At 72.5% G+C, this 57,671-nt stretch carries 27 protein-coding genes and 2 pseudogenes (1 of these 29 running past the window's edge); 8 read left to right on the top strand and 21 right to left on the bottom strand.

Annotated elements, in window-relative coordinates:
- A protein-coding gene (locus ACIA77_RS47875; RefSeq protein WP_395892871.1) for a TetR/AcrR family transcriptional regulator crosses the window boundary here: on the bottom strand, positions 1-181 show its 5' end (the start). Its footprint begins 476 nt before the window's first position; the window shows 181 of its 657 coding nt (coding positions 1-181); the start codon lies at positions 179-181; its stop codon lies beyond the left edge, outside the window.
- A 108-nt stretch (positions 182-289) separates the two neighbouring features.
- Here ACIA77_RS47875 and ACIA77_RS47870 point away from each other — a divergent pair, with 108 nt between their 5' ends.
- Positions 290-1,048, top strand: a complete 759-nt coding sequence (locus tag ACIA77_RS47870; protein ID WP_395892870.1) for a DeoR/GlpR family DNA-binding transcription regulator — start codon at positions 290-292, stop codon at positions 1,046-1,048.
- A gap of 455 nt (positions 1,049-1,503) precedes the next feature.
- Here the strand turns inward: ACIA77_RS47870 and ACIA77_RS47865 are convergent.
- The 3 genes and pseudogenes from ACIA77_RS47865 to ACIA77_RS47855 form a co-directional block, all read right to left on the bottom strand.
- A pseudogene (locus ACIA77_RS47865) lies at positions 1,504-2,405 on the bottom strand (IS110 family transposase); the annotation flags it as partial.
- Between the two features lie 1,366 nt (positions 2,406-3,771).
- Positions 3,772-7,128: a TM0106 family RecB-like putative nuclease gene (locus tag ACIA77_RS47860; protein ID WP_395892869.1), complete on the bottom strand. Its 3,357-nt coding sequence runs from the start codon at positions 7,126-7,128 to the stop codon at positions 3,772-3,774.
- Between the two features lie 69 nt (positions 7,129-7,197).
- Positions 7,198-7,539, bottom strand: a complete 342-nt coding sequence (locus ACIA77_RS47855) for a VOC family protein (protein ID WP_395892868.1) — start codon at positions 7,537-7,539, stop codon at positions 7,198-7,200.
- A 63-nt stretch (positions 7,540-7,602) separates the two neighbouring features.
- On the opposite strand from ACIA77_RS47855, the gene ACIA77_RS47850 reads away from it, so the two are divergent.
- Positions 7,603-8,541, top strand: a complete 939-nt coding sequence (locus tag ACIA77_RS47850; protein ID WP_395892867.1) for an RNA polymerase subunit sigma-70 — start codon at positions 7,603-7,605, stop codon at positions 8,539-8,541.
- Between the two features lies 1 nt (position 8,542).
- Here ACIA77_RS47850 and ACIA77_RS47845 read toward each other — a convergent pair whose 3' ends face one another.
- The 3 genes from ACIA77_RS47845 to ACIA77_RS47835 form a co-directional block, all read right to left on the bottom strand.
- Positions 8,543-9,448 (bottom strand): ribonuclease Z, encoded by a 906-nt coding sequence (locus ACIA77_RS47845; protein ID WP_395892866.1) that lies wholly within the window; start codon positions 9,446-9,448, stop codon positions 8,543-8,545.
- 128 nt (positions 9,449-9,576) lie between these two features.
- The gene (locus ACIA77_RS47840; RefSeq protein WP_395892865.1) at positions 9,577-10,683 is read right to left on the bottom strand and encodes an NAD-dependent epimerase/dehydratase family protein; all 1,107 of its coding nucleotides are present in this window, start codon (positions 10,681-10,683) and stop codon (positions 9,577-9,579) included.
- Complete coding sequence (locus ACIA77_RS47835) at positions 10,680-11,648, bottom strand: ScbA/BarX family gamma-butyrolactone biosynthesis protein (protein WP_395892864.1); 969 nt, start codon at positions 11,646-11,648, stop codon at positions 10,680-10,682. The genes ACIA77_RS47840 and ACIA77_RS47835 overlap by 4 nt, the downstream gene beginning before the upstream one ends.
- A gap of 179 nt (positions 11,649-11,827) precedes the next feature.
- Between ACIA77_RS47835 and ACIA77_RS47830 the strand changes: the two genes are divergently transcribed.
- Complete coding sequence (locus ACIA77_RS47830; RefSeq protein ID WP_395892863.1) at positions 11,828-12,460, top strand: ScbR family autoregulator-binding transcription factor; 633 nt, start codon at positions 11,828-11,830, stop codon at positions 12,458-12,460.
- An 8-nt stretch (positions 12,461-12,468) separates the two neighbouring features.
- On the opposite strand, the gene ACIA77_RS47825 is transcribed toward ACIA77_RS47830, so the two are convergent.
- A complete protein-coding gene (locus tag ACIA77_RS47825; protein ID WP_395892862.1) occupies positions 12,469-13,083 on the bottom strand; it encodes a ScbR family autoregulator-binding transcription factor in 615 nt (204 codons plus the stop codon).
- A 265-nt stretch (positions 13,084-13,348) separates the two neighbouring features.
- Between ACIA77_RS47825 and ACIA77_RS47820 the strand changes: the two genes are divergently transcribed.
- Complete coding sequence (locus ACIA77_RS47820; RefSeq protein ID WP_395892861.1) at positions 13,349-14,116, top strand: BTAD domain-containing putative transcriptional regulator; 768 nt, start codon at positions 13,349-13,351, stop codon at positions 14,114-14,116.
- Positions 14,117-14,290: 174 nt separating this feature from the next.
- Here the strand turns inward: ACIA77_RS47820 and ACIA77_RS47815 are convergent, their stop codons facing one another.
- From ACIA77_RS47815 to ACIA77_RS47765, 11 genes and pseudogenes are all read right to left on the bottom strand, one after another.
- Positions 14,291-14,884 (bottom strand): hypothetical protein, encoded by a 594-nt coding sequence (locus ACIA77_RS47815; protein ID WP_395892860.1) that lies wholly within the window; start codon positions 14,882-14,884, stop codon positions 14,291-14,293.
- A gap of 137 nt (positions 14,885-15,021) precedes the next feature.
- Positions 15,022-15,849: an ABC transporter permease gene (locus tag ACIA77_RS47810; RefSeq protein ID WP_395892859.1), complete on the bottom strand. Its 828-nt coding sequence runs from the start codon at positions 15,847-15,849 to the stop codon at positions 15,022-15,024.
- Positions 15,849-16,772 carry an ATP-binding cassette domain-containing protein gene (locus ACIA77_RS47805; RefSeq protein ID WP_395892858.1) on the bottom strand — a complete coding sequence of 308 codons (924 nt, stop codon included), beginning with the start codon at positions 16,770-16,772 and terminating at the stop codon, positions 15,849-15,851. Before ACIA77_RS47805 ends, ACIA77_RS47810 begins: the two co-directional genes overlap by 1 nt.
- A 161-nt stretch (positions 16,773-16,933) precedes the next feature.
- A complete protein-coding gene (locus tag ACIA77_RS47800) occupies positions 16,934-27,178 on the bottom strand; it encodes an SDR family NAD(P)-dependent oxidoreductase (RefSeq protein ID WP_395892857.1) in 10,245 nt (3,414 codons plus the stop codon).
- 35 nt (positions 27,179-27,213) lie between these two features.
- Complete coding sequence (locus ACIA77_RS47795) at positions 27,214-31,938, bottom strand: type I polyketide synthase (RefSeq protein ID WP_395892876.1); 4,725 nt, start codon at positions 31,936-31,938, stop codon at positions 27,214-27,216.
- Positions 31,923-37,169: pseudogene (locus tag ACIA77_RS47790) on the bottom strand (SDR family NAD(P)-dependent oxidoreductase); the annotation flags it as partial. The pseudogene ACIA77_RS47790 and the gene ACIA77_RS47795, both read right to left, overlap by 16 nt.
- A 188-nt stretch (positions 37,170-37,357) precedes the next feature.
- Complete coding sequence (locus tag ACIA77_RS47785) at positions 37,358-38,269, bottom strand: nucleotide disphospho-sugar-binding domain-containing protein (RefSeq protein WP_395892856.1); 912 nt, start codon at positions 38,267-38,269, stop codon at positions 37,358-37,360.
- A 143-nt stretch (positions 38,270-38,412) separates the two neighbouring features.
- Positions 38,413-40,977, bottom strand: coding sequence for an ABC transporter permease (locus ACIA77_RS47780; RefSeq protein WP_395892855.1), 2,565 nt, complete (start codon positions 40,975-40,977; stop codon positions 38,413-38,415).
- Entirely contained in the window at positions 40,974-41,729 is a 756-nt protein-coding gene (locus ACIA77_RS47775) for an ABC transporter ATP-binding protein (protein ID WP_395892875.1), read from the bottom strand. Before ACIA77_RS47775 ends, ACIA77_RS47780 begins: the two co-directional genes overlap by 4 nt.
- Positions 41,730-41,743: 14 nt before the next feature.
- Complete coding sequence (locus ACIA77_RS47770; RefSeq protein WP_395892854.1) at positions 41,744-41,977, bottom strand: hypothetical protein; 234 nt, start codon at positions 41,975-41,977, stop codon at positions 41,744-41,746.
- Between the two features lie 83 nt (positions 41,978-42,060).
- Positions 42,061-42,474, bottom strand: a complete 414-nt coding sequence (locus ACIA77_RS47765; protein ID WP_395892853.1) for a hypothetical protein — start codon at positions 42,472-42,474, stop codon at positions 42,061-42,063.
- Positions 42,475-42,705: 231 nt separating this feature from the next.
- Between ACIA77_RS47765 and ACIA77_RS47760 the strand changes: the two genes are divergently transcribed.
- From ACIA77_RS47760 to ACIA77_RS47745, 4 genes are all read left to right on the top strand, one after another.
- Positions 42,706-43,452 (top strand): TetR/AcrR family transcriptional regulator, encoded by a 747-nt coding sequence (locus ACIA77_RS47760; protein ID WP_395892852.1) that lies wholly within the window; start codon positions 42,706-42,708, stop codon positions 43,450-43,452.
- A 602-nt stretch (positions 43,453-44,054) separates the two neighbouring features.
- Positions 44,055-44,738, top strand: coding sequence for a PIG-L deacetylase family protein (locus ACIA77_RS47755; RefSeq protein ID WP_395892851.1), 684 nt, complete (start codon positions 44,055-44,057; stop codon positions 44,736-44,738).
- 46 nt (positions 44,739-44,784) lie between these two features.
- Positions 44,785-46,077 (top strand): nucleotide sugar dehydrogenase, encoded by a 1,293-nt coding sequence (locus ACIA77_RS47750; protein WP_395892850.1) that lies wholly within the window; start codon positions 44,785-44,787, stop codon positions 46,075-46,077.
- Positions 46,078-46,089: 12 nt separating this feature from the next.
- A complete protein-coding gene (locus ACIA77_RS47745; RefSeq protein WP_395892849.1) occupies positions 46,090-47,052 on the top strand; it encodes an NAD-dependent epimerase/dehydratase family protein in 963 nt (320 codons plus the stop codon).
- 1,085 nt (positions 47,053-48,137) lie between these two features.
- Here the strand turns inward: ACIA77_RS47745 and ACIA77_RS47740 are convergent.
- Positions 48,138-48,329, bottom strand: a complete 192-nt coding sequence (locus ACIA77_RS47740; RefSeq protein ID WP_395892848.1) for a hypothetical protein — start codon at positions 48,327-48,329, stop codon at positions 48,138-48,140.
- Positions 48,330-48,832: 503 nt separating this feature from the next.
- Positions 48,833-57,280, bottom strand: a complete 8,448-nt coding sequence (locus ACIA77_RS47735) for a beta-ketoacyl synthase N-terminal-like domain-containing protein (RefSeq protein ID WP_395892847.1) — start codon at positions 57,278-57,280, stop codon at positions 48,833-48,835.
- Positions 57,281-57,671 lie beyond the last annotated feature (391 nt).

Below are 57,671 nucleotides of genomic sequence, written 5' to 3'. Positions count from 1 at the left end.
CGGTGTTGCGCACGTACACGTACAGCGACGCCGCACCCGTGTCGAGCTCCTGCGCGAGCCGGCGCATGGTCAGCTTCGCCAGGCCCTCGGCGCGCAGGACCGCGACCGCGGCGTCGATGATCCCGGCGCGGGTGAGGGCCGGCTTGGCGGGACGTTCCCGGCGGCTGCGTGGTGAGGTCATGACTTGAGCTTAACGAACATGTTCGCTGCGAACAAGTTCGTGACGAACATGTTCGTCGACGTGCATGCGCCACAGCGTTTCGAACGAAAGCGCGCTAGGTTCGTCCCCATGCGAGGCAACCCCCGGCACGAACGCATCCTCGAGCGGCTCCGGCGCGACGGGCGCGTCGACGTCGGCGAGCTGGCCCTCGCCCTGGACACGTCCGAGGTGACGATCCGGCGCGACCTGGACGCACTCGCCGAGCAGGGCACGCTGCGCCGCGTGCGCGGCGGCGCGGTGAGCCTGCTGATGCGCGGCGAGGAGCTGCCGTTTTCCTTGCGTGAAGTCGAATCGGCCGCCGCGAAGGACCGGATCGCGGCCGTGGTCGGCGGCTTGGTGCGCGACGGCGAGGCGGTGGTCGTCGACAGCGGCACCAGCGGTCTCGCGGTCGCCCGCGCCCTCGCCCCGCGCAGGCTCACCGTGATGCCCCTGTCGCTGCCGAGCGCCACCGTGCTGTCCGCCAGCTCCTCGATCACCCTCCTGCTCCCCGGCGGCACCACCCGCTTCGGCGAGGGCTCGATGGTCGGCCCGATCACGGAGGCCTCCCTCGCCGCCCTTCGCTTCGACACCCTCGTCCTCACCTGCTGCGGCCTCTCCCCCGACGACGGCGTCACCGCCCACGACCTCCAGGACGCGGCGGTCAAACGCGCGGCCCGCCGATCGTCCCGCCGGACGGTGCTGGTGGCCGAAAGCGCGAAGTTCTCCCGCACCGCACTGGCGACCGTGTGCGGCATCGAGGACGTCGACGTGCTGGTGACCGATGGAGAGGCGCCGGACGAGGTGGTGGAGCAGTTCCGTCAGGCTGGGGTGGATGTGCGGGTGGCTTGAGTTCCGCGGACCGGCGTGCGCGGCAGCGGTTGAGTGCCGCATCGGGGCCGTTCGCAAGCGACCTACCGAAAGTCCGGCGCCGCGACGGCCCCACGAGACCACGGTTTGCTCCTCGTGACGCGCCGCCGGCCGTGCGGCCTCTTGAACCGCTTCCCGCGCACAGCTCGCACCCCGAGCCGAAGTCGGGCCAGTCCCCGCCCGATTCGGCAGACCGCTGAGCGCTCGCGACACCGATTGATGCCGATGAGCCATTCCGAACGGCCGTGGCCGCGGCCCTTGGGCGAGCCCAACTGCCGCATGCGCAAGACGGTTGTGTGAGCGCGCCTCCGCGCGGCCGACCCGACGCACATCCGAGCGGAGCCGACGCCGAATCCCGTTCTGGCTCGCTCCGTCCGGCCGGAGACAAGCCCCCACCTTCCCGAGCGGGTGTTCCTACGTGGTTGTCACGCCGCGGCGCCGGGCATCGGGGTCAGGACCCCGGCAAGAGGGTGCGCATCAAGAACCCCCTCAGCCTGGTCAGCGACCTGCTTGCGTTGCTGCACGACGGTTTTCAGGCTGCCCGCCAGCCAAGGCAGGACCGGGTCCGCATCGGCGATGCCCGGAACGACATACGAACCTCACGTCTCCCGCCTCGCCGCCCGCCGCGGCTGGCACGTCGCCTTCGACTACGACGTCCGGCACGGTCTGCTCGCCGAGAGCAGTCATGATCGCCTCGACCGGGTTCTCGCCCGTGCGAGGCGTGTGCGCGGTGCCCGATCGTGATGAGGTTGCGGCACCCGGCGCTGGCGATGCCGGTCGGGCCGCCGCAATGCGACAGGATTTTCGGCACCGCGATATGAGCGATCCTGGGCTTGTAGCTCGCTCGAGGGCGGGATGAATGCCGGAGAGCAAGCCGCGGATGCGGCTGGCGATTCGGGTGGCCTCGCCGGCTAGACCATCACCGAACCCGACCAGCACGTCCAACTCGGCCAGGCGTCGTCGCCGACATCGGCCGGCCGGAGCGTGTGCAGCATGGAGCAGGCCGCGCCGGCGATGATGAACGCATCCCGGGCATCGGTCTTGGCACGGCCCCGGTAGAGATGGGCGATGCGCCGCATGGCCGGCCCGGCAGGCAGGCGACCTGATGACCGGCGGTGCGCGCGACCGCGACCGGCAACGCTGCTCGTCGTGGCCGGCCGGTCGACCGCGCCGAGCAGCGTTCCGTGCCCGCCGAGCTCGTCGACGACGTCGCAGTTTCGGGTCGCTATTGGGCAGCGGCCGTCCTGTAGCCGTTTCCCTTGGGGTCGAGACCGACCGCGTGATGCTCGCCCTTGCCGACATCCAGGCCGAGGAACACCCGAAACCGCTGCTCGTCCACTATGCCGTTCGCTTGCCGTGAGTGGTCACCGCGTTGGGCATCGATGGCCGGCACCCACGTTACGAGACCTATCAGTCAGCGGCCGTGTCGCCAAGCGAGCCTGCATGCCGCGCGGACCGGGGTTCTTTGTGCGCGCCGCTGCACCTCCGACCCAACGCCCTTCCGAGCGAAGCCGGCACCGAATCCCGTTCTGCCCCGCCCCATCCGGCCGGAGACAAGCCCCCGCCCTCCCGAGGGGGGCGTCCCCAGACCCATTCTACCGGCGGCCACCGACGGGAAACGGCGAGCGAGCCCGCAGCCACGAAGCTGTCCACAACTCGCGGGGGCTGTGGACAAACCCCGCCAGACCGCTCACCTGAGATGATCACCAAGCGTCAATGAAACCTTCACCTGGTTCACCGTTTCGTGGACTGATCCTAGATCGACTTCTACCGCTAGTGTCTGCGTCAACCCGCTCCGCCTCGACATTCCCCCGACCGGGCGGCGGGCCAGGCCCCCTGGTAGTCCCCCTTCCGCGCCCAGGGGGCCACATAAAAACTCAAGACGGGTGGAGCGCGAGCCGGAGCTGCGAGGATGAGTGTCCGAAGAGGACTCGGGTGGTTTCGGGGTACAGCGGTGTACCGTCAACTCCGTCAGCGATCACTCACGCAGGCGGTCGCGACCCACGTCACTTCGCGGCGGCGGAACATTCGCGGCCCCGGCGCGTTGTACAGGGTGTCGGTACGGAGGGGTCCCCGGGCCTCACCTCTTGCCTTCCCGGATAGCCGCAAGGCCCCGGGTCGCGCCACTCGCCGAGAGGCGACCCCCGTGCCGGCACCGCTAGCCACCCGTCCCGTCGCCTTGCGCTCCCCCACGCGGCGCGGGGCGGGCGCCAGTGCTCCTGCTCTCGCCCGCCGGACCCCCAGCCGGCGGAGCAGAGAGCGGGAGCACCCTCTTCGACGTCCACTGTGGATCGGCGGAATATCCGCGGCCGGACAGCGTTACAACTGACTGCCGGTGCGGTGGTGTCCCCGGGCTCCACCCATCGCCCTCCCGGACAGCCGCAAGGCCCCGGGTCGCGCCACTCGCCGAGAGGCGACCCTCCGCGCCGGCCGCAAACGACGCCCCTCGAACACCAACCCCCGGACCACCCCGCCCCGCTGCGCCCCGCCCCACGGCAGCGCGGGACGGGCTCATGTGCTGCCTGCTCCTGCCGCCGGACTCCCACTGCCGCGGCGGGAGCGGGCGCATCCAGCCACCACAGGAAGAACTCCCGCTCGCACCCGCCGGCCCCCCATCGGCGCGGCGCGGGCGGGATCGAGTGCCCCCGTTCCCGGACCGCGCGAGCTCCCCCTCCGCAGCGGCGGGAGCGGGGGCACGCCCGCGTTCAGCCCGGCCAGGGCAGCGCGTCCTGCAGCAACCCGAGCATCCCCGACACCAGCCGCATCTGGTCGACGGTGCGGATGTCGGCCTCGAGCAGGTGCGGGGAGCACACGAGCACGGCCACGGACTGCGCCCGCGACAGCGCCACGTTCAGCCGGTTGCGCGACAGCAGGAAGTCCAGCCCGCGCGGGAGGTCCACCGCGGACGACGACGTCATGGTCGTCACCACCACCGGCGCTTCCTGGCCCTGGAACCGGTCGACCGTCCCCACGCGCACGTCGCCGTACCCGGCGTCGGCCAGGGCGCGGGTGACGACGCGGGCCTGGAGGTTGTACGGCGCCACCACGAGGAAGTCCTCGTCGGTCAGCGGGCGGCCCTGCCACGAGCGCCCGTGCAGCGACGAGATCACCGACACGACCTCAGCCGCCTCCTCCACCGACCGCGTCGTGTTCCCCCGGTGGTCGACCTGCGACAGGTACAGACCCGAGGCGAAGCCGTCGATCGAGCGCGATGCCGACGGGTGCGAGTGCAGCAACCCCGCGTACGACAGCCGTGACACCGGCGCGCACACCGCCGGGTGCATCCGCCGCGTCTGGTCCAGGAAGTAGCCCAGCGACGGCGGGATGATGTCGGCGTCGCCGATGAGGTGCCCGAGCGCCGACGCCTCGGCGCCGGCCGGGTGCGTGCCCTGCACGACCTGCGGCAGCTGCTGCGGATCGCCCAGCAGCACCACGTTCTTCGCGCACATCGACACGGCCAGCGCGTCGGCCAGCGCGAACTGGCCCGCCTCGTCGATCACCAGCACGTCGAACGGCTCCGCGCGCACCGCGGCGTTCGCGAACGTCCACGCCGTGCCGCCCACGAGGTGGCCGCCGTCGTGCTCTTCGCGCCAGCGCACCAGCGCGTTGTTGTTCTTCGGCTGCTCCCACGGCGCGGCGGGATCCGGCGTGCGCTTCGCCCGCTTGGCGCACGCCAGCGAAGGCGCGTTGCCCAGCGTGGCCGACAGCACGTTCTCCACGGCCTTGTGGCTGTTCGACGTCACGCCGACCGTCTTGCCCGAGCGCACCAGGTGCGCGATCAGCTTCCCCGCCAGGTACGTCTTCCCCGCGCCCGGCGGACCCTGCACCGCGAGCACCGAACCGTCGAGCGCGTCGACGGCCTCGAGCACCGTCGCGACGAGGTCCTCACCGGGAGCCGGCAACGGGCCGCCGCCGCGCAGTCGCGGCGCCGAGGCGCGCAACAGGTCCACGCCCGGGTGCCGCGGGAGCTCCGGCAGCGTCTCGCCCACCAGCCGCGCGAGGTCCGCGACGGCCTCGTCCTTCGGCGCCGGCCGCACGGGGCTGCCCGGCAGCACCGCGGCGGGGCGGTCGTTCGAGGTCGCGTCGGGCGCGCTGCTCTCCTCCAGCGTCAGCTCGACCGCCGACGACGCCACCACCTTCGCATCCCGCGCGTCCGCGCCGTAGCGCAAGCGCACGTCGTCACCGGGCGCGAAGGGGTGCGGGCGGTCCGGGTCGCACGCGAGCACGAGCGTCCGCTTCGCCGTGCGCAGCCGTCCCGACGGCGGCACCCACTCACCGATCGACATGGACACGGGCACGGCGCACGTCGTGTCCACCTCGAGGTCACCCAGCGGCGCGGCCAGCTGGCGGAAGAACTCCCACCACGCCGGGTTGGTCTCGCGCCGGTGGTAACCGACGGACGCGGCGAGCAGCGCACGGGCCCGGTCGTCCGGCGTGAAGTCCGCCGGGTCGTCGGGCAGGCCCTCGAGCAACGGGTCCACGAGCGCCGCCAGCGCGGCCGCCCGCTCGGCGCGGCGCTCGGCGGCGACGTCCTCCTCGGTCTCGCGCAGCAGAGCGTCCACTTCGGACTCCGGCTCCGGTGTCGCGAGCTCGATGCCCTCTTCTTCGCGCACGCGGTGCAGGAACTCCAGCAGCCGCAACGTGGACACGCAGTCGTACTCGTTGTAGTCGCCGATGCCGCGCAGCACCTCGGCGGCCTGCGCGGGCTCGCCGGCGGCCGTGAGCGTGAGGTAGTCCTCATAGGCCTCGATGCTGGAGACGGCCGTCTTCACGTCACCCTCGCGCGCGGCGGGCATGTAGAGCGGCTCGAGGTACTTGATCGAGTACGACCGCTGCCCGACCCGCAACGCCTTGCGCACCACCGCGTACAGGTCCACCAGCGCACCGGTGCGCAGCAGCGCGTCGACGGCCTCCTCGCGCGTGCCGTGCACGGCGGCGAGCCGTTTGATCGCCGTGACCTCGTACGGCGCGTAGTGGTAGACGTGCGCGCCGGGGTGCTCGGCCAGCCGCGCGACGGCGAAGTCGACGAAGTCCTCGAACGCCTTCTTCTCCTGCGCCCGGTTGTGCGCCCAGAACGGCACGAACTCCCCGTCCGGCGTCACAGCCCCGAACAGGTACTCCAGCCCCGTGCCCGCGAGCGCGTACGGGTCGCCCTCCATGTCGAAGAACACGTCACCCGGGTTCGGCGGCGGCAGCTCGGCCAGCGCCGCGGGATCGATCACCTCGTAGGCGAGCTCGCCCGTTTCGTCCTGGCGCACCTGGATCGCGGCCTGCGCGCGCAACGAGGTGTACGTGCTCGCGGACATGTCGCGCGGCCGGTCGTCCGGACCGGCGGCGGCGAGCTTGTCGATCGTGGCGAGCCCGGCCGTCACGAGCTTGCGCCGCTGGTCGCCGCGCATCCCGGCGACGAGCGACAGGTCGCGGTCCGCTTCCCGCGCCGTCGAGCAGTGCTGCGCGAAGCGGCACGCGGCGCACGCCGGCCGTTCGTCGGCCCACAGCTGCCCGGGCAGCCGCGCCGGCCGGTCGCGCAGCCGCGCGCGCAGGCGGTCGAGCAGCGGCAGGAAGTCGTCGACGCGCAGCGTGCGCGTGGTGCCGTCGCCGAGCAGCAGGTGCATGTTCGGCCCGGCCGGCCACCCGGCGCGGCGCAGCGCCTCGGCGTACGCGCTCAGCTGCACCACGGCCGACGGCTTCGCGTGCCGCGCGAGCTTGGTGTCGTAGACCTCGTAGCGGCCTTCGTCGTCGCGCAGCAGGAAATCGGCACGGCCAGAGAACTCGCCGTCGTGGAACACGGCCTGGTACACGACCGGCGCGCCCGCCCGCAACGCTTCTTCCGTCGCCTTGGCCGCGACGGCCGGGTCGCGTTCGTCGATCTCGACGACCGTGCGTTCGGCTCGCAGCCGGCCGAGCGTCGCTTCTTCGTGCGCCCGGCCGTGTTTCACGGCCAGCTGATCGGGTCCCGAACCGGGCCGCGGCGCGCCGGGCAGCCCCGCCGCCAGCGCCTGGGTGAGGATGCTCCGGTGCTCGCACTCGAGCAGGTCGGCGAGATCGGACGGCGTGTACATCGCAGGCGAGTCTGGCACGGCCGCCGGCGTGCCCCGGCCACCAGGACACCGACACGCCGACGGCCCGCGTCACGCCAGCTGCCGCAACCCGACTGGATTCCCGTCGGGATCGGTGAACACGGCCATGCGGTTCCCGTCGGGCAGGCCGACGGGGTCGAGCGTCCGCTTGCCGCCGAGCTCCTCGGCCTTGTCCAGGGCTTCTTCGAGGCTGGGCACGTCGAAGTACACGACGAGCCCCACGTACGGGCTGTCCGGACCGGCTTGCCCGATGCCGCCGCTGGGCGCGGCGGGCTCGCCGATCAGCGCGTAGGTGCCGTCGATCGCGGTCACGGGCCAGCCGAACAGCTCGCCGTAGAACCGGCGGGCGCGGGCGGCGTCGGGGGTCGAGACGTCGAACCAGACCGGGGTCATGAGTCCTCCTTCGATGGGTCGTTGCACAGAGGAGACTCCGGCGGGGCGGCAGAATCATCGTTCGTGAGCGAACTCGCGGAGCTGGCCCTGGCGCACGCCGGTGACGACGCTGCGTTCACGCGCGCGGTCGAGCCGTTGCGGGGGGAGCTGCACGCGCACTGCTATCGCATGCTCGGCTCGGTCCACGACGCCGACGACGCCCTGCAGGACGCGCTGCTGCGCGCGTGGCGCGGGCTGGCCGGGTTCGAGGGACGCAGCTCACTGCGGTCGTGGCTCTACACGGTCACCACGCGCACGTGCCTGGACCTGGTCGCCGCCCGCGGCCGCCGCGCGCTGCCCGTGGACTTCGGCCCCGCCGGGGACGCGCCCGAGGACGTCCGCTGGCTCGGCCCCTACCCGGACGCCGGACCTGAAGCGCGCTACGAGGAACGCGAGGCCGTGGAGCTGGCGTTCGTCGCCGCGCTGCAGCACCTGCCGGGCAACCAGCGGGCGGCACTGCTGCTGTTCGAGGTGCTCGGCTTCTCGGCCGCGGAGATCGCTTCGGTGATGGACACGAGCACGGCTTCGGTGAACAGCGCCTTGCAGCGCGCCCGCCGGCTGGTGCCTTCGCACGCGCCGGCGGCTCCTGATGCCGACGTCCGCGCGATCGCCACCGCCTTCGCGGACGCGCTCGCCGACGGGGACGCCGACGCGCTCGTGGCGCTGCTGACCGAAGACGTCACCTGGTCCATGCCACCGGCTCCCGAGTGGTACCGCGGTCTGGCCGACGTGCGCGGCTTCGCCGTTCGCGTGCCGCTCACCGCTTGTGGTTCGTGGCGCTACCGCCTCGTCACCGCGAACGCCCAGCCCGCCGTCGCGTTCTACCTCCGCCACGAAGGCGCGGGCCCGTTCACGGCGTTCGGCATCACCGTGCTCACGCTGCGGGACTCGCGGATCGCAGCGCTGACGTCGTTCCTGGGCGCGGAGCACTTCCCGCTGTTCGGGCTGCCGTCTTCGGTGTGACTCACCGGCGGCGCGGCAGCGGGATCACGTCGAAATCCCGGGCCACGACGATCTCCCCGTCGAACTCCCGCGCCGCTTCTTCCCCGAACGCATCGGCTTCTTCGTAGGGGTAGCGCTGCGAGAAGTGGGTCAGCACGAGCTTGCGGGCGCCCGCCTCCGCGGCGATCCGGCCGGCGTCGGCACTGGTGAGGTGGCCGTAGCGGGTGGCGAGATCGGCGTCGGCGGCGCGGAAGGTCGACTCGGCGACGAGCAGGTCCGCGTCCCGCGCGCAGGCGACGGCACCCGCGCACAGCCGGGTGTCCATGACGAACGCGACGACCTGGCCGGGTTTCGGCCGGCTCACGTCCGCGACGTGCACGGTGCGGCCGTCGACCTCCAGCGAACCCTCTTCCTTGAGCCGGCCGATGGCGGGACCGCGAACACCGGCGGCCTCGAGGCGATCGGGGAGCATGCGGATGCCGTCGGGTTCGGTGTACCGGTAGCCGAAGCAGTCGATGCGGTGGTCGAGCGGGAACACCGTCAGCGGCCCGTCGCGCCAGCCCTCGCCGACCGGAGCGGGCACGATCTCCGCCCGCTCGTGGTAGACGGTCGAGTACCGCAGCCGGTCGAAGTACGTCTGGCCGGAGGCGGGGTAGTGGCAGTGCACGGGGTGCGCGACGGTGTCGAGCGACAGGCGCTGCAGCACGCCGGCCAGGCCGAGGCTGTGGTCGCCGTGGAAGTGGGTGACGCAGATGCGGGTGAGTTCGTTGGCCGCCACACCGGCGTGGGCCATCTGGCGCTGCGTGCCCTCACCCGGGTCGAAGAGCAGGCCGTCGGTGTCGAAGCGGAGGAGGTAACCGTTGTGGTTGCGGTGGCGGGTCGGTGTCTGGCTCGCCGAGCCGAGCACGACGAGCTCGCGTCGGGACATGGCGACGATCATTCTCCACCCCGCAACGCCGACGGCCGCCCGGTCGAATTCCGGGCGGCCGTCATGATCGAAATTGCGGTGCGAATTCACGCGGACACGGTCCGCTCAATTCGATCTTCGATATTCCGTTAATGCACCGCCGAAACAGTGCCGAGTGATTCGCGGTACCAGTCCGCGGCGTCGGCCAGGCGCCGGGCGAGGCCCGGTCCCGGCGCAACGCCCGTGGTGGTCCAGACGCGGCCGCTCTCGTACCAGTGGTCGCGCGTGAGCAGCGAAAACTGGTGCTCGCTCAGCCACGGCAGGGCCGCGCGGGTGCGCGCGCGGTGCTCCTCGACCGGCAGGTCCGCCTCGGGGACGGGCTCACCGAGCAGCTCGCACACGGCGGTGACCAGCTGCCGCACGCGAACCGGCCGCGGATCGGCCACGTGGAACACCTCGCCGGGCGCCGCCGGGGTCCGGACCAGCGCGGCGACGACCGTCGCGAGGTCCGTCACCGAGACGACCGACGTGCGCGCGCCGCCACCCGCGGCCCAGGCCGGGACCGCGCGCAGCCACCGCACCAGTGCCGGGACGACGTGCCGGTCGCCCGGCCCGTAGACCAGGTGCGGCCGCAGGACCACACCCCCGGCCGCCCGGACCAGGCGCTCGGCCGCGAGCCGGCTGCGGCTCGTGGCCGAGGCCGGGTCACAGACCAGCGCGGCTCCCGCCGGACCGGCGACCGGATCCGGGGTCGAACCGGATCGACCGGCTCCAGGACCACCGTCCGCACCGGTCCGCCCGCCGGCTGCCGCCGGGCCGGTGTTCGGTGCCGCCCCTGGCTCGAGCACGGATTCCGCCGCACCGCGGTGTTCGCCGTCGCGGTACACCGCGCACGTGCTCAGGTGGAGCACGCGCGTGGTGCCGGCCCGCGCGGCCTCCGCCAGGAGCGCGCGCGTGCCGTCCTCGTTGACGGCCGTGCACAGCTGCGCGTCCCCACCCACCTGCGCCGCGAGGTGCACGAGGGTGGTGGCCCCCGTGCAGGCGCCGCGCAGGCTCGCCGGATCGGTGAGATCGCCGGCGACGACGCGCACGCCCGCGTCCGCCATCCAGCCGGGCACCGGCCGCCGCGCGAGGGCCCGTACCCGCGGACCGAACCCGCGCGCGACGAGCTCACGCACCACCGCCGAGCCGATGAAGCCGGTGGCTCCCGTCACCAGGATGTCCGTCGTACTGACCGCCCCCAGGTCGGCAGTCATGACAGGCGCATCGCCAGCTCGGTCGCCATCACGGTGTCGCCGTTCTGCTCGAAGTCGACCCGCACCAGGCGGGTGCCGTCGTCGGCCGGAGCCAGTTCCTCGGCCCGGATCCGGCACTCGGCGTCGAACTCCACGTAGGAGCGGAACTCGAACTCCGCGCGCAGCGGCAGCGCGTGCGGATCGCCGACGGTGAGCAGCGCCGCCTGGCGTGCGGCCTCGCCCAGCACCATGCCCGGCACGTGGTCCACCGCGTGGTCGAACAGCACGGCGTGGTCCGGGTCGAACTGCAGCACCCAGTGGCCCTGCTGCTCGGTCGCGGCCACCAGCACGTCGTGCGCGTCGTAGCGGCCGACCGTGGCCGGTTCGACGGTCGGCAGCACCGTGACCTGGAACGGAGTCGCCGCGAAGTGCTCGCCGCGGACCCGGCGGTAGACCGCGGAGGACACGCAGCGCCAGCGCTCGGAGCCGGTGCCGATGTGCTCGCCGTCGCGGAACACGTCGAACTCGAACCGCATGCCGCCGACGTTCTTACCGCGGTAGGCGATGTCGTGCGCGCTGATCTGCAGCACCACGTCGACCGGCCGGCAGTCGGTGGCCAGCCCGGCGAAGTCGACGTCGTAGGCCTTGTGATCGGACAGGAAGTTGTACCCGAGCGGCACGCCGTACGCGCGGTGCGCGAGCAGCATCCCGGCCTGCCGGCAGGTCTCGGTGTACAGCATCGGGTCGTGCGAAGCGGGTGTGCGCGGGCCGAAGAAGCCGTGCCGGCGCGGCCACTGCGCACCGACTTCGAAGCGGCCCGGACCCAGGATGTTCAGGTCGGTGACGAAGACTTCCGAGACGGCCGCGCGGTGCACGAGGCTGCGCGGAATGGTCTGCTGGAAGTCGACCGGCCTCTTCGCCGGAGTTTCATCGATCGTTTCGGTGGATGTTGTCCTGGTGGTCTCCTGAAGCAATGTGCCGACCATCGGTCCTCCCAGAAAGTTTTTTTCCCCAGTACTCCCCCGCTCAATTTCTAGCGGAACTGGCGAGCCAAAACCATACCTACCTACCGGTTTTTTTCTCTGGCTCTACGCCGGGCCGGCGGCTACACTGATGACTCGCCCGGTCCGTGCCGGACCCCACTCGTGCAGCGAAGGAGCAAGGTGTGGCGCGCCAGGAACGTGCTGAGCAGACTCGCAGGACCATCCTCACGGCCGCGGCTTCGCGGTTCGACGCGGTGGGCTTCCTCGGCGCGAGCCTGTCCGACATCCTGGCCGAGGCGGGTGTGACCAAGGGCGCGCTCTACTTTCACTTCAAGTCCAAGGAAGACCTCGCCGACGCCCTGATGCAGGAGCAGTTCGGCGTGCTGGACTCGTCACCGTTGCTGGAGAACCCAGGTCTGCAGACGGTGATCGACTGGTGCCACACCCTGGCCACGGGCCTGCAGAACGACGTCCACGTGCGCGCGAGCATCCGGCTCGTGATCGAGCAGGGTTCGTTCGTCACGCCGGCGGCGAGTGCCTACAAGCAGTGGATCGACCTCGTGCACGCGTGCTTGCTGGCCGCGAAGGCAGCCGGCGACGTGCGCAAGGAGGTCAACGCCCACGACCTCGCGCAGCACGTCGTCTCCGCGTTCACCGGAATCCAGCTGAGCTCCCAGGTGCTGACCGGCCGCACCGACCTGCGCGAGCGCGTCACGTTCATGTGGGCAACGCTGCTGCCGTCGATCGCTGCGCCTCGCCGCGTGCAGAAGTTCGACCCGGCGGGCTCACCCGAGGTCGGGAAAACCCCCGCCTGAAGCGGGTTTCAGCTTCGACGGGCCGCGACCGGCTCGGCCAGCTCGATCACGCGCCACAGCTCGGTCAGCGTGCGCTCGAGATCGATGTCCGCCGGAACCGCGCCGCTCCCGACCACGGACTCGAGGCCGACGCAGAGGACCACCACCAGCAGCGACGCCATGTCGGGCAGCACGCCCGCACTGAGCTCACCAGCCTCGTCCGCTTCGGCGACATAACGGCGGACTTCCGCGAGCCACGCGCGCACGAACACCACGAAGCGCACGTCCTTCGCGCCCATCTCCCTGGCCAGCCGGAAGCTCGCGCCCACCTTCGGATCCGCGCCGAGCCAGTGCATGAGCGCCCGGCTCAGCTCGGCGAGCCGGCGCAGCGACGGCGGCGGCGCGGTGATCCTGCGGTCGATCCACCGCACGTGGTCGGCCAGGACGGCGACGGCAGCGGCCTGGACCTCGTCGCAGACGTCGTCCTTCGAGGTGAAGTGGAAGTACAGGCCACCCTTGGTGACCCCGGCCTGGCGCGCGATGTCCACCATGCTGGTGGCCGCGTAGCCGTCGCGGTGCAGCAGCTCGGCGGCCGCTTCGAGCAGCTGGAGCCGAGTCTGCTCCGCGCGCGCCTGCTTCGTCACCGTCTTCCCCGTCCCTCGGGCCCGTCTCGGGCTCGTGCAGCATAAGATACCAACCGCCCGGTTTACAAGAATTTCGCGCGCATCCAAGGGTTCCGGCCTCGATGCAGGCAGTTGCTCTTGATCAAAACAGACCGACCTCCCGGTTTTGTCTTGAAAACCGACCTCCCGGTTTGGTAAGTTGCTCACGTGGAGCCGGGCAACACCGGCAGGCAGGGGCGCTGGGGGCGCCGCCGGAGCCGGCTCCCCGACGACGCGGAGGGCACTCATGATGAACTACGAAATTCTCGGGCAGATCAGGGTCAGCGGCCGCCCCGGTGTCCGCGCACCCAGGGCGCGCAAGATCGAAACGCTGTTCGCCGTGCTGCTCGCCAAGAACAACCAGGTCGTCACCGCCGAGCACCTCATCGGCGAGATCTGGGGCGAGAACCCACCGGCGCGCGCGAGCGCCGCGCTCTACGTGTACGTGTCACAGCTGCGCAAGCTCCTGCGCGGGACCTCGGCCGACGCCGAGGACAGCCCCGTCGTGACGAGCCCACGCGGCTACTCTCTGCACGTCGGCATCGACGAACTGGACGCCGACCGGTTCACGCGCCTGTACCAGCAGGGCCGCGCCCTGCACTCGGACCGCGGCTACGGCCAGGCGGCCGCGGTACTGCGGGATGCCGCGAACCAGTGGCGTGGGCCGGCGTTCGGTGGCTTCACCGACTCGCCCGACGTGCAGGGGTACGCCACCCTGCTCGAGGAGAGCCGGTTGGAGTGCCTGGAGCTGCTGATGGAGACGGAGCTGCTCATCGGGCACCACCGCGAGGTCGTCGGACAGCTCTCGGCGCTGGCGAAGGAACACACGTTGCGCGAGACCTTCTACGAGTACCTGATGACCGCGCTCCTGCGATCGAACCGGCGGGCGGAGGCGCTCGAGACGTTCGCGTCGGCGCGGCAGAACCTGGTGCAGCAGCTGGGGATCGAGCCGGGCAGCTCGCTGCGGAAGCTGCACCACAGCATCCTCGTCGGCGAGATGTCGGACGCGGTCTGAACCCCAGACCCCTTCCCGCAAGAACGGCCCGGCCACTGTGCTCCACAGTGGCCGGGCCTTTCTTGTCGGGGGCTCGCGCTCACCCGGGCGACAGCTGGGCGGCAAGCGTCCCCCGTGGCGTTCGGTGCATCCCACGCACCCCACGCCAAAGGGCGCGTGGCGGGATGGGCGGGCTCAGCTGCGGTAGACCGAGACGACCGGCCCACCGCACTCGACGGGCTCGCCACACCAGCCACCCCACCGAGAATCCAATGCCAGCTCCGCCAACTCCGCCATCAGATCCAGCTCCGTGGGCCACACGTACCGCAACGGCATCTCGGCTCCCGCCAACAGCACCGTCTGGCGAACACAATCCACCTCACGCACCCACGCATCCGACGCCCACCGAGCCGGATCCGGCTGCCGCCCCTGCACCACCAAAGCACCGCCCGGGCGCAGAAGCCCCGCCAAGCGGCGCACAGCACGCAGCTGATCACGTTGGCCACGGAGCCGGGCGAGCGCGTCCGCACCCGCGTAGACCGCGTCGAAGCGCAGGCCGGTGGGCAGGCCGTGCTCGAGGTGTGCCACGGTGACCGCGTAGTCCTCGCCCGCCAGGGCGTCGGCCACCGGGCCGCCGCCGAGGACGAGGACGTGGCCACCACCTCTGCGGCGAGCGACGCGGCCGGTCACCTCGGCGAGGAACGCCACGGCGCCGGCCGGATCGTCCACCAGCGGTGCGAGCCACCGGTCGAGGACATCGGACGGCAACTCGTCGATCCGGGCCGGCATCACGCCACCTCACTTCACGCACTGGCCTGGGCTGCTCAACGCAGAGTGCCCGACCGACCTAAAGTCGACCTTGTGGCCGCGCACGCCGAGGGGGCGGCCCGCCGGCAGCGGGCCGCCCCTCGAATCGTGCCGAAAGCTCAGGAGTTGGACCGCTGCTGGAACTTCCGGACTGTCAGGAACGCCGCCAGCGCTGTGATCGGGATCCACCAGGCCAGCGCGAGCCAGCCCGTGGCGCCCACCGCGGAGCCGCTCATCAGTGCGCGGACCGCGTCGATCAGCACCGTCACCGGCTGGTTGTCCACGATGACCCGCAGGACGCTGGGCATCGACGCGGTCGGCACCAGCGCGCTGGTGGCGTAGGGCACGAACACGAAGATCATGCCCAGGCCACCCGCGCCTTCGACGGTCTTGGCGATCGAGCCCACCAGGCTGGCGAGCCAGAACACGCCGGCCGCGAACAGCACCAGCAGGCCGACCGCGCCCAGCCAGCCGAGGACACCGCCGCCGGGGCGGAAGCCGATCGCGAGACCGAAAGCCACCATCACCACGAGTGAGAGCAGGCTACGCAGCACCCCCGACACCACGTGCCCGACCAGCACGGCCGAACCCGCCATCGGCATGGAGCGGAAGCGTTCCACGAGCCCGTTGGTGAGGTCGGCGGCGACACCGACCACAGTGGACGTCGAGTTGAAGCCGATGCTGATCACGACCAGGCCCGGCACCAGGTAGTCGATGTAGGCCAGGCCGGACAGGTTGATCGCGCCGCCGAACATGAAGCGGAACAGCAGGAGCAGCACGATCGGCAGCGAGACGGCCTGGATCAGCATCTCGGGGTTGCGGGTGATGTGCTTCAGGTTGCGCCCGATCAGCACCCGGTAGTCGGACACCGCGAGCGACAGCGCCGAACGGGTGGGAGTGGCGGGGATGGGCGTCCCCTCCGTCTCCCTCGACAGGGTCTGGGTCATCACTTCTCTCCCGCGGTCGAGGTAAGGGTGTGGAACACGTCGTCGAGGGTCGGTGCGGACAGCTCGACCCCGGTGGGTTCGAGGCCGGCGTCGGCGACCTGGTTGAGCACCCGCCGCACGTGCTCGGGGTGCTCGACCGCGATGCTCACCGCCGCGTCGAGCAGCACGCCGTCGACGACGGTGTGCGCCCGGTCCGCCTCCACCGCGGTGCCGAAGGTGAGCTTGAGGCGCTCGGTGCCGACCCGGCGCTTGAGCTCGGCCGCCGTGCCTTCGGCGACCACGCGGCCCTTGTCGATCACCGCGATGCGGTCGGCGAGCTGGTCGGCTTCGTCGAGGTACTGGGTGGTGAGCAGGATCGTGGTGCCGCCGTCGAGCAGCTGCCGGATCGCGTCCCACATCGCCGAGCGGCTGCGCGGGTCGAGACCGGTGGTCGGCTCGTCGAGGAACAGCACCGGCGGCGTCGTGATGAGGCTGATGGCCAGGTCCAGCCGGCGGCGCATGCCACCGGAGTACGTCTTGACCTGCCTCGTGGCCGCGTCCACGAGGTCGAACTGCCCGAGCAGCTCCGTGGCGCGCGCCTTCGCCGCGGCGGGCGAGAGGTGGAACAGGCGCGCCATCATCTCCAGGTTCTCGCGCCCGGTGAGCAGCTCGTCGACGGCCGTGTCCTGGCCGGTGAGCCCGATCTGCTCGCGCACCTTGCGCTTGGAGCCGTTGAGGTCGTGGCCGTTGACGGTGACGGTGCCGCCGTCGGCCTCCAGGAGCGTGCTGAGGATCCGCACGGTCGTGGTCTTGCCGGCGCCGTTGGGCCCCAGGAGCGCGAACATCGTGCCCCGCTCCACGCTGAGGTCGACGCTTTCGAGCACGGCGACTTCTCCGTAGGACTTGCGCAGCCCCCGTGCTTCTATCGCGTAGCCGGTGACCATCGGTTACCTCTCCTCGTTGGGGTCGAGCTCGAAGGAACTTCTCGCGGGGGAATCCGGCGAGGAGCTCGGGAAACTGTGCGTATCCAGTGGGCCACGGGGCGTGCTGCCGGCGGTAATAATGGCCTGGTTGAGCGGAGTCAGGGGGTCGACGCTGACCTCGTTCAATCGTCGTCACCACCCCCGATCGCCAGGCTGATCAGGGCGTCGGCGTCGAGCTCGTCGATCGCCGCCTCAGCGACGGCCGGCTGCTCGTCCTCCGGGTCCTCGACGACGGGCGCCGCTTCGGCGGGCACCGGCGCCAGCTCGGCGACGAGGTGCTCGGCGAGGATCCGCGGGGTCGGGTGGTCGAAGATGAGGCTCACGGGCAGCTTCAGCCCCGTGACGAGGCTCAGCTTGTTGCGGAAGCCCGTGGCGGACAAGGAGTCGAAGCCGACCTCGTTGAACGAGCGGTCCGCCTCCACCACCTCCGGCCCGGCGTGGCCGAGCAGCGCGGCCGCGTGGCCGCGCACCAGCGCGAGCACGTGCGGTGCGCGCTTCCCCGGCGGCAGGGCCGCCAGCTTCTGCGCCAGGGATTCCGATTCCTCCGCCGCGTCCTGCGCCGCCCGGCGGCCCGGGGCGTCGGCGAACTCCCGCAGCACGGCCGGGAGGTCCTCGGCGCTGGAAGCCGCCAGCACCCGGGTGTCGAGCGCGATCGGCACCAGGAGCGCTTCGGCCGCGCCCGCCGCCGAATCCAGCAGCCGCAGACCGTCCTCAGTGGACAGCGCGGTGATGCCGGTCTCGCCGATGCGGTGCGCGTCGGCGTCCTGGACGACGTCACCCATGCCGCCCTCCCACAGGCCCCACGCGAGCGAGGTGCCCGCGAGCCCCTCGGCGCGGCGGCGGGCGGCCAGCGCGTCGAGGTAGGCGTTCGCGGCGGCGTAGCTGCCCTGGCCCGGCGCGCCGAGCACACCGGCGGCCGAGGAGAACAGCACGAACGCCGTGAGGTTCCGCTCGTGGGTGAGCTCGTGCAGCGTCGCGGCGGCGTCGACCTTGGGCCGCAGCACCGTGTCGAGCCGGTCGGGCGTGAGCGAGGTGAGCACACCGTCGTCGAGCACACCGGCCGCGTGGACCACGGCGGTGAGGTCGACGCCCGCCAGCAGCGCGGCGACGGCGTCGCGGTCGGCCACATCGCAGGCGGCGAGCGTGACGTCGGCGCCCAGCGCGGTCAGTTCGGCCCGCAGCTCGGCCGCGCCCGGCGCGTCCGGGCCGCGCCGGCTGACCAGCAGCAGGCTGCGCACGCCGTGCTCGGCCACGAGGTGCCGAGCGACCGCGGTGCCCAGCGCGCCGGTGGCGCCGGTGACGAGCACGGTGCCCTCGGCGGACCAGACGGGCGCGGCGGCCGCGTCCGGCGCCCGCCGCAGCCGCGGCACGAACACGGCACCCGAGCGTAGCGCGACCTGCGGTTCGTCCGAAGCGGACACCGCGGCGAGCGTCCGGCCGGTCGGCGTGCCGGTGCCGAGGTCCACGAGCGTGATGCGGTCCGGGTGCTCGGCCTGCGCCGAACGCACGAGCCCGGCCACGGCCGCGCCGACGGGATCGGGGTTCTCGTCCGCGTCCGTCGCGACGGCGCCCCGGGTCACGACCAGCAGCGTTCCGTCCGGTGTGGCCAGGAACTCCTGCAGCAGCCCCAGGACCCGGTGCAGTTCGGCGTGCACGTCGTCGCCGCCCGCGGACAGCACGAGCAGGCCCGACGCGCCGGCGAAGCCGGCAGCCGTGGTCGCACCGAGCTCGCCGGTGAGGCCGAAGAGGTCGGGGCCCACCACGGTCCACTCGGTGACTTCGGCGACCGCGTCGAGGTCGGTCTGCTCCCACGCGACGCGGAACAGCGAGTCGCCTCCGGTCGGAGCGGCCGCCTGCGGCACCGCCGACACCGGGCGCAGCAGCAGCGACTCCACGGAGACGACCGGTGCCCCGGTGCCGTCGGCGATGTCCAGCGCGACCGCGCCGGTGCCGACCGGCTTTACGTGGACCCGGAGCGTCGTCGCGCCGACGGCGTGCAGCCGCACGCCCTCCCACACGAACGGCAGCGCGGGCTCACTGCCCAGCGCACCGGAGACGCCGATGGTGTGCAGCGCCGCGTCGAGTACGGCCGGGTGGATGCCGTAGCGGTCCACTTCGGACACCGAGGCCGCCGCCGGGAGCTGGACCTCGGCGAACGCCTCGCCGTCGCGCCGCCACGCGGCGACGAGCCCGCGGAACGCCGGTCCGTAGGCCAGCCCGTCGGCGGCCAGCTCCTCGTACGTGCCCTCGAGCCGGACCGCCTCGGCGTCCGCGGGCGGCCACTGGGCGAGGTCGAACTGCTCCGTCTTGCCCGCCTTGGCGAGCTTGCCGGTCGCGTGCCGGGTCCACGTCGTCCCGTCGCCTTCGGGTCGTGAGTGGACGGCGAACGTCCGTGTACCACTGCGGTCCGGGGCGCTCAGCGCGAACTGCACGCGGACGCCGCTGCGCTCGGGCAGCACCAGCGGGTACTCGAGCGTCAGCTCGTCGAGCCGCGGGCAGCCCGCCTCGTCGCCCGCGCGGATCGCCATCTCGACGAAGCCGGTGCCGGGGAACAGGATCGAGCCGCCGACGACGTGGCCGGCGAGCCACGGGTGCGTGCCCACGGACAGCCGGCCGGAGAACAGCAGGCCTTCGGCGTCGGCCAGCTCGAGAGCCGAGCCCAGCAGCGGGTGGTCCTCCTGCCCGGCGGCCGAGGGCGTGCTCTCGAGCCAGTAGCGCTGCCGCTGGAACGGGTAGGTCGGCAGGGCGACCCGCCGCGCACCCGTCGGCTCGTAGACGGCGGTCCAGTCGACGTCGACTCCGCTGACGTGCAGCTGCGCGAGCCCCGTCAACGCGGCGACGGCTTCGTCCTGCTCTTTGTGCAGCAGCGCGGCCAGTACGAGGCCTTCGGGCCGCTCGTCGAGGCAGCCGTCGGTCATCGCGGTGAGCGTGGTGTCCGGCCCCAGTTCGAGGAACCGCGTGACGCCGTCGGCCGCGGCGCGGGTGACGGCGTCGAGGAAGCGGACGCCTTCGCGGACCTGCCGCACCCAGTACTCGGGCGCCGTGAGCTCGGCCGGCTCGCCCGTCACGGTCGAGATGACCGGGATCCGCGGCTGTGCGTGGGTGAGCTGCTCGGCGACGGCGCGGAACTCGGCGAGCATCGGGTCCATGAGCCGCGAGTGGAACGCGTGCGAGACCCGCAGTTGCTTGGTGCGCTCGAACTTCGCCGCGACGGCGGCCACGGCGTCGGCCGTACCCGAGATCACCACGGCGCTCGGGCCGTTCACCGCCGCGAGGTCCACGGTGTCCCCCGCGGCTTCGCGCACGGCCTCCGGCGTCGCCTCGATCGCGACCATCGCCCCGCCGGCCGGCAGTGCCTGCATCAGCGCACCGCGCGCGACGACCAGTTTCGCGGCGTCGGCCAGCGAGAGCACGCCGGCGCAGTGCGCGGCGGCGACCTCGCCGATCGAGTGGCCGGCCAGCACGTCGGGCTTCACGCCCCACGAGCGGACCAGCCGGAACAACGCGACTTCCAGCGCGAACAGCGCGGGCTGCGTGTAGCGCGTTTCGTCGAGTCCGTCGCCGCTGTCGATCACTTCGCGAATCGGGCGATCGAGGTGCTTGTCGAGCTCGCCGCAGACCTCGTCGTAGGCCGCGGCGAAGACGGGCTGCTGTTCGGCGAGCCGCTTGCCCATCTCCACCCGCTGCGAACCCTGGCCGGCGAACAGGAACGCCGTGCGGCCCGACGTGGTGACGCCGCTGACGACGCCGCGGACCTCCTCTTCGTCGACCAGCGCGGCGAGCCCGCGGACGAACTGCGGCGACCGGTTGCCGATCAGCACCGCGCGACGGTCGAACGCGCTGCGCGTGGTGGCCAGCGACAGCCCGATGTCGGCGAGGCTGCCCTCGGGGTCTTCGTCCACGTAGGACATGAGCTGCTCGGCTCGCGCCCGCAGTGCCGCGGTGCCGCGGCCCGACACCGGCCACGCGACCGGGCCGTCGTGCTCCGGCACTCCGGTGGCGACGACCTCGGTGCGGTCGCCCTCCTCCAGGATCACGTGCGCGTTGGTGCCGCTGACACCGAACGACGAGACGGCCGCGCGGCGCGTGTGCCCGTTGGGCAGCCACTTCACCGGTTCGACGAGCGGCCGGACCGCGCCGGAAGACCAGTCGATCTCACTCGACGGCCGGCCGACGTGCAGCGTCGCGGGCAGCTCACCGTGGCGCATGGCCTGGATCATCTTGATCACGCCCGCCGCGCCGGCCGCGGCCTGCGTGTGTCCGATGTTGGACTTCACCGAGCCGACCCACAGTGGACGGTCGGCCGAGGCCTGCGCGCCGTAGGTGGCCAGCAGGGCCTGGACTTCGATCGGGTCGCCGAGCTTCGTGCCCGTGCCGTGCGCTTCAACGGCGTCCACTTCGGACGGATCGAGGCCCGCGTCGGCGAGCGCCGCGCGGATCACGCGCTGCTGCGCGGGACCGTTGGGGGCGGTGAGGCCGTTGGAAGTGCCGTCCTGGTTGATCGCGCTGCCCTTGAGGACCGCGAGCACCGGGTGACCGTTGCGCCGGGCGTCGGAAAGCCGTTCGAGCACCAGCACACCGACGCCTTCGGACCAGGTCGTGCCGTCGGCGGCGTCGGAGAACACCTTGCAGCGGCCGTCCGGGGCGAGGCCCTGCTGACGGCTGAACTCGACGAACGTCTCCGGCGTCGCCATCACCGTGACGCCGCCCGCCAGCGCGAGCGAGCAGTCGCCGCCGCGCAGCGCCTGGGCCGCCATGTGCAGCGCGACCAGCGAAGACGAGCACGCGGTGTCGATGCTGACCGACGGGCCCTCGAGGCCCAGCGTGTAGGACACGCGGCCGGTGACGATCGAGCCGGCGCTGTTCGCGCCCACGTAGTCGTGGTACTGCACGCCCGCGTACACGCCGGTCGGGCTGCCCTTGAGCGACACCGGGTCGATGCCGGCGCGCTCCAGCGCCTCCCACGACGCTTCGAGCAGCAGCCGCTGCTGCGGGTCGATCGCCGGGGCTTCCTTCGGGGAAACGCCGAAGAACGCCGGGTCGAAGTCACCCGCGTCGTAGACGAACCCGCCCCGGGCGACGTAGGTGGTGCCGGGGCGCCGGCCCGTCGGGTCGAGCAGGCCCGCGACGTCCCAGCCGCGGTCGGCGGGGAAGTCGCCGATCGCGTCGCGGCCCTCGGCCACGAACTCCCACAGCTGCTCCGGCGAGGTGACCCCGCCGGGCAGGCGGCAGGCCATGCCGACGATAGCGATGGGTTCGTCGGTGTTCGCGGCGGTGACGGTGACGACCTCGTCCACGGTCCCGGCCAGCTCACCGAACAGGTGCGCGGCCAGCGCCGAGGGCGTCGGGTGGTCGAAGATCAGCGTCGCGGGCAGGCGTCGGCCGGTGGCGGCGGTGAGGCCGTTGCGCAGTTCGATCGCGGTGAGCGAGTCGAAGCCGAGCGACTGGAACTGCGCCGCCGGCTCGATCTCGTGCGCGCCACCGTAACCGAGCACGGTGGCGGCGTGCCCGCGGACGAGCTCCAGCACCGCGTCGCGCCGATCCTCCTCGGGCAGGCGCAGCAAGCGCGCGGCGAAGGAGTCGGCCGGCGCTTCGGCTGTCGCGGCGACGCGGCGGGTGGTGCCGCCGACGAGCTGCTCCAGTGTGCGCGGGACTCGGTCGAGCTTGCGCAGCACCGGCAGGTCGAGCCTCGCCGGGACCACGGTCGGCTGCCGGGCGGCGAGCGCGCGGTCGAACAGCGCCAGACCGTCCGCAGTGGACAGTGGCACGACACCGCTCGCGGCGAGGCGCGTGACCTCTTCCCGGGTGAGCGTGCCGCCCATGCCACCGACCTCGCCCCACAGGCCCCAGTCGAGCGACAAGCCCGGCAGGCCGTGGGCGACGCGGTGGGCGGCCAGTGCGTCGAGGAACGCGTTGGCCGCGGCGTAGCTGCCCTGGCCCGGCGCGCCGAGCACGCCCGACACCGAGGAGAACAGCACGAACGCCGACAGCGCGGTGTCCCGGGTGAGCTCGTGGAGGTTCAGCGCGCCGTCGACCTTCGGCGCGAGCACGGCGTCGACGCGGTCCGGGGTCAGTGCGGTGACCACGCCGTCGTCGAGGACCCCGGCGGCGTGGACCACGGCGGTCAGTGGGTTCTCCTCCGGGATGGCCGCGAGCACGTCGGCCAGCGCCGCGCGGTCGGCGACGTCGCAGCGCGCGAGCCGCACGTCGACCTCGAGGCCCCGCAGATCTGTCGCCAGCTGCTCCAGCTCCGGCGTGGTGCGGCGGCTGACGAGCAGCAGCCGGCGCACGCCGTGCTCCGCGGCGAGGTGGCGGGCGAGCTTGCCGCCCAGAGCGCCCGACGCACCGGTGACCAGCACCGTGCCGTGGGGACAGAAGTACGGCCGCTCCAGCTCGGGTGTGGTGCGCACCAGCCGCGGCGCGAGGACCACGCCGAGGCGGACGGCGGCCTGCGTCTCGCCCGAGGCGAGGACCTGCGGCAGCACGTCTTCGGCCGCCGTTTCGGCGTCCAGGTCCAGCAGCAGGAACGAATCGGGGTTCTCCTCCTGCGCCGAGCGCACGAGGCCCCAGACGGCCGAGGCCGCGAGGTCCGTGACGTCACCACCGGCCGCGACCGCACCCCGCGTCACGAGGACGAGGCGCGCGGCCTCCGGGTGCTCCTCGGCGAGCCACGTCTGCAGGGCGGCGAGCACGCGGTGCGTCGCTTCGTGGGCGTCGGCGGAACCGGTGGCGTCGAAGATCTCGGCCGCCGGGTGATCCACAGTGGACTCCGCGGGCGTGATCCGCTGCCACTCGACGCGGTACAGCGGCGCGACCCGCTCCGTCGCGCCCGGTGCGGTGAACGCCCGGAACACGGTCTCCGCAACCGTCGCGACGGGCGCGCCGGTGGGATCGGCCAGCACGACCTCGAAACCGTCGTCGGTGGTCGGCGTGAACCGCACGCGCAGCGCGGCGGCGCCGGTGGCGTGCAGCTCGACGCCGGTCCAGCAGAACGGCACTCGGCCGACCCCACCGTCACCGCCACCGGCGACGCGCAGGGCGTGGGTGCAGGCGTCGAGCGCGGCCGGGTGCAGGCCGAAGCGCTCGGCGTCGCTGTCCTCGGGCAGCTCGACCTCGGCGAACACCTCGCGGCCGCGCCGCCACACCGCGCGCAGCGAGCGGAACAGCGGACCGTAGGTGAGGCCGGTGTCGGCGAAATCGTCGTAGAGGCCGTCGATCGCGACGGGCTCGGCGCCGGCGGGCGGCCATTCGGTGAGGGTGGTGCCGTCGCGGGGCGACTGCGGGGCGACGGTCCCCGACGCGTGGAGCGTCCACTCCGCACTGTCCTCGGGTCGCGAGTGGACGGTGACCGCGCGCACCTCGTGCTCCCCCGCCGCCCCCACCGTGACCTGCACCTGAACGCCGCCCCCGGCGGGCAGGACGAGCGGGCTGCCCAGCGTCAGTTCTTCGATCCGGCCGGCGCCCACCTGGTCACCGGCGCGGACCACCAGTTCGAGGAACGCGGTGCCGGGCACGGCCACGACGTCACCGAGCCGGTGCTCGGCCAGCCACGGGTGCGTTTCGACGGACAGCCGCCCGGTGAGAACGACCCCGTCGCTGTCGGCGAGCGCAACGGCAGCGCCGAGCAGCGGGTGCCCGGCGGCGGTGAGGCCGGCGCCGGTGAGCTCGTCGCGGTTGGCGCGGGCGTTCAGCCAGTAGCGCTTGCGCTGGAACGCGTACGGCGGCAGGTCGACGCGTCGGGCACCACGGCCCGCGAACACCGCGGCCCAGTCGGGTTCGACGCCGCTGACGAACAGCTCGGCCAGCGCCGTGAGCGCTGCTTGCGGTTCGGTGCGGTCCTTGCGCTGCACCGGAACGACGGTCGCGTCGATGCTCTGGCGGACGAGCGCGGACAGCACGCCGTCCGCGCCGACCTCGACGAAGCGACCCACACCGTTCGCGGCCAGGGCGGTGATGCCGTCGTGGAACCGGACGGTCGCGCGGACCTGGTCGACCCAGTAGTCCGGAGTGGACAGTTCGGCCCCGGCGCCGACGGTCGAGACGATCGGGATTTCCGGCGTTCCGTAGGTCAGCGTCGCCGCGATCGCGCGGAACTCGGCGAGCATCGGCTCCATCAGCGGCGAGTGGAACGCGTGGGAGACCTTGAGCTTCGAGGACTTGCGGCCCTCGAACCGCACCACCACTGCGGCCACGGCCTCTTCAGTGCCGGAAAGGACCACGGAGTCGGGGCCGTTGATCGCGGCGATGCTCACGTGCCCGGTCAGGTGCGGCGTGACCTCGTCCTCGGTCGCCTGCAGCGCCACCATCGCGCCTCCGGACGGGAGCGCCTGCATCAGCTTCGCGCGCGCGGCGACCAGCTTGGCCGCGTCCGCGAGCGAGAGGATGCCCGAGACGTGCGCGGCGGCCAGCTCACCGATCGAGTGGCCGAGCAGGTAGTCGGGCTTGATGCCCCACGCTCGCAGCAGCCGGGACAACGCGACCTCGATCGCGAACAACGCGGGCTGCGTGTAGCCGGTCTGGTTGATCAGGCGCGGCTTCTCGAAGATGACCGTCTTGAGCGGCCGGTCCAGGTGCTGGTCCAGCTCGGCGCAGACCTCGTCCAATGCGGACGCGAACACCGGGAACGCGGCGGCCAGCTCGGCGCCCATCCCGGCGCGCTGCGCGCCCTGGCCGGAGAACAGGAACGCGGTCTTCCCCTCGGCCTGCGCACCCGTGATCAGGCCCGGCGCGGTCTCGCCCGCGGCCAGCGCGGTGATCGCGGCCTTCGGGTCGTCGGACAGCGCCACGGCGCGGTGCGACAGCGGCGACCGCGAGGTCGCCAGCGAGAACCCGAGGTCCAGCGCGGCCACTCCGTCCACTTCGGACAGCAGCTGCGCCGCCTGCGCCCGCAAGGCCACCGAGCCGTGCCCGGCCAGCGGCATCGGCACCGCGACCCCGGCGGGCCAGCTCGGCGCGACCACTTCCCCGGCCTCGGGCTCCGGCGCCTCCTCGACGATCACGTGCGCGTTGGTGCCGCTCACGCCGAACGACGAAATGCCTGCGCGCCGCGGCCGCCCCTCCGAGGCCCACTCCCGGGCCTCGGTGAGCAGCTCGACGTCGCCGGAAGCCCAGTCGACCTCGGTGGAGGGCTCGGTGACGTGCAGGGTCTTCGGCAGCAGGCCGTGGCGCAGCGCCTCGACGATCTTGATCACCCCGCCGACACCGGCCGCCGCCTGCGCGTGGCCGATGTTCGACTTGATCGAGCCCAGCCACAGCGGCTTCCCGGCCGGCCGGTCCTGCCCGTAGGTGGCGAGCACCGCCTGCGCCTCGATCGGATCGCCGAGCGTGGTGCCGGTGCCGTGCCCCTCGACGGCGTCCACTTCGGACGCCGACAGCTGCGCGTTGGCCAGCGCCTTGCGGATCACGCGCTGCTGCGAAGGTCCGTTGGGCGCGGTGAGCCCGTTGGACGCGCCGTCGGAGTTCACCGCGGACCCGCGGACGACGGCGAGGACCGGGTGCCCGTTGCGGCGCGCGTCGGACAGGCGCTCCAGCAGCAGCGTGCCCGCGCCCTCGGCCCAGCCGGTGCCGTCGGCGGAGTCGGAGAACGCCTTGCAGCGCCCGTCGGCGGCGAGGCCGCGCTGGCGGCTGAACGCGAGGAACGGCCCGGGCCGCGACATCACCATCACGCCCCCGGCCAGCGCGAGCGAGCAGTCGCGCTGCCGCAGCGCCTGCACGGCCAGGTGCAGTGCGACCAGCGACGACGAGCACGCCGAGTCGATCGTGACGGCCGGGCCCTCCAGGCCCAGCGCGTAGGCGATGCGGCCGGAGATGACGGAGCCGGCGTTGCCCGTGCTCAGGTAGTCCTCGACCTCACCCGCGAGCACCGAGGGCGGCAGCTCGTCGTAGTAGTCCTGCCCGCCGCTGCCGACGAACACGCCGACCTGCTGCTTCGCGAGCGAGTGCGGCGCGATGCCGGCCCGCTCGAACGTCTCCCACGCGAGCTCCAGCACGATCCGCTGCTGCGGGTCCATCGCCAGCGCCTCGCGCGGCGAGATGCCGAAGAACGGCGCGTCGAACTCACCGGCGTCGTGGACGAACCCGCCTTCGCTGACGTAGCTCGTCCCGGGGCTGTCGGGGTCGGCGTCGAAGAGCGTGTCCAGGTTCCAGCCGCGGTCGGCCGGGAAGCCGCCGATGGCGTCGCGGCCCCCGGCCACGAGCTCCCACAAGTCCTCGGGCGAGCGCACGTCACCCGGGTAGCGGCAGCCCATCGCGACGATCGCGATCGGCTCGGCGCCCGCGGCCTCGACCTCACGCAGCCGCTCGCGCGTCTCCTGGAGGTTGGCGGTCACCCGCTTCAGGTAGTCGACCAGCTTGTTTTCGTCAGTCATCGCCAGATTCCTCTTGTCGCTGCGGTGGGCGGGTGTCAGGCGCCGAGCTCGTTGTCGATGAGGGCGAACAGCTCGTCGGTGGTCGCGGACTCCAAGGCGGCGCCCGCCCCGCCCCCGCTGCCGGCCAGCGTCTTGTGCAGGGTGGTGACCATCGCCTGCAGCCGCGCGACGATGCGCGACCGGTCGATCTCCGCGGCGTCGAGCGAAGCGGCCACGGCCTCCAGGCGGTCGAGCTCCACTTCGAGCGGAACCTCCGCCGTGCCCTCGCACAGCTGCGTCCACAGGTGCTCGGCCAGCGCCTGCGGGTTCACGTGGTCGAACGCGACGGTCGCGGGCAGCTTCAGACCCGTCGTCGCGCCGAGCCGGTTGCGCAGGTCGACGGCGGTCACCGAATCGAAGCCGAGCTCCTTGAACGCGCGGGCGGGCTCGACCGAGCTCCCGCCGTCGTAGCCGGCGACCGCGGCGACTTCGCCGCGCACCAGGTCCAGCAGCGTGCCGCGCTGCTCGGGCGCGGTCAGGCCGGCGAGTTTGCCCGCCAGGTCACCCGTGGTCTCCACCGGCGCTTCGCCGGCGGTGACCTCGGGCAGCGCGCGCAGCAGGGGCCGCGGCCGGGCCAGTTGGTAGACGGGCGCGAACGCGGTCCAGTCGAGGTCGGCGACCACGAGCTGCGTCTCGTCGTGGGCCAGGGCCTGGACCAGCGCTTCGGCGGCGAGCTCCGGCGCCATCTCGGCGAGGCCCATGCGGCGCAGCAGGTCACTCGCCTCGGCGTCGACCATGCCCCCGCCGCCCCAGGATCCCCACGCGACCGCGGTCGCGGTGCGGCCGTTCGCGCGGCGGCGCCGGGCGAGGGCGTCGAGGTACGCGTTGCCGGCGGCGTAGGCGGGCTGGCCGCTCGTGCCCCACACGGCGGCGCCGGAGGACATCAGCACGAACGCGTCGAGTTCGGCGTCGCCGAGCAGCTCGTCCAGCAGCGCGGCGCCGGTGACCTTCGCGGCGAGGGCGGCGGTGAACTCCTCGGGGGTGACGGCGTCGAGCGTGGGTTCCCGCGTGAGCACACCGGCGGCGTGGACGACGACCGTCGGCGGGTGCTCCTCGAGCAGGGCCGCAAGCGATTGCGCGTCCGTGACGTCGCACGCGGCGACCGTCACGCGGGTCCCGGAGAGCTCCTCGACCAGCTCGCGGGCGCCCTCGGCGCCGAGGCCGCGGCGGCTGGTGAGCACGAGGTGTTCGGCGCCCTTCGCGGCGAGCCGGCGAGCGACGTGGGCGCCGACCGCACCGGTGCCGCCGGTGATGAGCACGGTGCCGCGCGGCGTCCACTCGGGAGCATCGCCGGTGAGAGGCGCGTGCACCAGGCGCTTCGCGAAGACGCCGGACGCGCGGATCGCGACCTGGTCTTCGTGGTCCACTCCGGACACGACTGCGGCGAGCTTCGCCGCGTCACCCGGGCCCGTGATGTCGACAAGTCCACCCCACGTCGTGGGCCGGTCGAGCGCGGCGACCGTGCCGAGACCCCACACCATCGCGGCCGCGGGGTCGGTGTCGGTGAACGCGTCGACGGCGACGGCGCCCTGCGTGACGGCCCAGACGGGGGTGTCGAGGTCGCCGAGAGCCTGCAGCAGCTTCAGGGTCGTGAGGACGGGCTGGCCGGCGCCGAGGGCGAGCAGCGACAGCACGCCGTCGAACGGGCGGACGGCCGTGGCCTCGGCGATCAGGGCCGGCAGGTCGTCGGTGTCCTCCACGAGCACGCGCACGACGTCGCCCTGTGCGGCCAGCGCGTCGGCCACGTCGGTGGCGGTGGGCGGGGTGAGCACGAGCCAGGTGCCGGTCAGGCCGGCGGTGACCCCGCCGATCGGCGCCCAGGTCACGCGGTAGCGCCAGGAATCCACAGTGGACAGCTCCGTGCGGCGCTCGTGCCAGGCGGCCAGCGCGGGCACCACGTCGGCGAGCGGCTGCGCGGCGACGCCGAGGCGGGTGGCGAGCGCGTCGACGTCTCCTTCGGCCACCTCGTCCCAGAACTCCTGATCGGCCACGGGCGCGCTCGGCTTGGCCTGTTCGGCCTCGGCTTCGGACCAGAACCGCTTGTGCTGGAACGGGTACGTCGGCAGGTCGACGATCCCCGCCGCAGGCAGCAACGACGGCCAGTCGGCCGCGCCGCCGCGCACCCAGTGCTCGGCGAGCGAGGTCGCGAAGCGGGTCAGGTCGCCTTCGGCGCGGCGCAGCGTGCCGGTGACGGCACCCGCGTGGCCGGTCTCGTCGAGGGTCTCCTGGATGCTCATGGTCAGCACCGGGTGCGGGCTGATCTCGACGAACCGCGTGTACCCGGCCGCCGCGAGCTGCGCGACGACCGGCGCGAACCGCACGGTCCGGCGCAGGTTGGCGAACCAGTACGCGGCGTCCACCGTGGTGTCCCCGACCGCATCGAGGGTCACCGTTGAGGTCATGGCGACCTCGCCGCGGCGGGGGGTGATCGGGCCGAGGTCGGCCAGCAGCCGCTCGGACAGGTGCTCGACGTGCGCCGAGTGCGACGCGTAGTCCACCGGCACGCGCTTGGCGCGGAACCCTTCGGCGAGGAGTTCGTCGCGCAGCTGGTCGAGTGCATCGCCGTCGCCGGAGAGCACGGCGGACGTGGCGCCGTTGTCGGCTGCCACGGAGATGCGGCCGGCCCACGCGTCGAGGCGCTTCTCCAGGTCGGTCGCGGCCAGGCCGGCGGCGAGCATCCCGCCGCCGCGGCCGCCGAGGATCTCGCCGATCGCCTTGCTGCGCAACGCGACCACGCGCGCACCGTCCTCAAGCGACAGTGCTCCGGCGACACTCGCGGCGGCGATCTCGCCCTGTGAGTGCCCGATGACCATGTCGGGCTCGACGCCGTGCGCACGCCACACCGCGGCCAGCGAGACCATCACTGCCCACAGCATCGGCTGGACGACGTCGACCCGGTCCTCGGGCGGCGTGCCCGGTTCGCCGCGGAGCACCCCCAGCACCGACCAGTCGGTGAACTCGCGCAACGCCGCGTCGCACTCGGCCATGCGCTCGGCGAACACCGGCGACTGCTCCAGCAACCGCGTCGCCATGCCCGTCCACTGGGAACCTTGGCCGGGGAAGACGAACACCGTCTTGCCGCGCACGTCGGCGGTGCCGGAGACGACGTCGGGGCGCGACGCGCCGTTCGCGAACGCCTGCAGCGCCTCGCTGGCCTGCGTTTCGTCGTGCGCGAGGACGACGGCGCGCTGGTCCAGGCGGGCGCGGCCGGTCGCCAGCGTGTACGCCGGGCCGGCGAGCCCGCCGTCCAGGTACGGCGCGAGCTGCCCGGCGGCTTCGGCGAGCGCCGCGGCCGTCTTGGCGGACAGCACCAGTGGGTACACAGCCGCCTCGGCGGGTTCGGGAGCTTCGGTTTCCGGCGCCTGTTCGAGGATCACGTGGGCGTTGGTGCCGCTGACGCCGAACGACGACACCGCGGCGCGGCGGGCGCGATCCACCTCCGGCCACTCGCGCGGCTCGGTCAGCAGCTCGACCGCGCCCGCGGTCCAGTCGACGTGCGCCGACGGCGTGCCGACGTGCAAGGTGCGCGGGAGCTTCCCCCGTCGCAGTGCCTGCACCATCTTGATTACCCCGGCGACGCCGGCGGCGGCCTGCGGGTGTCCCATGTTCGACTTGATCGAGCCGAGCAGCAGCGGCTCGCCCGCGCTGCGCTTCCCGTAGGTCGCCATCAGCGACTGAGCCTCGATCGGGTCGCCGAGCGCGGTGCCGGTGCCGTGCGCCTCGACGGCGTCCACATCGGACACCGAAAGCCCGGCATCGGCCAGTGCCGCTTCGATCACGCGGACCTGCGACGGGCCGTTCGGGGCGGAGAACCCGTTGCTCGCGCCGTCCTGGTTGACCGCCGAACCGCGCACGAGCGCGAGGACCCGGTGACCGTTGCGCTGCGCGTCGGACAGCCGCTCCAGCACGAGGACACCCACGCCCTCGGCCCACGACGTGCCGTCGGCGTCGTCGGAGAACGATTTGCTGCGCCCGTCGGCGGCGAGGCCGCGCCGGCTGCAGAAGTCCACGAACAGCTCGGGCGTGCCCATCACCGCGACGCCGCTTGCGAGCGCCAGGGTGCAGTCGCCGCGGCGCAGCGCTTGGGCGGCCAGGTGCAGTGCGACCAGCGACGACGAGCACGCCGTGTCCACCGACACCGACGGTCCTTCGAGGCCGAGCGTGTAGGACACCTGGCCGGAGACCAGGCTGCCGTCGGGGCTGCCGCCGCTGTAGTCGTGGTGCATCACGCCGGCGTAGACGCCGGTCCGGCTGCCTTTGAGCGAGTGCGCGTCGAACCCGGCGCGCTCGAACGCCTCCCAGGAGGCCTCGAGCAGGATGCGCTGCTGCGGATCGGCGCGGCGCGCGTCGCGCGGGCTGATGCCGAAGAAGTCCGCGTCGAAGTCCGGGGCGTCGTAGACGAAACCGCCGTGGCGGGTGTAGGTCTTGCCGGGCCGCTCGGGCGTCGGGTCGTACACGCCTTCGATGTCCCAGCCGCGGTCGGCCGGGAACTCACCGATCGCGTCGCGACCCTCGTCGACCAGGTCCCACAGGTCCTCGGGCGTCCGCACGCCCCCGGGGTAGCGGCAGCTCATGCCGATGATCGCGATGGGCTCGGTGTCCCTCGTCTCCAGCTCGTGCACCCGCCGCCGGGCCTGCTTCAGGTCGGCCGTCGCGCGCTTGAGGTAGTCGCGGAGCTTGTCCTCGTTGCTCATGGTCTGCCTGTTCATCCGATGCCCAATTCGTCGTCCAGCACGGCAAAGAGCTCGTCGTCGGTTGCTTCGCCGAGGTCGGCCGCGGTGGTTTCGCAGTCGGTGTGCGCGTCGGCCCACTTGCGCACGAGCGCGTCGAGCCGGGCGGTGACCTTGGCCGTGGAGCCGTTGAGCGAACCGGCCGCGCCCGTGAGCAGCGCCTCGAGCCGGTCGATCTCGCTCAGCAGCGGGTCGGCCGGGCCCCGGCCCTCGCCCAGCAGGTCGTGCAGCCGGCGCGCGAGCGCGACCGGGGTCGGGTGGTCGAACACGACGGTCGCGGTGAGCTTCAGCCCGGTCAGCGCGCCGAGGTGGTTGCGCAGCTCCACTGACGTCAGGGAGTCGAAGCCCATCTCCTGGAACGCGCGCCCGGGCTCGACCGCGGCGGCGTTCGAGAAGCCGAGGATCGCCGCGACCTGTTCGGTCACTACCTCCAGCAGGTACGGCTCGCGGTCCTCACCGGCGAGCGTCGCCAGCCGGCCCGCGACGGCACCGTCCGAACGCGACGCCCGTTTCGGCGTGGCCGGGCGGACCAGGCCGCGCAGCACCGGCGGGAGGTCTTGCCGCGTGCGCAGCGCGGTGCGGTCGAGGCGCACGGGCGCGAGCACGGCGTCGTCCGCGGTGAGGGCGGCGTCGAGCAGGGCGAGGGCTTCGTCGGTGGCCATCGGCGGCGTGCCGAGCCGGCGCAGGCGGCGCAGGTCGGCCGCGGAGAGTTCGCCCGTCATACCGCCGGCTTCGGCCCACGCGCCCCAGGCCAGTGACGTCGCGGGTTTGCCCTGCGCGCGACGGTGTTCGGCGAGCTGATCGAGGAACGCGTTGGCCGCGGCGTACCCGGCCTGACCCGCGGCGAGCACGGAACTCGCGGCGGAGGAGAACACCACGAACGCGTCGACGTCGCCGGCCAGCTCGTGCAGGTGCCAGGCGCCGTCGACCTTCGGGGCGAAAACACGGTCGAGCTCGTCGCCTGTGAGTGTCTCGACCCGGCCCGCGGCCGGGACGCCGGCGGCGTGCAGGACCGCGGTCAGCGGGGCCTGAGCGGGCACGCCGTCGAGCAGCTTCGCGACGGACGCGGCGTCGGTGACGTCGCAGCTCGCGATAGTGACCTCGGCTCCGAGCCCCGTCAGTTCGTCGCGCAGCTCCACCGCGCCCGGCGCCTCGGCACCGCGACGGCTGGTCAGCAGCAGGCGACGGACACCACGGCGAGCCACGAGGTGCTTCGCGACGACCGCGCCGAGACCACCGGTGCCACCGGTGATCAGGACCGTGCCGTCCGGGTTCCAGCCCAGCTCCCCGGACGGCGGGGCCGCCGTGGCGAGGCGGGGTACCAGCACCTTGCCGTCGCGGACGGCCGCTTCGGGCTCGCCCTTCGCGAGCACGGCGTCGACATCGGCCCGGTCGCCGTCCACGAGCACGAATCGGCCGGGGTTCTCCGCCTCCGCCGCGCGGACCAGGCCCCAGACCGGGGCGATCGCCGGGTCGACGTCCTCGCCGGCCACGGACACCGCGCCACGGGTGACGACCGCGAGCCGCGGGTCACCCTCCTCGGCGAGCAGCTCCTGGATGGCGGTCAGCACCTGGATGGTGGCGACCCGCGCGGCGGCGGGCACGGGACCGTCCGGAGTGGACACCTCGAGCACCTTGGCGGTGCCGGTGTCCCCGGTGCCGGACGCGGGCTCCCACGTCAGGTGGAACAGCGAATCACGGCCCGGCGCGAGCTTGTCCAGCGAGATCGGGCGGGCGGCCAGCGATTCGACGGACGCCACCGGGCCACCGGTGGCGTCGGCGATCTGCAGCGCGATGGTGTCGGTGCCGGTCGGCGACACCCGCACGCGCAGCGCCGAAGCGCCGGCGGCGTGCAGCGTCGTGCCGCTGAAGGCGAACGGCAGCATCGGCTTGGCCTCGCCGTCCTCCGGCGCCGGTCCGAGCAGCTGGGCGTGCATCGCGGCGTCGAGCAACGCCGGGTGCAGGCCGTAGTCACGGGCTTCGGCGCCGTCCGGCAGGGCGACTTCGGCGTACACGTCCTCGCCGGCCCGCCACATCGCGCGCAGGCCCTGGAAGGCCGCGCCGTAGTCATAACCGAGTTCGGCGAGCAGCGCATACGGGTCGGCCAGCTCCACCTCGACGGCGCCCGCGGGCGGCCACTCGGTGAGGTCGAACGACGGCGCCTCGACCTCGGTGCTCACGAACCCGGCGGCGTGGCGGGTCCAGGCGTCGGCACCGTCCGATCGCGAGTGGACGGTGACGCGGCGGCGGCCGCTTTCGTCGCCGGCGTCGACCGTCACTTGCAGCGCCACGCTCGCCCCGTCGGCGAGGGTCAGCGGTGCCTCCAGCGTCAGCTCTTCCAGCCGGGGGCAGCCGGCCTCTTCGGCGGCGCGCTGCGCCAGCTCGACGAACGCCGTGCCGGGCAGCAGGATCGTGCCGAGCACCACGTGGTCGGCCACCCACGGCACGGTCTCCGCCGACAGCCGCCCGGTGAGCACCAGCGCGCCGGTGTCGGGCACGCGGACGACCGCGCTGAGCATCGGGTGCCCGGCGGGCGCCTGTCCGTGGTCGGCGGCGTCGCCGGACACACTCGTGACGGGCAGCCAGTAGCGGGTGCGGCGGAAGGCGTAAGTCGGCACCTCGACCCGGCGGGCGCCGGCGTAGAAGGCGCGCCAGTCCACCGGGACTCCGCGGGCGTGCAGGGTGGCGAGCGCGGTGACGACGGTGCGGGCCTCGTCGCGGTCGGCGCGCTGAGCCGGGACGAACGCGATCTTCGCGTCGTCGAGCGCGGTCCGGCCGGCGGCGGTGAGCACCGCGGCGGGGCCGACCTCGAGGAACGTCGTGACGCCCTCGCCGGCCAGCGTGAGCAGGCCGGCGTGGAACCGGACGGCCGCGCGGACCTGGTCCACCCAGTAGTCCGGTGTGCTCAGGTCGGCGCCGGGCTCGACCGTCGAAACGATCGGGATCTCCGGCTTCGCGTAGTTGAGCTTGCGGGCCACGGCGGCGAACTCGGCCAGCATCGGCTCCATCAGCGGCGAGTGGAACGCGTGCGAGACCTTGAGCCGCGACGTCTTGCGGCCCTCGAAGTGCGCGACCACGGCGGCGACCGCGTCCTCCGTGCCGGACACCACCACGGAGTCCGGCCCGTTGATCGCCGCCAGGCCTACCCCGGCGGTCAGCAGCGGCGTCACCTCGGCCTCGGTGGCCTGCACCGCGACCATCGCGCCACCCGTGGGCAAGGCCTGCATCAGCTTCGCGCGGGCGGCGACCAGCGTGCAGGCGTCGGCCAGTGACAGGACACCCGCGACGTGCGCGGCGGCCAGCTCGCCGATCGAGTGGCCGAGCAAGTAGTCCGGCTCGAGGCCCCACGAGGCCAGCAGCCGGAACAGCGCGACCTCGACCGCGAACAAGGCGGGCTGCGTGCAGCCCGTCCGAGCCAGTGCGTCGCCGTCCTCGAGGATTGTCCGTAGTGGACGGTCCAGGTGCGGGTCGAGCCCGGCGCACACGGCGTCGAGCGCCTCGGCGAAGACCGGGTACGCCGCGGCCAGTGCCGTGCCCATCCCGGCGCGCTGGGCGCCCTGGCCGGTGAAGAGGAACGCCGTCCGCCCGGTGCCCCGCCGATCGCGCACCACACCGGGCGCGTCGGTACCGGCGGCGAGGGCGCCGAGCCCGGCGAGCAGTTCTTCGCGGTCGGTGCCGACAACCACCGCGCGGTCGTCCAGCGCCGAACGGGTCGTCGCGAGGGAGAAACCGATGTCCGCGGGCGAGTCCTCCGGGTGCCCGGCGAGCCGCCGCGCCTGCGCGGCGAGCGCGTCGGCGGAGTCAGCCGACAGCGGCCAAGCCACCACGGGCGGCTCGACCGGCTCGATGGCCTCCTCGTCCGCCGGTCCGGCCTGGTCGACGGTGCTCTGCTCGATGATGACGTGCGCATTGGTGCCGCTGATGCCGAACGAGGACACCGCGCCGCGGCGCGGACGGTCCGCCTCGGGCCAGTCCCGGGCCTCGGTGAGCAGCTCGATGGCGCCGGCCGACCAGTCGACGTGCGGCGACGGCGCGTCCACGTGCAGCGTCTTCGGCAGCACACCGTGGCGGATCGCCTGCACGACCTTGATCACGCCGCCGACCCCCGCCGCCGCCTGCGCGTGGCCGATGTTCGACTTGAGCGAGCCGAGCCACAGCGGCTCGCCGGCGGCACGGTCTCGGCCGTAGGTGGCCAGCAGGGCCTGGGCTTCGATCGGGTCGCCGAGCTTCGTGCCGGTACCGTGCCCCTCGACGAGGTCGACGTCGGCGGTGGTCAAGCCGGCGGACTCCAGCGCCTGCCGGATCACCCGCTGCTGCGCCGGTCCATTGGGGACGGTCAGCCCGCTCGAGGCGCCGTCGGAGTTCACCGCGCTGCCCCGGACGACAGCGAGCACGTGGTGGCCCAGGCGCCGGGCGTCGGACAGGCGCTCGACCACGAGCACGCCGGCACCCTCACCCCAGCCCGTGCCGTCGGCACCGGCGGCGAAGGCCTTGCAGCGGCCGTCGTCGGACAGGCCCCGCTGCTCGCTGAAGTAGACGAAGGTCTCGGGCGTCGCCATCACCGTCACGCCACCGACGAGGGCCAGGGAGCAGTCGCCGCGGCGCAGCGCCTGCCCGGCCCAGTGCAACGCGACGAGCGAGGACGAACACGCGGTGTCCACCGACACCGCGGGGCCCTCCAGCCCCAGCGCGTACGCGACGCGGCCGGAGACCACGCTGCCGGCGGCGGCGTGGCCCGCGTAGTCGTGGTACATCACGCCGGCGAACACGCCGGTGGCGCTGCCGCGCAGGGTCTCGGGCACGATGCCGGCGCGCTCCAGCGCCTCCCACGACGTCTCCAGGAGCAGCCGCTGCTGGGCGTCCATCGCGAGCGCCTCACGCGGTGAGATGCCGAAGAACTCGGGGTCGAACTCCGCGGCGTCGTACAGGAAACCGGCCTCGCGCGTGTTCGTGGTGCCGGGCCGCTCCAGCGACGGGTCGTAGAGCGCGTCGAGCGGCCAGCCGCGGTCCGCCGGGAAGGCGCCGATCGCGTCGGTGCCCGTGGCGACGAGCTCCCACAGGTCCTCGGGCGAGGCGACCCCGCCGGGGTACCGGCAGGCCATGCCGACGATCGCGATCGGCTCGGCGTCGCGCCGCTGCGCCTCCTGCAGGGCGCGCTTGGCCTCACGCAGGTCCGTGGTCGCGCGCTTGAGGTAGTCGAGCAGTTTGCGCTCGTTTTCGGCGCTCACGCCATTACCCCCAGTCCGGCAGATCGCCGGGAAATGGCGGTACGGAAAACGCCGACGGAGCAGAAATCGATACTCACGTAATCGACCACCTAGCCGTGAAAGGGGTGGAAGGTGCTACGCCGGAAACGCTACCGAGGTCTTTTTGGCTGTCCCACCCCTAACGGGGCGGGGCGGCCCCACAATCAGCGGGCCAGCTCGGCCGCCACCTCACGCGGGGCGGGCAGCGCGGCGATCTCGTCCCGCAGAGCGTGCGCGCCGGCACGCAGCGCGCCGCCGGTGATCAGATCGCGGATCAGCCCGGCCGCCGGTGCGGCGTCGACCAGCCCGGCACCGGCTGCCTCGACGCGCCCAATGAGCGTCGAAGCGATGAGGGAAAGCTGCGGCAGCCCGTGGGTCGCCGCGGCCAGAGCCAGCTCCGCGTCGCCGTCGTGGATCACCGCCGCGCACGTGGGCAATAGCGCGGCGGGCGGGGCGGAGTCGACCAACCGGACGTTCGCCGGCACGGTGGTTCCGGCCGGGAAGTCCGCGGAGCCGGCCGCGCACAACACCTCGGCGTCCACGCTCGCAACGGCGTCGAAAACAGGCCCGAACAGCTCGGCGTCGGACAGCGAAAGCAACACCCGAGCGCGCCTTGCCTTGCGGCGCAACCACATCGGCACCTCGACCGGGCCGAAGTACGGCACGTGCCGGACCGGGCGGGCGCCGCCGCCACCGGCCCGCAGCGACGCGGGAACGGTGTCGTAGGTCGTGTCGGCGTCACTCGCGTCCGGCTCGTCCAGCGCGCCGAGCAGACGCACGGCAACGGCGTCGACGGCACGGGCCGCGGCGGTCCCGGCGGGCGCCTGGCCGGCGGAGACCACGACTTGGGGCCGCCACAGCTTCGCGAACTCGGTGAGCGCGGCCGATTCGGCGAGTGAAGCGTCGTCGCGGTCCTCGAGGTCCACCGCGACCGTGCCGGTGCTCAGGATCTCCTCGACGAACGAGGGCTGTCCGGCGATCTTCACGTCGTGGCCGGCGGTGCGCAGCGCCCACGTGAGGGGCACCAGGTTGCGCAGACGGGCGGGCGACGACGGAGCGGCCAGGAGGACGCGCATGGAATTCACTCCAGAAAAGGAAACCGGGCCGCACCCGGTGCGGATAGTCGAATTCGAGACTATCCACGCCGGCGCGGCCCGCGTACCCCTAAAGCCCGCGAGTGGTGATGGCGGTTCTCTCCGCATCACCACCCACAATTGTTTCACTGCCCGGGTAATGTCACCGCTTCGATCGGGCTGCGCCGCATCGCCAGCCGTGCGGACAGCGCGGTGACCGGCCAGACGATCAGGAACACCGCGAGCACCACGCCGAGGAACACCCAGACCGGTCCCGACGGGATGATCTCGCCGGTCGAGATGGCCATCGGCAGCACGGTGAACAGTGAAATGACGATCCCGAGCGCCAGCCCGGTCACCGCGACGATGCCGCCCTCGATGAACAGCATCCGCCGGATCTGCTTGCGGTCGGCGCCCGCCAGCCGCTGCGCGCCGAACTCCCGCCGCCGGGCGAGCACGGCCACCGCCAGGGTGTTGACCGCGGCGATCGCGGCGTACGCGATGGCCAGCACGGCCAGCAGGTAGTTGATCATCGCCTCGACGTCGGCGTTCGCCTGGAAGTTCTGCGTCAGCGCCGTGTCGTCGCCGACGGTCGCCCCCGGCCAGTTCTTCGCGGTGTCGCCCAGCGCGGACACCAGGTCGGCCGGGTCCGTGCCGTTGGCGGCCTTGACCAGCACCTGCGCGGGCAGCCCGCTGGTGGTGTGCGCGGTGAGCAGCGCGGCCGGCAGCACCATGCTGGGGTAGCTCGACGGGCTGTCGAGCAGCGCCACCACGTTCACCTGCGCCTGCGCCCCGTCGCCGAGCCGCATGGTGATCTTGTCGCCGAGCTTGATGTCCAGGTCGTCGGCGACGTCCTCGGGCAGCGCCACCCCGGTGCCGGTGAGGTTCTTCAGCGAACCCGACGTCACCTCCGTGGCGAGCACCGAACCGCCCTGGTCCTCGGCGGCGACGCCGAGCAGGCGCAGCGGATCGCTGCCGTTGCCGTCGTAGGGTTGCTCGATCCAGCCGGAGCTGGTGACCAGCGGCGAGGTCGTACCGACCCCCGGCGTGCTGCGGATCTGCGCGAACAGTGCCGGCGAGACGCCACCGGTGTCGGTGCTGACCACCGCGTCGGCCTGCAGCTGGCCGGCGTAGGACGCCACCTGAGCCTTCTGCGCCGTGGTCTCCGAGTACACGTTGCCGAGCGCGACCGCGCTGGCGAGCGTGATCGGAGTGAGCGCCGCGGCGAAAGCCACTGCCCGCGCCCGGGAGTTGATCACGGCGAGCGTGGCGTCGCGGCCGGCGAACCGGCGGATGACCGGGCCGAACCGGTCGGCCACGTACGTCATGATCTCCGGGCCGAGCAGGGCCACCGCGATGGCGCCGGTCAGCACGGCCGGCCCACCGATCGCCGAGGCGGTGTCGGCAGGCATGAACACCGTCGTGGCGGCGAGCAGCAGCGTCGCGGCTCCGAACACCAGCGCGCCCATCCGGCGCAACGGGTTCACCTTCGCGCTCGGGATCGCGGCCTCGGCCAGCGCCTGGATCGGCCGCGCCCGCGCCGCCGCCAGCGCCGCGAACCAGGCCGCGCCGTAGGTGATGGCGAGCGTGGCGATGATGCCGGCGCCGAACGCGATGATGTCCTGCCGGAACGCCAGCTCGTCCGGCACGATGCCGATCGACACGCTGGCCGAGAAGATCTGGTTGCCGATCAGGCTGCCGAGGAACGCGCCGCACACCGCGGCGGCCGCACCGACGGCCATGGTCTCGGCGAGCACCATCCGGTGCACCTGTTTCGGCGTGGCGCCGGTGGCCCGCAGCAACGCGAGCTCCTGCTGCCGCTGCCGCACGGTCAGGCTGATCGTCGCGGAGACGACCAGCGCCATGACGACCAGCACCATGCCACCGAACACCGCGGCGAGCAGGATCAGCGGCAGCCGGCTGGCGTCGACGCCGAGGAACTCGGCCGAGCCGCGGTCGTCGCCGGTCAGCACGCTCACGCCCGGCACCTGGTCCGCGATGCGCCCGGCCAGCTCACCGGCGTCCACGCCGTCGGCCGGGAACACGCCGACCAGCCCGACGCTGCCCGGGTGCGTGGAGAAGCGCTGAACGTCGCCGGCCGAGAAGAAGAAAACCGGCGCCTGCACGGACCGCGCCGGTTCGGCGACCCCGGCGACGGTGAAGTCCTGCTTCTGCCCGTTCACGGCCAGCTCGACGTTCGCGCCGGCCTTGACCCCGGCGGCACTCGCTGTGGCCGAGTCGAGCACGACCTGGCCCGCCGTCCGGGGCTGCCCGCCCTCGCGCAGCGTGTATCCACCGAGCGCGGCGGAGTCCCAGCCGTGTCCGGAAAAAACGGCCGAGCCGCTCTCCTGCGGCGCGCCCTCCTTCAGCAGCACAGCGGCGAACGACACGTCCGGCACCGCCCGCCGCACGCCCTGGACGGCGGCGATCTTCGCCACCTGGTCCTCGGGCAGCCCGGCACGCTCGGCGTACGGGACCACCTCCGACTCTTCGTCGGGCAGCTTGAACCCCGACGACCCGGCGACCACGACCGGCGCCGACGCGAGCCGCTGCGGCTTCGCCTGCAGCACGATGGCAGTCTCGAACAGCCCGGCGCACGCGATCAGCAACCCGCAGCCGATCAGGATCGCGATGAAGGACGCGAGCGATGCCGCCAGGCGGAACCGCAGGCTGGCCAGCGCCAAGTTGAGCACCACCCGCCGCGAACTCACCGCTGCCTCCGCGCCTTGGCCTGCGCACCCAGCTGCGCCAGCATCGAGGCGACGGCCTCCACGCCCGGGGCGGCCAGCTGGGTGACGATCTGGCCGTCCACCAAGAACAGCACGTTGTCCGCGAAGGACGCCGCCACCGGGTCGTGCGTGACCATCACGATGGTCTGACCCGCGCGCACCAGTTCGCGCATCAGGTTCAGGACTTCGAGCGCGGTGTTCGTGTCGAGCGCGCCGGTCGGTTCGTCAGCGAACACCACCGCGGGCCGGGCCGCGAGCGCGCGGGCGATCGCGACGCGCTGCTGCTGGCCGCCGGAAAGCTCACCGGGGCGGTGCTTCACGCGTTGCGACAGACCGACGCGCGCGATCACCTGGTTCACCCACGCCTGGTCCGGCTCGCGGCCGGCCAGCAGCGTCGGCAGGGTGACGTTCTGCTCGACGTTCAGCGCGGGCATCAGGTTGAACGACTGGAAGACGAACGCGACGTGCCGGCGGCGCAGCACCGTCAGCTGGGTCTCGCTCTTGCCCTTCAGGTCGGTGCCGACCAGCCTGACGCTGCCGGAGGTCGGCTTGTCCAGGCCCGCCGCGCAATGCAGCAGCGTACTTTTGCCGGACCCCGACGGGCCCATCACCGCGGTGAAGGTGCCTGCCGGAAAGCTGACGGAGACCCCGGCGAGCGCTTCCACCGCACTGTCACCGGAGCCGTAAGTCTTGTGCACCGAGTCCAGCTCGACCGGGGACTCGACGGAGACCATGGTGGACACGTCGTTCACTCCGCACCTTCCCGGGTGCGCCGCGCCGGGTCGAGGAACCACCAAAGCAGCAGCACAACCCCGCCGATGCCGATCGTCCACAGCCAGAACGGCGCCTTGAAGGTCATGGTGATCAGGCACATGAGCAGCCAGATCACGAACTGGGCGCCGCCGACGACCGCCCACACGATCGTGACGATCCAGCGGGCAAGGCCACTCGAGGACCGGGCTTCGTCAACACTCTCCGGCATGAGGTCCCCCATATCGGTTGGCAAGGTAACTGTGCATGCCTTACACAGTTTAACAGTGGCCGGCGAGCCTGGCCACCCCGGCCCTATCCGCCCGTCCGGGACACCGAGCGCAGGCGGCGGTCCCATTCGCGGGCGGCCCACACGCCGGCCGCCATCAGCCCGCCACCGAACAGCACCCAGAGCAGCCACGGGTCCCACTCGCCGCTGATCACGCCGATCATCAGCCAGATGACGATGTGGACGACGCTGATGAGCAGCCACAGCGCAGCCGCGATCCTCGGCGCCGCGTCGAGCGCCGGGGGGATCACGCCGTCGGCCCGGCCGGCGACCGCGACGCGCAGCGCGGCGCGCGTGGTCGCGGTCTGGACCAGAGCCAACCGCCGGGCCGTCTCGGCGACGTCGTACTCACCTTCCGAGCGGGCGTGCTCGATCTCGGTGGCCGCCAGCTTCCGGTCCAGCTCCGTGACCCGACCCGCAAACCGGTTGGTCGCGCTCACGCGCACTCGCCTCCCACTCGTCGCACCTTGCGCGCGATCGCGCCTGCGGAACGCTGCTCCTGTCGGTGACTCACGGTTCCGAGAAAGGCGGCCCGTGGCGGCGACAGCGAGCCTTCGGCCAGGGTGCGCTCTCGGGCCGGCGTGGATGCCGCCACGACCATTTCCCTAGCTTCTCAGCTTGATTAGTATAGGGCTTGCACAGTTTACTTGAAGGATACTGCGGAGCGAAAGATGACGACCGAGCCCGATCCTGTCGACGTCCCACACCTGCCTCCCGGGCTGGCGCCCGCCTGGGTCACCGCGCCGCGCACCCGCCGCGGTCCCAAGCCTTCGCACAGCGTGGCGCAGATCGTCGCCGCCGCCGTCGAACTCGCCGACGCCGACGGGCTGACGGCCGCGTCGCTGCCCAACATCGCCGCGTCGCTCGGGCTGACCACCAACGCGCTGTACCGCTACCTCGGCTCGAAGGGCGAACTGCTGGTCCTCCTGGCGGACGCCGGTTTCGGGCCGCCCCCGGAGTCGCTGAGCGACCCCGGATGGCGGGCCACCGCGCGGGCCTGGACCCATGCCGCGCTGGACCGCTACCGCGCCCACCCTTGGCTGCTGGACGTCCCGGCCCGCGGCGATGCTGTCACCCCGAACCTCCTGCGCTGGACGGAAATGTTGCTGGCGGCGCTGTCCGCCGCCGGTCTGTCCGATGCGGACGCTCTCGGCTGCGCGAGGCTGGTGGCGGACTTCGCCCGCGGCACGGCCGAACGCCTCCGCGCCCACACCGACCCGGACTCCGCCAGCTTCCCCGCGCACGCCGATGGCGTTCGCGCGTTCCTCGGGCCCTTGCTCGCCGACCGCGGTTACCCCCGCCTGGCCGCCCTCGCGACCCGGCGAGAGTACCCGGCGGGCGCGGACGTCGACTTCGGCCTGGACCGCGTCCTGGACGGCATCGCCGCGCTCCTCGAAGAGTCTCAAACCGAACGTTGACCGCCTGCGCAGTGGTTTCGGCGTCGGCGCCAAGCACCGGAACGATGCCTCGGCACCAGCCGGCGCCGCCTCCGCGAGCGACGCGAGCGCCCCGCCGGTGCGAGTTCGGCCCATCGCGTCGCTCCGGTTGCCGCACGGCTTCGGCCAACAGCCCGGCCATCGGCTGTCCGCGGTGGGCGACCAGCTGAGAAGCCTGGCTGAACTCGTCCAGTCCGGCACCTGTGCGGCGGCCGAATCAGCTTCGGCGAAGATCACTTCACCGTTGCCCACGTGTCCCCTTTCCTTCTGCGTCGCCGGCGCTGGAAAGGGGATTCGCGCGGGCCCCCACAGCAATTGGATACGACGATACGAGCGCGTGCCGGAAACACCCACCCCTAACGGCCCCGGAACCGCACAGGGAATCCCGCCCCTATCCCGGGGGGCACGCGGCGGCCAAGGTCCGCTTTAGACGGTCTTTAGGGGTTGTCGGTCGTCGCCCACGGATGACAGATTTTCAGCACGTCCGAAAAACTATTCACCTCCGTTGTTCCGCGCTCGCCACCGTTTTCGGCGATGACCGGAACGCGAATTGCTCGCCCATTGGACTAAGGCTGGGGATCGGTATGCACAGAAAGATACGCAAGCTCCTCGTCGTGGGAGCGCACGGCGACGACGAGACGCTCGGCGCAGGCGGCACGATCGCGCGGCTCGCCGACGAAGGCGTGACGATCTCGCTCTGCATCCTGACCAACGACGACGGCTCCCGGTCACCGACCGGCACCGGCGTCGTCAACCGCACCGCCGCGATCGAACTGGCCGCGAAGACGCTGGGTATCGAACGCGTGCGCATCAACGAATTCGGGGACAACCGGCTCGACACCGTCAGCCACCTCGAGCTGAACCGCGTCGTGGAGAACGAAGTCCGCGACTTCGAACCCGACACGATCTTCACCACGAGCATGTGCGACCTGAGCACCGACCACGCGCTGGTCAGCCGCGCCGCGCGGGTGGCGGGCCGGCCGGGCAAGGGCAGCGTGCAGGAGGTTCGGACGTTCGAGATCCGCTCCGCCACGGACGTCGGCGAGGCTTCCGGACTGCCGGTCACCTTCCGGCCCAACTGCTGGCAGCGCCTCGACGACACGCACGTCGAGCGCAAGATCGAAGCACTGCGCGCGTACGGCAGGGAACTCGAGCCCTGGCCGCACCCGCGCAGCGAACGGGGCGTCCACGCCCTCGCCGAATACCGCGGTTCGCAGATCTCCGCCGGCCTCGCCGAAGCGTTCGAGATCCTCCGGATCGTGCAGTGACTTCGCGCTCAGACAACTTCCCACCGCAAGAGACGGGTGAACCGGAATGACCAGTACTGTCGCTGAACACGAGACCTTGGCCGAGCTCAACGAGCTGACGTCCGTCGCGGTGATCGGGATGGGCTACGTCGGCCTGCCGACCGCCCTCGGCCTGCACGAGAGCGGCGTCGAGGTGATCGGCATCGACCTCTCGCAGAACCGCCTCGACGCGATCCGCTCCGGCGAGGTCGACCTGATCGAAGCCGACCACCGCCGGCTGGAGAAAGCCGTGCACCAGGAGGACTTTCAGCTCACCGCCGACTCCGCGCGGATGGCCGAGGCCGACGCCGTGCTGGTGTGCGTGCCGACCGGGCTGGACGAGTACCTGATGCCCGACCTCGGCCCGCTGGAGAGCGCCTGCGCCGCGCTGATCGCGCACGCCCGTGCCGGCCAGACGCTGATCCTGACCTCCACCAGCTACGTCGGCACCGCCGGGCGATTGCTGGTCAAGCCGTTGACCGCCAAGGGGTTCAAGGTCGGGCGCGACGTCTTCGTCGCCTCCAGCCCCGAGCGCATCGACCCCGGCAACGTCACGCACACGCAGCAGGAAACCCCACGTGTGCTGGGCGGGGTGACGCCGGCGTGCACCGCGATGGCGCAGCGCGTGATCTCCCTGCTGACCCCGCAGGTGCACTGCGTCAGCTCGCCCGAGGTGGCCGAGCTGACCAAGCTGTACGAGAACACCTTCCGCGCGGTGAACATCGCGCTGGCCAACGAGTTCGCGGAGATCAGCGACGGCTTCTCGATCGACCCCATCGAGGTGATCGACGCGGCGGCGAGCAAGCCCTACGGCTTCATGGCCTTTCACCCCGGCCCCGGCGTCGGCGGGCACTGCATCCCCTGCGACCCGCACTACCTGCTCTGGCAGCTGCGCGCGACGCAGAACAACGCGCCGCTGGTCACCCAGGCCATGCACGCCATCGCCGAGCGGCCCAAGCAGGTCGTCGACCGCGTGGTGAACACCCTGTCGCACCACGGGAAGGGGCTCGCGGGCGCCCGCGTGCTGGTGGTCGGCGTGACGTACAAGCCCGGCGTCCAGGACGTCCGGTCCTCCTCCGCGCTGGACATCATCGACCTGCTGGCGGCGAAGGGCGCGAAGGTCGGCTACTACGACCCGCTCGTGCCGAACGTCCGCGTCACCGGGGGTTCGCTGGACAGCGTCGTGGAGCCGGACGGCGGCGACTGGGACGTCGCGCTGATCCACACCGTCCAGGCCGGCCACGGTTACGACTGGCTCGCGCAGTGCGCGGTCGTCATCGACGCCACCTACCGCTTCGACACCGCGCTCTTCGCGAACTGAGAGGACTCCGACGTGCGTTACCTGATCACCGGCGGTGCCGGGTTCATCGGCTCCCACCTGACCGAGCACCTCCTGCAACAGGGCCACGAGGTCGTCGCGCTCGACAACCTCGGCACCGGCACGCTCGACAACCTCGCCGGAGTGCGGGACAACCCCGGCTTCCGCTTCGTGCGCGGCTCGGTGACCGACCCCGCGGCGGTAGCGGCGTGCATGGCCGGCATCGACGCGGTCTTCCACCTCGCGGCCGCGGTCGGCGTCTTCACCATCCTCGACAAGACGATGGAGAGCCTTCGCACCAACCTGCACGGCACCGAGACCGTGCTGGACGCGGCGCTGCAGCACGACGTGCCGATCCTGGTCGCCTCCACCAGCGAGATCTACGGCAAGAACACCGCCGACGGCCTCACCGAGGACGCCGACCGGATCATCGGCTCGCCGCTGAAGAACCGCTGGTCCTACGCCGAAGCCAAGGCACTGGACGAGACGTTCGCCCACCTGTACGCGGTCGAGCACGGCCTGCGCACGGTGATCGTCCGGCCCTTCAACACCGTCGGCCCCCGCCAGACCGGCCGCTACGGCATGGTGATCCCGCGCTTCGTGAAGCAGGCGCTGGCGGGCGAGCCGATCACGGTGTTCGGCGACGGCCAGCAGACGCGCTGCTTCTGCCACGTCCACGACGTCGTGCCGGCCCTGGTGGCCCTGCTGTCCGACGAATCGGCGTACGGCAAGGTGTTCAACCTCGGCAGCAACGAGCAGACGACGATCTCGCAGCTCGCGGAGCGCGTGATCACCGCGACGGGCTCCTCCAGCACCATCGCGAAGGTGCCCTACGAGGAGGCCTACGGCAAGGGCTACGAGGACATGCAGCGCCGCATCCCCGACTGCACCCGCGCGCACCAGCAGATCGGTTTCGCCCCCACGCACACCCTGGACGACATCATCGCCGCGGTCGTCGCCGACCGTCGCGGTTCCTGATGCCCGTCAGGCCACCCCAATCCGGAACTCGAAGGCGAGCGGGGCAGGCACCCGGGCGGAGCGCACCGGAGCCGGGCTCGCGGTGGTCGGTGTGGTCAGACGGTTGGCGGGTGACCCGGTAGCCGAGGGCGCGCGGGCGGAGGTGGTCGCGTTTCTCGCACTCGTCGCTGATGCGGTGTGTGTCGTGGAAGTCGGGGCCGAGGTCGTGGAGGCGGGCGTCGGGGCCGGAGCGGGTGCCTGGTGCTGGTCAGGATGGAGTGGCTTACGGCGACCGGGGCCTTCTTCTTGCCGCGGCGTTCGGCGATGCGCTGGTGGCGTTCGCCGAGGCGGGTGCCGGTGCGGGCGGCGCCGACGGGCGCTTGCCCGAGGGTCCTGGCGAGGTAGCGGTTGCCGTGTCCGGTCGAGGCGTTGCCCTTCGCCCGGGGGCGAAAACGCGCCCAGACGAGCAGGTGCCCGGCGGTGGGGAACCGGCACGCCAGTTCGGCCTCGCCCGGACCAACGCCGGGGCCCGCGCGATGACCTCCTCGTCGTCCCGCGCCTCAGTCGGCACCCTGGCCTCACCTTCGCCTGACAGCCTCCCCCGACAGCCTTCCCCGGCAGCCTTCGATGGCCGCCGCCCGCAGGAGCGGTCGGCGGCACGGCGTTGCGTGGAACGGAATCGAAGAGGCGCACGTTCTCACGGAATTGCACGCCGGCCGACGACCGGCTCGCAGATCACCTCGACGTCCAGCTTCCCGAAGGCCTCGAACGATCCGGGAGCCGGGGAGTGGCACCGGCGAAGGCCGGCAGGACGCGGCGCCGGCGTGGTTTCCTGCGCGGCCGCGTCGGGACGATCGAGGGCCCGGTGCAGAGAACGCCGCGGATCGGCAGATGGCCAGCGGTCGTCGGCAGCGAAGGCGAAGCGGGTCCCGGGTCGCTTGCCCGGTGAGGAGCGTGTCGTCCGGAGCCAGGTCGTGCCGGGGAAGGCCGGCTCTGAGCCGTTCGGCAAGGCCGTGCTCGGGCTCGGCAACGCCTAAGCAGCCACACTCGCGCCGCCCCGCGGACGCGTGCGGTCACCGCCCCAGCAGGCGCGCGCTCGTCCCAGATCACCGGCTGGGTTTCCACAGCTCGGCGAAGTCCACCGAACCGTCCACTGTGGACTGGTCGACGAGCCGGTCGTCGTCCGCACCCGACCGCCACCGCGACGAACCCGGTAAGGGTGACGTCTCGGTGAACTTGGGCCTGCCCGTGATCTGCACCTCGTGTCTCGCGGTGCGCGGCGCCCATCCCAGCGGCACCGGCAGACCCCGACGAATGCCAGTGCGAGGCGAAGGTCCGCGGCGCGTCCGGGACACCGACATCCGCGCATGCCGCCGGCAGGCCTGCTCCTCGGTGATCGGCCCGCTGTCCCCGGCGCGCACGATCCGTACCGTCGCGAGCCGGCTTTCGGCTTCCGAGGCGGGCCGCTGCCCGGACCGCGACGCACGCCCGAGCGACGCCGGACCCTCGCTCATCGCCGACTCGCTCCGTCCACCCGTTCGAAACATGCGCGTGCGGCGATCCCGTTCGATGGTCCAGCCCCGCACCGGTGACCACCGTCCGGAGCCACCACGGGGCGTCCCAGCGGCACCGGCCAGACCGGTCATCGCCCCGGCACCGAGCCGGGCGAGGTTCATGACCGTCCACAGCACGAAGGCGACGCCTCCCGCGGCGAGCGGGCAGGCGCGCCTTTCGCCCCAACGCCTGTTCCTCCGCGATCATCCAGCCGGTGCTCGTCCGGTTGATCCGCGCCGCGCAGAACTCACGAGCCGAGCCAGTCCTCGACCGCTTGCGCCGTTGTCGCCGAGCTGTCCTCGACCAGGCTGAAGTGGTCACCGGGGACCACCGCGGTGGTGCCGGCGCGGCTCCACGCCGTTCGCCACGCCTCGGAGTCCCCCGCACCGCCTCCGGCCTCGCCCGCGCCGAACCGGTCCTCCGGCCGCACCAGCAGGCTCGGCGCCGCGATCTCGGGAAGCGTGACCTCGGGGAGGATGTCCAGGTACCTGGCGAGCGCGGTGAGCTTGGTCCGGTCATACGGCCCGTACCGCGACTCGTTTTCGAGCAGCCCCGAGACCAGGCCGAGGGTGGCCTTGTCCCGCTCCTCCTGATCGCTGCGCTGCATGTCCTCGCCACCGGCGGCGTAGGTGTCCAGCAGGACGACCGCGGCAGGGCCGGTGCCCGACTGCTCCAGACGACCCGCGACGGCGTGCGCGAAGATCCCCGCCGAGGAATAGCCCAGCAACGCGAACGGCTCGTCGCCAACGGCCTTGCGGATGCTCTCGGTGAGCACGTCCACGATGGCCTCGGCCGATTCGGGCAGCCGCTCACCGGCCAGGAACCCCGGCATCGGCAACGCGGACAGCGTGCGCACGCCACGGAAGTGCGCGGCAAACCGCGCGTACTGGTACGCGCCGCCCATCGCCGCCGGGGTGGACAGGCAGAACAGGTGCGGCTGCCGCGCTCCCTCGGCCATCCGGACCGGCGCCGGCACCTGCTCGATATCGGCCGCCGACCGGAACGCCGGGCGCAACCTGGCCGCCGCGCTCAGCAGGCCGAGCCCTTCCTCCGTCTGTCCCGAGCGGACGGCCTCGGCGAACAACTGCTTCAGCCCGTCGGAAGCCGGGTCCTCCGGCGAGGCGTCGGAGACCTCGTCCAGTTCGGTCAGCAGGTGCGCGGTCAGCGCCACCGGGTTCTGGTGATCGAAGATGACCGTCTGGGACACGTGCAGCCCGGTGGCCTCGTTGAGGCTGTTGCGCAGTCCTACCGCGGTCACCGAGTCGAAGCCCGATTCGAGGAAGTGACGGTTCGGGTCGACCGCGTCGGGGTCCGCGTAGCCGAGCACGGCCGCGGTGTGCTCGAGCACGAGCTGCAGGAGGATCTTCTCCCGCTGGGCCTGGTTCTGCCCGGCCAGCCGCTCGCGCAGCGCGTCCGGGTCGGCCGCGACGGCCGGGCTCGCCGTGCGTCGCGCCGGCGCCGGTCCACCTCGTCCGGCCTTGGTGGTTTCCGCAGGCGCGCCAAGGGTTTCCCGCACTTCGGCAACGGGGCGCACCGTCACGGCCTCGATCGAGGCCACCGGCTTACCCGCCTGATCGGCCAGCGTCACCGCGACCGAGTCCCCGTCGGCCGGGGTCAGCCGTACGCGCAGCTTCGACGCCGCGGTGGCGTGCAGTTCGACCCCCGTCCAAGCGACCGGGAGACCCGGCTCCCCGCCAGGACGCAGGCCGAACGCCTGCACCGCGGCGTCCAGCGCGGCCGGGTGCAGGCCGAACCGGTCGGCCTGCCCGCTCGCCTCCTGTCCGAGGCTCACCTCGGCGAACACCTCGGCACCCCGGCGCCAGCCCGCGCTCAGGCCCTGGAACGCGGGGCCGTAGCCGAGCCCCCTGCCTGCCAGCGCCTGGTACCGGCCGTTCACCGGCACCGGTTCGGCCTCGGCAGGCGGCCACTCCTCGAGTCCCTCCGGCTTGACCTTCCCACCGCCGACCAGCAGCCCGGTCGCGTGCCGGGTCCACGCGGCGATCGGGTCGTCCGGGCGCGAATACACCGTCAGCGCCCTGGCCTCGGCATCGTCCCGCGCGCCGACCACGGCCTGCACCTGCACCTTTCCGCGCTCCGGCAGCACGAGCGGCGAGTGCACGGTCAGTTCCTCGACCCGGGAGCAGCCCGCTTCGTCGCCGGCGCGGATGGCGATCTCGACGAAAGCCGCGCCGGGCAACAGGACCTCGCCGCCCACGGTGTGCTCGGCCAGCCAGGGGAGCGTGGCGACCGAGAGCCTGCCGCTGAGCACGATGCCGTCCGAGTCCGCCAGCCACATCGCCGCGCCGACGAGCGGGTGCCCCGTCGATTCGAGCCCGGTGGTGGCCAGATCGCCGCTCGCCCTGATCGCCTCCATGTCCAGGTCCGGCCAGTACCGCTTGCGGTGGAACGCGTAGGGCGGCAACGGTACCCGCCGCGCCTCCCGTCCGGCGAACAGCCGCGTGCCATCGAGGCTGAGGCCGTCCACGTGCAACTGTCCGGCCGCCCGCAGCACCGCGGTGGTCTCGGCGCGATCGCCGGGCAGCACTTGCAGTTCGGTGACATCCTCACCCGGCCCGGTCAGGCAGGACCACACGTTCCCCGCGAGCCCACCGCCGGGGCCGAGATCCACGAACCGGTTCACCCCCGCCGCCTCCAGGCTGCGCACCGCGTCGAGGAAGCGGACCGGCCGCCGCAGCGTGGCCGCCCAGTGCTCGGGCTTGGCCAGCTCGTCCCCGACCGGGGCGCCGGTGACCGTGGAGACCACCGGAACGCGCGGAGCACCGTACGACAACTCCGCGGCGATCTCGGCCAGCTCCGCCACGACCTCGTCCATCCGCGGCGAGTGCGCGGCCTGCGGCACTGGCACCCGCCGGGTCTCGCGTCCCCGTTCCGCCCAATGGGCGGCGATCTCGAGCACGGGTTTCTCGTCGCCGGAAAGAACGACGGAGTCCGGCCCGTTGACCTCGGCGACCGCCACCCTTCCGGTCAGCAGCGGGCGGACCTCCTCCTCGCTCGCCGCGACCGCGACCATCGCGCCGCCCGGCATCTCCTCCAGCAGCTGCGCGCGGCCGGCGACCAGTTTGACCGCGTCCGGCAACGACAGCACCCCGGCCACGTGCGCGGCAGCCACCTCGCCGCCGGAATGGCCGAGCACGTAATCCGGCCGCTGCCCCCAGAACTCGAGCAGCCGGAACAGGGCGACCTGCACGGTGAACAGCGCCGCGTGCGTGAACGTCGCCCGGTCCAGCAGCTGCGCGTTGACCGAGCGCTTCTCGGCGAACAGCACGTCCAGCAGCGGCCGGTCCAGGTACGCCCCGAACTTCTCGCTCACCTCGGTGAATTCCCTGGCGAACGCGGGGAAGGCCGCGCAGAGGTCCCGTCCGCTACCGAGGCGGACGGCGGCGTGGCCGGCGAACAGGAACACCGTCTTCGCAGCCGCCCGGCCGCTGCCGCGCAGCACCGTGGCGGAGTGCTCGTCCCTCGCCAGCGCGGCGAGCCCCGCGAGCAACTCCTGCCGGTCCTCGCCGACCACGGCCGCGCGGTGCGAAGCAGGGGTCCGGAAGGTGGCCAGCGAGTACGCGAGGTCCTGCGGGTCGGGTTCTCCACCGGTGGTCAGCTGGGACAGCAACCGCTGTGCCTGCAGCGGCAAGGCTTCCCTGCTGCGCGCGGACAGCAGCAGCGGCAGCAGCCCGTCCCGCTGGGGCGTGGCGGGCTCCTCCTTCTCCTGCTCGGGCGCCTGCTCGATGATCACGTGCGCATTGGTCCCGCTGTACCCGAACGACGAGACACCGGCGCGCCGCGGACGTCCGGGGTCCGGCCACGGGATGGTCTCCGCGAGCAGCCTGACCTGCCCCGCCGACCAGTCGACCTGCTTGGTCGGGTTGTCCGCGTACCGGGTCATCGGCAGCTGCTCGTGCCGCAGCGCCATCACCATCTTGATGATGCCGGCCACCCCGGAGGCGGCCTGGCTGTGCCCGATGTTCGACTTGACCGAGCCCAGCCACAGCGGCCGGTCCTCCGGCCGGTCCTGCCCGTAGACGGACAGCAGTGCGCGCGCCTCGATCGGGTCGCCCAAGGTCGAGCCGGTCGCGGACGCCTCCACCGCGTCCACATCGGACGGTTTCAGCCCGGCGAGCGCGAGGGCTCTGCGGATCACGCGTTCCTGCGAAGGGCCGCTCGGCGCGGTCAGCCCGTTGGACGCGCCGTCCTGGCCCACCGCGCTCGACCGGATCACCGCGAGGACTTCGCGGCCGTCGCGCAGGGCGTCCGAAAGCCTCGCGACCACGAGAACACCGACGCCTTCGGACCAGCCGATCCCGTCCGCGGCCGCCGAGAACGACTTGGACCGGCCGTCGGCGGCGGTGCCACCCGAATCGAAGTGGGCGAACGGGCTCGGCGAAGTGAGCGCCGAAACGCCACCGATCAGCGCAAGCGAGCAGTCGCCCTGGTTCAGCGCCTGGCTCGCCGAGTGCAGGGCCACCAAGGAGGACGAGCAGGCAGTGTCGATCGAGACCGCCGGCCCCTCCAGGCCGAGCGCGTAGGACACCCGGCCGGACACCACGCTGCCGAGCACACCGGTGCTGCGGAACAGGCCGTTGGTCTCCATGCTGCCGGCCGGCCCGGGGTCGTAGTCCGACTGCATGACCCCGGCGAACACACCGGTGTCGCTGCCCTTGAGCGAAACCGGGTCGATCCCGGCCCGCTCCAGCGCCTCCCAGCAGGTCTCCATCAGCATCCGCTGCTGCGGTTCGATCATCGCCGCCTCGTTCGGGCTGATCCCGAAGAAGGCCGCGTCGAAGTCGGTGATGTCGTGCACGAACCCGCCCTGCGGCTGCCGCCCGCTCGCCTCGACCAGGCCGAGCCAGTAGTCCATGTCCCAGGAACGGTTGACCGGGAAGGGAGAGATCCCGTCGCCGCCGGAGGCCGCGAGCTGCCACAGCTCTTCCGGTGTGCCGACCTCCCCCGGGTACCGGCAGGCCATCCCGATGATCGCGATCGGCTCGTCACCGGCCACGGTGGTCAGCGCGACCGTCTCCTGCTTGGCAGCCAGCTCGCCGAGCAGCGCCTGGTGCAGGTGCCCGGCCAGCTCCGCCGCGGTCGGGAAGTCGAACACCAGGGTGGGTGGCAGGGTCAGCCCGGTGGCCGCACCGAGCTGGTTGCGCAGCTCGACGGCCAGCAGTGAGGTGAAGCCGAGATCGTTGAAGGCGCGGTCGACGTCGATGAGCTCCGCCGAGTCGTGGCCGAGCACCGCGGCGACCTGGGCGAGGACCACCCCCCGCACGGCCTTGAGCCGCTCGGTGGCGGGAAGCGCGAGCAGCTTGCCCCGCAGGGAGTTCGGGTCGGCCTCGGCGCCGGCCGGCCCGGTGGTCTCCGGTGCGCTGGCGGCACGCCGCCCGAGCGGCTCCGGCGCTCGGCTGGGCTCCCGGCGTGGCGCCGCGGCGCCACGGGCCGCGGCCAGCTGCTCCTCGGAAACCTGCCGCAGCGTCAGCGATTCGACCGAGGCGACCGGGTTTCCCGCCACGTCGGCGAGTTCCAGCGATACGAGGTTCGAATCCGTGAGCCGCAACCGCACCCGCGCCGCCGCGGCGCCCGAGGCGAACAGCTCCACACCGGACCACGCGTACGGGAACGACACGCCCTCCCCGCCGCCCGCGAGCCCGATCGCGTGCAGCGCCGCGTCGAGCACAGCCGGGTGCAGCCCGAAGGCCGCCGCGTCCCTTCGTGCCCGTTCGGGCAGGCTCACCTCGGCGAAGATCTCGTCCGCACCGCGCCATGCGCCGCGCAAGCCACGGAACACCGGACCGTAGTCCAGCCCACGCTCCGCCATTTCCTCGTACATTCCCGTCAGTTCCACCTGCTCGGACTCGGCGGGTGGCCAGGGGTCCAGCGCGAACGACGCCGAGCCATTCGCGGCGACCAGCACGCCACCGGCGTGCCGGGTCCACGTCCCTTCACCGGTCAGGTCGTCGGTGCGCGAGCTGATCGCGAACGAGCGCGCCCCGGATTCGTCCGGGGCGTCGACGCTCACCTGGATCCGGACGCCGCCCTCCGCGGGCATCGCCAGCGGCGCGTGCAGGGTCAGCTCCCGCAGCCGGGAGCAGTCCACCCGGTCCCCCGCCCGGATCGCGAGTTCCACGAAACCCGTGCCGGGAAAGAGAAGCGAGCCGCCGACGGCGTGGTCTGCGAGCCAGGGATGGGTTCCGACGGAGACGCGCCCGGACAGCACGACGCCCTCGGAGTCGGCGAGCACGGTGGCCGCACCCAGCAGCGGGTGATCCACCGCTTCCAGGCCGAGGGAAACCGGGTCGCCGTAGATCGGAGCCGACCGCAGCCAGTACCACTTCCGCTGGAAGGCATACGTGGGCAGGTCTGCCGGATGCGCGCCACGGCCGGCGAAGTAGGCCCGCCAATCCGGCGAGATCCCGTGCGAGTGCAGCTTTCCGAGTAGGGTGGTCACGGTTTCCACGGGCCGGTCCTCGCCCGGCGCGGACACCACGAGGGCGTTCCCGGTCAGGCTTTCCCGCGCGCCCGTCGGGCCGAACTCGACGAACCGGTTCACGCCCTGGGCTTCCAGGTAGCGGACGCCGTCCGCGAAACGTGCCTTCGCGCTGAGCCGCCGAACCCAGTACGCCGGCGAGCACAGCTCCTCCTCGGTCGCCAGCTCGCCGCCGCCGCCCGGCAGCACCGGAATGTGCGGCGCCGCGTAACTCAACCGCTCGGCGATCTTCCGGAGCGCGCCGGGCTCAGCGCCGGCCGCCGTCACCAGAGCGGCCGCGTCCGGCAGCGACAACACCCCGGAAACGTGTGCCGTGCTCAGCTCGCCGACCCCGTGCCCCGTGACGAAATCCGGGGTGAGTCCCCACGATTCGAGCAGCCGGAACAACGCCACCTCGACGGCGAACACGGTGCCGTTCTCGCCGTCGGCGTGCTCGGCCAGCTCCGCGCGGGCCTCCCCGTACGCCGCGGCGAACGCAGGGAACGCGGCGCTCAGCTCCTGCCCGAGGCCGCTGCGCGGTGAGGCGTTGCCGGAGAACAGGAATGCCGTCGAGGTCTCACCGCGGGCCACCCCGCACGCGACATCGGCAGAGGACTCGCCTGCTGCCACCGTGTCCAGGCCGCGCAGCAGTTCCTCGCGGCTGGTCCCGGTGACCACCGCCCGGTACGGGAACGCCGACCTGCCGGTGGCAAGTGAGTAGCCGATGTCGAGCGGGTCGAGATCGGGATTGCCGCGAACCCGCTCCAGCAGCCGCGCGGCCTGCGCGCGCAGCGATTCGGGGCTCCGGCCGGACAGCGCCCACGGGATCGGGCCCCTCGCGGGAATCTCGCGCTCCGCGGAGACCTCCGCGGCCTCGGGAGCCTCCTCGACGATCACGTGCGCATTGGTGCCGCTCATCCCGAACCCCGACACCGCGGCCCTGCGGGGCCTGTCCTCGCGCGGCCACGCCACCGGTTCGGTGAGCAGTTCGACGCCGCCGGAGGCCCAGTCCACCCGGTGGTTCGGCTCGTCCACGTGCAGCGTCTTGGGCAGGAGTTCGTTGCGCAGCGCGAGCACGACCTTGAGCAGCGAGGCAACGCCCGCGGCGGCCTGGGTGTGCCCGAGGTTCGACTTGATCGAGCCGAGCCGCAGCGGTCGACCCTCCGGCCGTTCCCGCCCGTAGGTGGCCAGCAGTGCCTGCGCCTCGACCGAATCGCCGAGCGGCGTCGCCGTCCCGTGCGCCTCCACCAGGTCGATCTGATCGCTCGACACCCGGGCGTTGGCCAGCGCCTGGCGGATCACCCGCTGCTGGGCAGGGCCCTTCGGCGACATCATCCCGTTCGAGGCGCCGTTCTGGTTGACCGCGCTGCCCCGGACGATCGCGAACACCGGGTGGCCGTTGCGGCGCGCGTCCGAAAGCCGTTCCAGCAGCAGCATCCCGGCGCCCTCGGACCAGCCGATACCGTCCGCGGACTCGGCGAACGACCGGCACCGGCCGTCGACGGACAGCGTGTCGTCGACGCTGAACTCGGCGAAGGTCTGCGGGGAGGCCATCACCGACGCCCCGCCGGACAGCGCGAGCGAGCACTCGCCCTGGCGCAGGGCCTGCACCGCCAGGTGCAGGGTCACCAGCGAGGACGAGCACGCGGTGTCCACGGTGACCGTGGGCCCTTCGAGGCCGAACGTGTAGGCGAGCCTGCCGGACACCACCGCCGAGGAACCGTAGTGGCCCGGATAGTTGTGGTACATCACCCCGGTGAACACCCCGACCGAGCTGCCCTTCACCGAGGCCGGCGGGATCCCGGCCCGTTCGAAGGACTCCCAGGTGGTCTCCAGCAGCAGGCGCTGCTGCGGGTCCATCGTGAGCGCCTCGCGCTCGCTGAACCCGAAGAACTCGGCGTCGAACTCAGGAGCCTGGTACAGGAACCCGCCGTGCCGGGTGCGGACGGCGCCCGGCCGCTCACCGCTCGGATCGTAGAGCCGGTCGGTGTCCCAGCCGCGGTCGGTGGGGAATTCGCCGATGGCGTCGGCGCCGCCGGCCACCAGCCGCCACAGCTCCTCCGGTGTGCTCACGCCGCCGGGAAAACGACAGGCCATGCCGACGATCGCGATCGGCTCGCGGCCGGCCTCGCTGAGCTTCTTGTTCTGCGCGCGAAGACGCTCGGACTCCTTCAGGGACACACGGAGGGCGTGAACCAGCTTGTCGTCGGACTTGTTCATTCAGACCTTCTCCTGAGTCGCGTGGTCGTCGGCGCGGTGCGGGGCCAGGTCGCCCGGAAACGGCTGCCGGAAATTCCGCGGAATGGTTCGGCGGGAATCGGCCCCGTCCTGCGTCGGCCGGGAGGTTTTCCGCATCGCCCGTCGCGCCCACCTGACGCGGTACGTTACGAGCGCGGGCACGGCGCACCCACCCCTAACCGTTCGCCGGGCACCCCTCACAACGACCCGAACAGCGGACGGCCAAGCCGGCGCTTGTTCGGGGCCAACGGGAAAGTCTGTGAAGACTGGGGCTTGGTGCTGCATCGGGCCCGGTCTGACCCCGGTCAAAGTGTGACCATGGTGTCCTACGTTCGATGTGTCGACTGGTTCTGGTGCAGCGTCGTGCGGGCAC

Origin of the sequence: Amycolatopsis sp. NPDC051903, from assembly GCF_044452505.1 — a bacterium.
Classification (GTDB): Bacteria; Actinomycetota; Actinomycetes; order Mycobacteriales; family Pseudonocardiaceae; genus Amycolatopsis.
This window is presented reverse-complemented; position numbering and strand designations above follow the sequence as displayed.

Excerpts from the sequence above, each read along its gene's own strand:
- ACIA77_RS47770 (WP_395892854.1), bottom strand. The coding sequence starts at position 41,977 with ATGCCGGAGAGTGTTGACGAAGCCCGGTCCTCGAGTGGCCTTGCCCGC.
- ACIA77_RS47870 (WP_395892870.1), top strand. The coding sequence starts at position 290 with ATGCGAGGCAACCCCCGGCACGAACGCATCCTCGAGCGGCTCCGGCGC.
- ACIA77_RS47815 (WP_395892860.1), bottom strand. The coding sequence starts at position 14,884 with ATGCCGGCCCGGATCGACGAGTTGCCGTCCGATGTCCTCGACCGGTGG.
- ACIA77_RS47775 (WP_395892875.1), bottom strand. The coding sequence starts at position 41,729 with ATGGTCTCCGTCGAGTCCCCGGTCGAGCTGGACTCGGTGCACAAGACT.
- ACIA77_RS47735 (WP_395892847.1), bottom strand. The coding sequence starts at position 57,280 with ATGAACAAGTCCGACGACAAGCTGGTTCACGCCCTCCGTGTGTCCCTG.
- ACIA77_RS47785 (WP_395892856.1), bottom strand. The coding sequence starts at position 38,269 with ATGCGCGTCCTCCTGGCCGCTCCGTCGTCGCCCGCCCGTCTGCGCAAC.
- ACIA77_RS47750 (WP_395892850.1), top strand. The coding sequence starts at position 44,785 with ATGACCAGTACTGTCGCTGAACACGAGACCTTGGCCGAGCTCAACGAG.
- ACIA77_RS47800 (WP_395892857.1), bottom strand. The coding sequence starts at position 27,178 with ATGACTGACGAAAACAAGCTGGTCGACTACCTGAAGCGGGTGACCGCC.
- ACIA77_RS47810 (WP_395892859.1), bottom strand. The coding sequence starts at position 15,849 with ATGACCCAGACCCTGTCGAGGGAGACGGAGGGGACGCCCATCCCCGCC.
- ACIA77_RS47760 (WP_395892852.1), top strand. The coding sequence starts at position 42,706 with ATGACGACCGAGCCCGATCCTGTCGACGTCCCACACCTGCCTCCCGGG.
- ACIA77_RS47845 (WP_395892866.1), bottom strand. The coding sequence starts at position 9,448 with ATGTCCCGACGCGAGCTCGTCGTGCTCGGCTCGGCGAGCCAGACACCG.
- ACIA77_RS47840 (WP_395892865.1), bottom strand. The coding sequence starts at position 10,683 with ATGACTGCCGACCTGGGGGCGGTCAGTACGACGGACATCCTGGTGACG.
- ACIA77_RS47860 (WP_395892869.1), bottom strand. The coding sequence starts at position 7,128 with ATGTACACGCCGTCCGATCTCGCCGACCTGCTCGAGTGCGAGCACCGG.
- ACIA77_RS47755 (WP_395892851.1), top strand. The coding sequence starts at position 44,055 with ATGCACAGAAAGATACGCAAGCTCCTCGTCGTGGGAGCGCACGGCGAC.
- ACIA77_RS47805 (WP_395892858.1), bottom strand. The coding sequence starts at position 16,772 with ATGGTCACCGGCTACGCGATAGAAGCACGGGGGCTGCGCAAGTCCTAC.
- ACIA77_RS47820 (WP_395892861.1), top strand. The coding sequence starts at position 13,349 with ATGATGAACTACGAAATTCTCGGGCAGATCAGGGTCAGCGGCCGCCCC.
- ACIA77_RS47835 (WP_395892864.1), bottom strand. The coding sequence starts at position 11,648 with ATGGTCGGCACATTGCTTCAGGAGACCACCAGGACAACATCCACCGAA.
- ACIA77_RS47855 (WP_395892868.1), bottom strand. The coding sequence starts at position 7,539 with ATGACCCCGGTCTGGTTCGACGTCTCGACCCCCGACGCCGCCCGCGCC.